Annotated in this window: 57 protein-coding genes and 3 pseudogenes (1 of these 60 only partly in view); 21 read left to right on the top strand and 39 right to left on the bottom strand. The window is 74.6% G+C overall.

Translation table 11 applies throughout. From position 1 onward, the window contains the following. Positions 1–1,092, bottom strand: the 5' portion of a protein-coding gene (metK, locus tag BGP03_RS31675) for a methionine adenosyltransferase (RefSeq protein WP_296377176.1). The gene continues 105 nt to the left of window position 1, outside the view; 1,092 of the gene's 1,197 nt are visible here — the first part of the coding sequence; the start codon lies at positions 1,090–1,092; its stop codon lies off the left edge, out of view. Positions 1,093–1,346: 254 nt separating this feature from the next. On the opposite strand from metK, the gene BGP03_RS31670 reads away from it, so the two are divergent. Continuing rightward, on the top strand, positions 1,347–1,943 hold the full coding sequence (locus BGP03_RS31670) for an SH3 domain-containing protein (protein ID WP_296377177.1): 597 nt from the start codon (positions 1,347–1,349) through the stop codon (positions 1,941–1,943). 127 nt (positions 1,944–2,070) lie between these two features. Here BGP03_RS31670 and coaBC read toward each other — a convergent pair whose 3' ends face one another. From coaBC to BGP03_RS31645, 5 genes are all read right to left on the bottom strand, one after another. Beyond that, positions 2,071–3,309 (bottom strand): bifunctional phosphopantothenoylcysteine decarboxylase/phosphopantothenate--cysteine ligase CoaBC, encoded by a 1,239-nt coding sequence (gene coaBC, locus BGP03_RS31665; RefSeq protein WP_298800606.1) that lies wholly within the window; start codon positions 3,307–3,309, stop codon positions 2,071–2,073. 5 nt (positions 3,310–3,314) lie between these two features. Further along, entirely contained in the window at positions 3,315–3,590 is a 276-nt protein-coding gene (gene rpoZ, locus BGP03_RS31660; RefSeq protein WP_296377210.1) for a DNA-directed RNA polymerase subunit omega, read from the bottom strand. Positions 3,591–3,618: 28 nt separating this feature from the next. Beyond that, complete coding sequence (gene gmk, locus BGP03_RS31655; RefSeq protein WP_296377179.1) at positions 3,619–4,212, bottom strand: guanylate kinase; 594 nt, start codon at positions 4,210–4,212, stop codon at positions 3,619–3,621. Then, a complete protein-coding gene (gene mihF / locus BGP03_RS31650; protein WP_296377180.1) occupies positions 4,209–4,523 on the bottom strand; it encodes an integration host factor, actinobacterial type in 315 nt (104 codons plus the stop codon). The genes gmk and mihF overlap by 4 nt, the downstream gene beginning before the upstream one ends. A 64-nt stretch (positions 4,524–4,587) precedes the next feature. Further along, complete coding sequence (locus tag BGP03_RS31645; RefSeq protein WP_363094895.1) at positions 4,588–5,088, bottom strand: MBL fold metallo-hydrolase; 501 nt, start codon at positions 5,086–5,088, stop codon at positions 4,588–4,590. A 38-nt stretch (positions 5,089–5,126) separates the two neighbouring features. On the opposite strand from BGP03_RS31645, the gene BGP03_RS36140 reads away from it, so the two are divergent. Together BGP03_RS36140 and BGP03_RS31635 are read left to right on the top strand one after the other, a co-directional pair. Then, positions 5,127–5,612 carry an ATP-binding protein gene (locus BGP03_RS36140; protein WP_363094893.1) on the top strand — a complete coding sequence of 162 codons (486 nt, stop codon included), beginning with the start codon at positions 5,127–5,129 and terminating at the stop codon, positions 5,610–5,612. A 52-nt stretch (positions 5,613–5,664) separates the two neighbouring features. Continuing rightward, positions 5,665–7,110: an NAD(P)/FAD-dependent oxidoreductase gene (locus tag BGP03_RS31635; RefSeq protein WP_298800608.1), complete on the top strand. Its 1,446-nt coding sequence runs from the start codon at positions 5,665–5,667 to the stop codon at positions 7,108–7,110. 4 nt (positions 7,111–7,114) lie between these two features. Here BGP03_RS31635 and BGP03_RS31630 read toward each other — a convergent pair whose 3' ends face one another. The 7 genes from BGP03_RS31630 to pyrR all read right to left on the bottom strand — a co-directional run bounded on the left by BGP03_RS31630 (position 7,115) and on the right by pyrR (position 16,037). Continuing rightward, positions 7,115–7,489 carry a response regulator gene (locus BGP03_RS31630; protein ID WP_296377184.1) on the bottom strand — a complete coding sequence of 125 codons (375 nt, stop codon included), beginning with the start codon at positions 7,487–7,489 and terminating at the stop codon, positions 7,115–7,117. A 306-nt stretch (positions 7,490–7,795) separates the two neighbouring features. Next, the gene (pyrF, locus tag BGP03_RS31625; protein WP_296377211.1) at positions 7,796–8,617 is read right to left on the bottom strand and encodes an orotidine-5'-phosphate decarboxylase; all 822 of its coding nucleotides are present in this window, start codon (positions 8,615–8,617) and stop codon (positions 7,796–7,798) included. A gap of 82 nt (positions 8,618–8,699) precedes the next feature. Beyond that, positions 8,700–11,987 (bottom strand): carbamoyl-phosphate synthase large subunit, encoded by a 3,288-nt coding sequence (gene carB / locus BGP03_RS31620; protein ID WP_296377185.1) that lies wholly within the window; start codon positions 11,985–11,987, stop codon positions 8,700–8,702. A 51-nt stretch (positions 11,988–12,038) separates the two neighbouring features. After that, a complete protein-coding gene (gene carA, locus BGP03_RS31615; protein ID WP_298800609.1) occupies positions 12,039–13,175 on the bottom strand; it encodes a glutamine-hydrolyzing carbamoyl-phosphate synthase small subunit in 1,137 nt (378 codons plus the stop codon). After that, positions 13,172–14,497, bottom strand: coding sequence for a dihydroorotase (locus tag BGP03_RS31610; protein WP_296377187.1), 1,326 nt, complete (start codon positions 14,495–14,497; stop codon positions 13,172–13,174). Before BGP03_RS31610 ends, carA begins: the two co-directional genes overlap by 4 nt. Positions 14,498–14,523: 26 nt before the next feature. After that, positions 14,524–15,468 (bottom strand): aspartate carbamoyltransferase catalytic subunit, encoded by a 945-nt coding sequence (locus BGP03_RS31605; RefSeq protein ID WP_296377188.1) that lies wholly within the window; start codon positions 15,466–15,468, stop codon positions 14,524–14,526. Beyond that, positions 15,465–16,037, bottom strand: a complete 573-nt coding sequence (pyrR, locus tag BGP03_RS31600) for a bifunctional pyr operon transcriptional regulator/uracil phosphoribosyltransferase PyrR (protein ID WP_296377189.1) — start codon at positions 16,035–16,037, stop codon at positions 15,465–15,467. The genes BGP03_RS31605 and pyrR overlap by 4 nt, the downstream gene beginning before the upstream one ends. A 521-nt stretch (positions 16,038–16,558) precedes the next feature. Between pyrR and BGP03_RS31595 the strand changes: the two genes are divergently transcribed. Then, the gene (locus BGP03_RS31595; protein WP_296377190.1) at positions 16,559–17,041 is read left to right on the top strand and encodes a transcriptional regulator; all 483 of its coding nucleotides are present in this window, start codon (positions 16,559–16,561) and stop codon (positions 17,039–17,041) included. A 276-nt stretch (positions 17,042–17,317) separates the two neighbouring features. Here BGP03_RS31595 and BGP03_RS31590 read toward each other — a convergent pair whose 3' ends face one another. Both BGP03_RS31590 and BGP03_RS31585 read right to left on the bottom strand, forming a co-directional pair. Continuing rightward, positions 17,318–18,493: an MFS transporter gene (locus BGP03_RS31590; protein WP_296377191.1), complete on the bottom strand. Its 1,176-nt coding sequence runs from the start codon at positions 18,491–18,493 to the stop codon at positions 17,318–17,320. 127 nt (positions 18,494–18,620) lie between these two features. Continuing rightward, on the bottom strand, positions 18,621–19,772 hold the full coding sequence (locus BGP03_RS31585) for an acyl-CoA dehydrogenase (RefSeq protein WP_296377192.1): 1,152 nt from the start codon (positions 19,770–19,772) through the stop codon (positions 18,621–18,623). Between the two features lie 55 nt (positions 19,773–19,827). On the opposite strand from BGP03_RS31585, the gene BGP03_RS31580 reads away from it, so the two are divergent. Next, positions 19,828–20,442 (top strand): TetR/AcrR family transcriptional regulator, encoded by a 615-nt coding sequence (locus tag BGP03_RS31580; protein ID WP_298800610.1) that lies wholly within the window; start codon positions 19,828–19,830, stop codon positions 20,440–20,442. Here the strand turns inward: BGP03_RS31580 and nusB are convergent. From nusB to BGP03_RS31550, 6 genes are all read right to left on the bottom strand, one after another. After that, a complete protein-coding gene (gene nusB / locus BGP03_RS31575) occupies positions 20,432–20,851 on the bottom strand; it encodes a transcription antitermination factor NusB (protein ID WP_296377212.1) in 420 nt (139 codons plus the stop codon). The two genes, BGP03_RS31580 and nusB, sit on opposite strands and share 11 nt — an antisense overlap. Before the next feature lie 16 nt (positions 20,852–20,867). Beyond that, positions 20,868–21,431 (bottom strand): elongation factor P, encoded by a 564-nt coding sequence (gene efp, locus BGP03_RS31570; RefSeq protein WP_296377194.1) that lies wholly within the window; start codon positions 21,429–21,431, stop codon positions 20,868–20,870. 104 nt (positions 21,432–21,535) lie between these two features. Continuing rightward, the gene (locus BGP03_RS31565; RefSeq protein WP_298800611.1) at positions 21,536–22,615 is read right to left on the bottom strand and encodes a Xaa-Pro peptidase family protein; all 1,080 of its coding nucleotides are present in this window, start codon (positions 22,613–22,615) and stop codon (positions 21,536–21,538) included. A 46-nt stretch (positions 22,616–22,661) separates the two neighbouring features. Further along, positions 22,662–23,111, bottom strand: a complete 450-nt coding sequence (gene aroQ / locus BGP03_RS31560) for a type II 3-dehydroquinate dehydratase (RefSeq protein WP_296377196.1) — start codon at positions 23,109–23,111, stop codon at positions 22,662–22,664. Next, positions 23,108–24,202 carry a 3-dehydroquinate synthase gene (aroB, locus tag BGP03_RS31555; protein WP_296377197.1) on the bottom strand — a complete coding sequence of 365 codons (1,095 nt, stop codon included), beginning with the start codon at positions 24,200–24,202 and terminating at the stop codon, positions 23,108–23,110. Before aroB ends, aroQ begins: the two co-directional genes overlap by 4 nt. A 20-nt stretch (positions 24,203–24,222) precedes the next feature. Further along, positions 24,223–24,852 carry a shikimate kinase gene (locus tag BGP03_RS31550; protein WP_363094891.1) on the bottom strand — a complete coding sequence of 210 codons (630 nt, stop codon included), beginning with the start codon at positions 24,850–24,852 and terminating at the stop codon, positions 24,223–24,225. A 101-nt stretch (positions 24,853–24,953) separates the two neighbouring features. Here BGP03_RS31550 and BGP03_RS31545 point away from each other — a divergent pair, with 101 nt between their 5' ends. Further along, positions 24,954–25,181 (top strand): hypothetical protein, encoded by a 228-nt coding sequence (locus BGP03_RS31545; protein WP_296377198.1) that lies wholly within the window; start codon positions 24,954–24,956, stop codon positions 25,179–25,181. 146 nt (positions 25,182–25,327) lie between these two features. On the opposite strand, the gene aroC is transcribed toward BGP03_RS31545, so the two are convergent. Then, positions 25,328–26,518: a chorismate synthase gene (aroC, locus tag BGP03_RS31540; protein WP_296377199.1), complete on the bottom strand. Its 1,191-nt coding sequence runs from the start codon at positions 26,516–26,518 to the stop codon at positions 25,328–25,330. Between the two features lie 12 nt (positions 26,519–26,530). Next, entirely contained in the window at positions 26,531–27,337 is an 807-nt protein-coding gene (locus BGP03_RS31535; protein WP_298800612.1) for a prepilin peptidase, read from the bottom strand. 157 nt (positions 27,338–27,494) lie between these two features. On the opposite strand from BGP03_RS31535, the gene BGP03_RS31530 reads away from it, so the two are divergent. Continuing rightward, positions 27,495–27,926 carry a PPOX class F420-dependent oxidoreductase gene (locus tag BGP03_RS31530; RefSeq protein WP_298800613.1) on the top strand — a complete coding sequence of 144 codons (432 nt, stop codon included), beginning with the start codon at positions 27,495–27,497 and terminating at the stop codon, positions 27,924–27,926. Positions 27,927–28,017: 91 nt separating this feature from the next. Here BGP03_RS31530 and BGP03_RS31525 read toward each other — a convergent pair. Continuing rightward, positions 28,018–28,548 (bottom strand): annotated as a pseudogene (locus tag BGP03_RS31525) (urease accessory protein UreD); the annotation flags it as partial. Positions 28,549–28,595: 47 nt separating this feature from the next. On the opposite strand from BGP03_RS31525, the gene BGP03_RS31520 reads away from it, so the two are divergent. Both BGP03_RS31520 and BGP03_RS31515 read left to right on the top strand, forming a co-directional pair. After that, a complete protein-coding gene (locus BGP03_RS31520) occupies positions 28,596–29,411 on the top strand; it encodes a hypothetical protein (RefSeq protein ID WP_296377202.1) in 816 nt (271 codons plus the stop codon). Positions 29,412–29,528: 117 nt separating this feature from the next. After that, entirely contained in the window at positions 29,529–32,228 is a 2,700-nt protein-coding gene (locus tag BGP03_RS31515) for a cation-transporting P-type ATPase (RefSeq protein ID WP_298800614.1), read from the top strand. Positions 32,229–32,345: 117 nt separating this feature from the next. Here BGP03_RS31515 and BGP03_RS31510 read toward each other — a convergent pair whose 3' ends face one another. After that, positions 32,346–33,212 carry a hypothetical protein gene (locus tag BGP03_RS31510; protein WP_298800615.1) on the bottom strand — a complete coding sequence of 289 codons (867 nt, stop codon included), beginning with the start codon at positions 33,210–33,212 and terminating at the stop codon, positions 32,346–32,348. A 142-nt stretch (positions 33,213–33,354) separates the two neighbouring features. Between BGP03_RS31510 and BGP03_RS31505 the strand changes: the two genes are divergently transcribed. Further along, on the top strand, positions 33,355–34,002 hold the full coding sequence (locus BGP03_RS31505) for a hypothetical protein (protein WP_296377205.1): 648 nt from the start codon (positions 33,355–33,357) through the stop codon (positions 34,000–34,002). 15 nt (positions 34,003–34,017) lie between these two features. Here the strand turns inward: BGP03_RS31505 and BGP03_RS31500 are convergent, their stop codons facing one another. Beyond that, positions 34,018–34,692: a CBS domain-containing protein gene (locus tag BGP03_RS31500; RefSeq protein WP_298800639.1), complete on the bottom strand. Its 675-nt coding sequence runs from the start codon at positions 34,690–34,692 to the stop codon at positions 34,018–34,020. 14 nt (positions 34,693–34,706) lie between these two features. After that, the gene (locus BGP03_RS31495) at positions 34,707–35,606 is read right to left on the bottom strand and encodes a universal stress protein (protein ID WP_296377206.1); all 900 of its coding nucleotides are present in this window, start codon (positions 35,604–35,606) and stop codon (positions 34,707–34,709) included. A 214-nt stretch (positions 35,607–35,820) separates the two neighbouring features. On the opposite strand from BGP03_RS31495, the gene BGP03_RS31490 reads away from it, so the two are divergent. Beyond that, positions 35,821–37,260, top strand: coding sequence for a DUF4389 domain-containing protein (locus BGP03_RS31490; RefSeq protein ID WP_296377207.1), 1,440 nt, complete (start codon positions 35,821–35,823; stop codon positions 37,258–37,260). Between the two features lie 27 nt (positions 37,261–37,287). Beyond that, entirely contained in the window at positions 37,288–38,043 is a 756-nt protein-coding gene (locus tag BGP03_RS31485; RefSeq protein WP_298800616.1) for a pyridoxamine 5'-phosphate oxidase family protein, read from the top strand. Between the two features lie 162 nt (positions 38,044–38,205). Here the strand turns inward: BGP03_RS31485 and BGP03_RS31480 are convergent, their stop codons facing one another. The 3 genes from BGP03_RS31480 to BGP03_RS31470 form a co-directional block, all read right to left on the bottom strand. Then, on the bottom strand, positions 38,206–38,997 hold the full coding sequence (locus BGP03_RS31480) for a glycosyltransferase family A protein (RefSeq protein ID WP_298800617.1): 792 nt from the start codon (positions 38,995–38,997) through the stop codon (positions 38,206–38,208). 77 nt (positions 38,998–39,074) lie between these two features. After that, positions 39,075–40,343: a bifunctional PIG-L family deacetylase/class I SAM-dependent methyltransferase gene (locus tag BGP03_RS31475; RefSeq protein ID WP_298800618.1), complete on the bottom strand. Its 1,269-nt coding sequence runs from the start codon at positions 40,341–40,343 to the stop codon at positions 39,075–39,077. After that, the gene (locus BGP03_RS31470; RefSeq protein WP_298800619.1) at positions 40,340–41,317 is read right to left on the bottom strand and encodes an acyl-CoA dehydrogenase; all 978 of its coding nucleotides are present in this window, start codon (positions 41,315–41,317) and stop codon (positions 40,340–40,342) included. Before BGP03_RS31470 ends, BGP03_RS31475 begins: the two co-directional genes overlap by 4 nt. Positions 41,318–41,397: 80 nt before the next feature. Here BGP03_RS31470 and BGP03_RS31465 point away from each other — a divergent pair, with 80 nt between their 5' ends. From BGP03_RS31465 to BGP03_RS31450, 4 genes are all read left to right on the top strand, one after another. Continuing rightward, positions 41,398–41,787 carry an SRPBCC family protein gene (locus tag BGP03_RS31465; protein WP_298800620.1) on the top strand — a complete coding sequence of 130 codons (390 nt, stop codon included), beginning with the start codon at positions 41,398–41,400 and terminating at the stop codon, positions 41,785–41,787. 147 nt (positions 41,788–41,934) lie between these two features. Beyond that, on the top strand, positions 41,935–42,726 hold the full coding sequence (locus tag BGP03_RS31460) for a SigB/SigF/SigG family RNA polymerase sigma factor (protein WP_296377529.1): 792 nt from the start codon (positions 41,935–41,937) through the stop codon (positions 42,724–42,726). Between the two features lie 29 nt (positions 42,727–42,755). After that, entirely contained in the window at positions 42,756–43,484 is a 729-nt protein-coding gene (locus BGP03_RS31455; RefSeq protein ID WP_298800621.1) for an ANTAR domain-containing protein, read from the top strand. A gap of 45 nt (positions 43,485–43,529) precedes the next feature. Continuing rightward, positions 43,530–43,826 carry a hypothetical protein gene (locus BGP03_RS31450; RefSeq protein ID WP_296377531.1) on the top strand — a complete coding sequence of 99 codons (297 nt, stop codon included), beginning with the start codon at positions 43,530–43,532 and terminating at the stop codon, positions 43,824–43,826. A gap of 50 nt (positions 43,827–43,876) precedes the next feature. Here BGP03_RS31450 and BGP03_RS31445 read toward each other — a convergent pair whose 3' ends face one another. Genes BGP03_RS31445 through BGP03_RS31435 form a run of 3 tightly spaced genes read right to left on the bottom strand, consistent with a single transcriptional unit; the run spans position 43,877 to position 47,063 of the window. Then, positions 43,877–45,172 (bottom strand): glycosyltransferase, encoded by a 1,296-nt coding sequence (locus BGP03_RS31445; protein ID WP_298800622.1) that lies wholly within the window; start codon positions 45,170–45,172, stop codon positions 43,877–43,879. Then, positions 45,166–46,125 (bottom strand): hypothetical protein, encoded by a 960-nt coding sequence (locus tag BGP03_RS31440; RefSeq protein WP_298800623.1) that lies wholly within the window; start codon positions 46,123–46,125, stop codon positions 45,166–45,168. Before BGP03_RS31440 ends, BGP03_RS31445 begins: the two co-directional genes overlap by 7 nt. Next, positions 46,122–47,063 carry a glycosyltransferase family 1 protein gene (locus tag BGP03_RS31435; protein WP_298800624.1) on the bottom strand — a complete coding sequence of 314 codons (942 nt, stop codon included), beginning with the start codon at positions 47,061–47,063 and terminating at the stop codon, positions 46,122–46,124. The genes BGP03_RS31440 and BGP03_RS31435 overlap by 4 nt, the downstream gene beginning before the upstream one ends. A gap of 171 nt (positions 47,064–47,234) precedes the next feature. Here BGP03_RS31435 and BGP03_RS31430 point away from each other — a divergent pair, with 171 nt between their 5' ends. From BGP03_RS31430 to BGP03_RS31415, 4 genes are all read left to right on the top strand, one after another. After that, entirely contained in the window at positions 47,235–48,149 is a 915-nt protein-coding gene (locus BGP03_RS31430) for a WcbI family polysaccharide biosynthesis putative acetyltransferase (RefSeq protein ID WP_298800625.1), read from the top strand. A gap of 202 nt (positions 48,150–48,351) precedes the next feature. Next, positions 48,352–49,404, top strand: a complete 1,053-nt coding sequence (locus tag BGP03_RS31425; protein ID WP_298800626.1) for a glycosyltransferase — start codon at positions 48,352–48,354, stop codon at positions 49,402–49,404. Continuing rightward, positions 49,401–50,393 carry a glycosyltransferase gene (locus BGP03_RS31420; protein ID WP_298800627.1) on the top strand — a complete coding sequence of 331 codons (993 nt, stop codon included), beginning with the start codon at positions 49,401–49,403 and terminating at the stop codon, positions 50,391–50,393. The genes BGP03_RS31425 and BGP03_RS31420 overlap by 4 nt, the downstream gene beginning before the upstream one ends. After that, positions 50,390–51,676, top strand: a complete 1,287-nt coding sequence (locus tag BGP03_RS31415) for a DUF6457 domain-containing protein (RefSeq protein WP_298800628.1) — start codon at positions 50,390–50,392, stop codon at positions 51,674–51,676. The genes BGP03_RS31420 and BGP03_RS31415 overlap by 4 nt, the downstream gene beginning before the upstream one ends. A gap of 15 nt (positions 51,677–51,691) precedes the next feature. On the opposite strand, the gene BGP03_RS31410 is transcribed toward BGP03_RS31415, so the two are convergent. The 4 genes and pseudogenes from BGP03_RS31410 to BGP03_RS31395 form a co-directional block, all read right to left on the bottom strand. Beyond that, positions 51,692–52,156 carry a hypothetical protein gene (locus BGP03_RS31410; protein WP_296377539.1) on the bottom strand — a complete coding sequence of 155 codons (465 nt, stop codon included), beginning with the start codon at positions 52,154–52,156 and terminating at the stop codon, positions 51,692–51,694. A gap of 204 nt (positions 52,157–52,360) precedes the next feature. Beyond that, positions 52,361–52,606: pseudogene (locus BGP03_RS31405) on the bottom strand (amidohydrolase family protein); the annotation flags it as partial. After that, positions 52,583–52,840: pseudogene (ureB, locus tag BGP03_RS31400) on the bottom strand (urease subunit beta); the annotation flags it as partial. The pseudogenes ureB and BGP03_RS31405, both read right to left, overlap by 24 nt. Beyond that, on the bottom strand, positions 52,837–53,022 hold the full coding sequence (locus BGP03_RS31395) for an urease subunit gamma (protein ID WP_296377540.1): 186 nt from the start codon (positions 53,020–53,022) through the stop codon (positions 52,837–52,839). The pseudogene ureB and the gene BGP03_RS31395, both read right to left, overlap by 4 nt. A gap of 240 nt (positions 53,023–53,262) precedes the next feature. On the opposite strand from BGP03_RS31395, the gene BGP03_RS31390 reads away from it, so the two are divergent. Beyond that, on the top strand, positions 53,263–54,114 hold the full coding sequence (locus tag BGP03_RS31390; RefSeq protein WP_298800629.1) for a fused MFS/spermidine synthase: 852 nt from the start codon (positions 53,263–53,265) through the stop codon (positions 54,112–54,114). A gap of 1 nt (position 54,115) precedes the next feature. On the opposite strand, the gene mltG is transcribed toward BGP03_RS31390, so the two are convergent. Both mltG and ruvX read right to left on the bottom strand, forming a co-directional pair. Next, positions 54,116–55,309 carry an endolytic transglycosylase MltG gene (gene mltG / locus BGP03_RS31385; RefSeq protein WP_298800631.1) on the bottom strand — a complete coding sequence of 398 codons (1,194 nt, stop codon included), beginning with the start codon at positions 55,307–55,309 and terminating at the stop codon, positions 54,116–54,118. 88 nt (positions 55,310–55,397) lie between these two features. After that, positions 55,398–55,823 carry a Holliday junction resolvase RuvX gene (gene ruvX / locus BGP03_RS31380; protein ID WP_298800632.1) on the bottom strand — a complete coding sequence of 142 codons (426 nt, stop codon included), beginning with the start codon at positions 55,821–55,823 and terminating at the stop codon, positions 55,398–55,400. Positions 55,824–55,856: the final 33 nt, after the last annotated feature.

Below are 55,856 nucleotides of genomic sequence, written 5' to 3'. Positions count from 1 at the left end.
GATGGGGCGGAGCAGGTCGAGGTCCCGGATGATCGCGGCCGGGCGCAGGTCGAAGACCTGCGAGATGGCCGACTGGATCTTCTCCGGGTCGACGTTCTCCGTGCCGAAGGTCTCCACGAACAGCCCGACCGGAGCGGCCTTGCCGATCGCGTACGCCACCTGCACCTCGATGCGCTCGGCCAGGCCCGCGGCGATCGCGTTCTTGGCCACCCAGCGCATGGCGTAGGCGGCGGAGCGGTCGACCTTCGACGGGTCCTTGCCCGAGAACGCGCCGCCACCGTGGCGGGCGAACCCGCCGTAGGTGTCGACGATGATCTTGCGGCCGGTCAGGCCGGCGTCACCCATCGGCCCGCCGACGACGAACCGGCCGGTCGGGTTGACCAGCAGCTTGTAGTCCGACGCGTCGATGCCGATGGCGGCGAGCTCGGGCAGCACCACGTGCTCGCGGATGTCGGGGGCGAGCATGCCGTCGAGGTCGATGTCGGCGGCGTGCTGGCTGGAGACGACGACCGTGTCCAGGCGCACGGCCTTGTCGCCGTCGTAGGCGATGGTGACCTGGGTCTTGCCGTCGGGCCGCAGGTAGGGCAGGACGCCGGACTTGCGGACCTCGGTGAGGCGCCGGGCCAGCCGGTGCGCGAGCGCGATCGGCAGCGGCAGCAGCTCGGGGGTGTCGTTGTTGGCGTAGCCGAACATCAGGCCCTGGTCGCCCGCGCCCTGCTTCGCGATCTCGTCCTCGGACAGCTCGACGCGGCTCTCGTAGGCGGTGTCGACGCCCTGCGCGATGTCGGCCGACTGCGCGCCGATCGCGACGTTGACGCCGCAGGAGTTGCCGTCGAAGCCCTTGGCCGACGAGTCGTAGCCGATCTCGAGGATCTTGTCGCGGACCAGCGTGGGGATGTCGACGTAGGCGCTGGTGGTGACCTCACCGGCGACGTGGACCTGGCCGGTGGTCACCAGCGTCTCCACGGCGACGCGGCTGCGGGGGTCCTGCGCTAGGAGGGCGTCGAGGACGGTGTCGCTGATCGCGTCGCACATCTTGTCCGGGTGACCTTCGGTCACGGACTCGCTGGTGAAAAGCCTTGAGCTCGCCACGGTGTCTCTCTCTCATGATCGGCTGATCGGAGGCGCTACGGATCGGGTGCCCGCGACCGTCGAGCGTAGTCGACCCGCGCGGGGCACCCCGGCCGTGCCGTGCATGTCACGTCGATCACAGCGCGTCACATTGTGGGCGACACGCCGCCCCGTCGTCCACCGTTCCGGTGATGTGACGCGTGGTAGCGAATCGGTAACGGAATGGCTCGTTGGGCGAGGGGAACACACCATTTCACGACGGAGGACCGCTGAACATGAACCCACGACTGACGATGCGCCGCCATGGCCGAGCGATCGCGGTGGTCGGCGCGCTGGTCGCGGTCAGCGCCACCACCACGATGGCCCTGGTCGCCGGCACCGCCGCCGCCGCACCGTCCGCGACGCAGCCCGGCAAGTGCGTCGACAACGTCAACGTCCGCGCCCAGCCGAGCACCACCTCGAAGATCGTCGCGGTCTGCGAGGCCGGCAAGGCCGTCCAGGTCGACGAGACGCGCGACGGCTTCGTCCACCTCGTCGACCTCAAGGGCTGGGCCGCGCAGGAGTACGTGTCGGTCAACGGCAAGACCCCGCCCACGCCGGCCTCCCGTGCCACCCCGGCGACCACCACGAAGCCGGACTCCGCCGCCACCCCGGCGCAGCGCGCGCGGACCACGCCGGGCACGAGCGGCAACCAGGTCGGCCCGACCCGGTCGGGCAGCGCCGGCGACGTCACCCCGGCCCCCGACGCCTCCGGCCCGTCGGCCCAGCGCGTCGACGACCAGGGCGACGGCAGCCGGGACCAGGGCTCCGGCGACCAGGGCTCGACCGACCAGGGCGGGTCCCCGTCCGGCCTCGGCGGCCTCTTCGGCTGACGCACCGTCGTGGGGCGGGCGCGCCGGGTGCCCCGACACGTGCGCAGCGTCCGCCCCACGGGCCGCACCACCGACCGCGGGCAGCCACAGGGACACCTGCGGCTGCCCGCGGTCGTCGTCGACGGCCTTACGTGTCCGCGTGGCGGGGGTCGAGCCGGACCGCGACCGCGTCCCAGACGTGTGAGGCCAGCAGCCCCTTCGATCCCATCGCGAGCACCGTCTCGCCGCCGTCGGCCCCGAGCAGCCAGCCCGCGTTGTCGGGCGTCTCGAAGGCCTTTCCGTCGCCCACCGCGTTGACGACGAGCAGGTCGCACCCCTTGCGGGCGAGCTTCTCGCGGCCGTAGTGCAGGGCGTCGTGGTCGGCGTCGCCGGTCTCGGCCGCGAACCCGACCACGACCTGGCCCGGCTCCCGCGCCCCGACGAGCTCGACGAGGATGTCCGCGTTCTTCGCGAGGTGCAGCGGCTCGGGCTCGGCCGCCGTCTTCTTGATCTTGTGCTCGACGAGCGACACCGGCCGGAAGTCGGCGACCGCCGCGGCCATCACCACGGCGTCGGCACCGTTCGCCGCCGCGTGCATCGCCTCGCGCAGCTCGGCGGCCGACCCGGCGTGCACGACCTCGACGGCCGCGGGTGCGGGCAGGTCGGCGGTGTGCGCCGAGACCAGCGTGACCGACGCGCCCCGCTGTGCCGCCACCCGGGCGAGCGCGTAGCCCTGCCGGCCCGACGAGCGGTTGCCCAGGTAGCGCACGGGGTCCAGGGCTTCACGGGTGCCGCCCGCGGAGACGACGACGCGCCGCCCGGTGAGGTCGCGGGGCAGCGCGTCGGGGCGTTCCAGCAGCAGGCGTGCGAGATCGGCGATCTCGGCGGGGTCGGGCAGCCGGCCGGGGCCGGTGTCCTTGCCCGTGAGCCGCCCGGACGCCGGCTCCAGCACGACGACGCCCCGCGAGCGCAGGGTCTCCACGTTGGCCCGCGTGGCGGGGTGCTCCCACATCTCGGTGTGCATGGCGGGGGCGAAAAGCACCGGGCACCGGGCGGTGAGCAGGGACGCGGTGAGCAGGTCGTCGGCGCGGCCCTGGGCGGCGCGCGCCATCAGGTCGGCCGTGGCCGGTGCGACCACGACGAGGTCGGCCTCCTGCCCGAGCTTGACGTGCGGCACGGCCGGGACGTCGGTGAAGACGCCCGTGTGCACCGGCTGCCCGGACAGGGCCTCGAACGTGGCGGCGCCCACGAACTCCAGCGCCGACGCCGTGGGCAGCACGCGCACGGCGTGGCCGGACTCGGTGAGCCGCCGCAGCAGCTCGGCACTCTTGTACGCGGCGATGCCACCCGCCACGCCGAGCAGGACGCGCGGGGGCAGCGCAGTCACAAGAACTACTCCGCGCCCTCGGTGTGCTCCAGCAGGCCGGCCTGGATCTCGCGCATGGCGATGGACAGGGGCTTCTCGCGCGGGCCCGGCTCGACGAGCGGGCCGACGTACTCGAGCAGGCCCTCACCGAGCTGGGAGTAGTAGTCGTTGATCTGGCGGGCGCGCTTGGCCGCGTAGATGACCAGCGCGTACTTGGAGCTCACCTGACCGAGGAGGTCGTCGATGGGCGGGTTGGTGATGCCCTCGGGAAGTGCGCCGGCGGTGGCGCCGGTCAGCGGCATGCTCACTCAAGAACTCCTGAACTACAGATTATGGGCCGTCGGAACTACGGCCGATCAGCAAGTCTACCAACCGCGCCGCGACGTCCGTGACGTCGTGGTTCACGAGCTCCACGTCGAACTCGCTGCGGGCCGCCAGCTCCTCGCGGGCGGTCTCCAGCCGGCGGGCGAACTGGGCGGGCGACTCGGTGTTGCGCGCCCGCAGCCGCCGCTCCAGCTCCTCGAACGACGGGGGCTCGACGAACACCGAGATGGACTCCGGCATCGCCTTCTTCATCGACCGCGCCCCGTGCAGGTCGACCTCCACGAGCACCGGCAGGCCGTCGGCCAGCGCCTTCTCCACCGGTTCGCGGGGCGTGCCCGAGCGCTGCAGCCCGCCGTGGATCTCGGCCCACTCCAGCAGCTCGTCGCCCGCGAGCATCTTGTCGAAGCCGTCCGGCCCCACGAAGTGGTAGTGGACGCCGTCGACCTCACCGGGCCGCGGGTCGCGGGTGGTGGCCGACACCGAGAAGTAGAGCTCGGGCAGCTGGCGACGCAGCTCGGCGACGATGGTGCTCTTGCCGACGCCGGAGGGGCCGGCCAGAACGATCAGCCGGCCCCTCCGGGCGTCATGCGGGGTGGTCACCCCTCGAAGTGGGTCAGCAGCGCCTTGCGCTGCCGGTCGCCGAGGCCCTTCAGCCTCCGCGACGGGGCGATCTCGAGCTGCTCCATCAGCTGGGCGGCGCGGACCTTGCCGACGCCCGGCATCGCCTCGAGCAGCGCCGAGACCTTCATCTTGCCGAGGATCTCGTCGGTGTCCGACTGCTTGAGCACCTCACCCATGGTGGTGCCGCCGCGCTTGAGCCGGTCCTTCAGCTCGGCCCGGACCCGGCGCGCCGCGGCTGCCTTCTCCAACGCGGCAGCACGCTGTTCCTCGGTCAGCTGGGGAAGGGCCACGGTCTCCTCCGTCTTTCGTCTGCATCGTTCGGCGGGACTGCCCGCTTGGTCCTTCCGAACGTACTCACGCGGTCCCCCAGACGGGAAACGGGGGGTGCCACCTGTGGGTTTGCTCTCGCGCCACACCCGCCGACACCGATCGGGTGATACCACGAACGCGGGATGTGAGCGCCACCCGACGCGCCCGTTCAGCGCAGTCCGACGACCGCCCCTGGATGGCGACGGTCACATCCGGTGCCCGGTCCACGACACACCGTGCCCGGTAGTCGAGCTCGTCGTCGGTGCGGTCGGGCGCATGGCGGGTCAGGACCAGCCTGTGCGCCCCGCACCGGCCCGCGACGGCGAGGGCGTCGTCGCCGGTGGCGTGGCCGTAAGAGTCGGCGAGCTGCCGTTGTGGCGCGGTGAACTGCGCGTCGTGCAGGAGCAGGTCCACGCCGGCGGCGAGCGCCAGGGCGTTGTCGAGCAACCGCGGGCCCGCCGTGGCGGGGCTGTGGTCGGGCAGGTGGGCCGGTGACCGGCCCCCGCACTCGACGCGGACGCCGTGCGTGCGGCCGCGGTGCCCGATCCGGGCGAGGGTGACGGTGGCGTCCCCGTGGGCAAAGCCTGGGCCGGTGGCCCGGAACGACCAGCGGCCGCGCAGCCGGTCCGGGCCGTGCTGGAGGCCGATCCCGACTCGGTGCCCACCCTGCTGGAACAGCTGCGCGGCGACGCCCGGGCCGCGATCGGCGCGGTCCGGGAGCTGGCCCAGGGCAACTACCCGCCGCTGCTGCGCGACAGCGGGCCGACCTCACCGACCGCTACCCGCGGGACGTCGAGACCTGCGTCCACTTCTGCTGCCTCGAGGCGATCCAGATCGCCGGTGAGCACGCCGGCGCCGGAGCGGAGATCATGGTGCACGTGGACCACACCGACGGCACGCTCCGCTTCCGCGTCACCGACGACGGCCCGGGCTTCGACGCCGGTGTGGGCGGCGCCGGGCACGGGTTCGTGAACATGCGCGGCCGTCCCGGCGTCGTCGGCGGCACCCTGGAGATCACCTCGGGCGCCGGGGGCACGACGGTCGTCGGCACGATCCCGGGCCCGACATGACGAGCCGGACCGCCATCACGACTCCCGCCCCGTCGGCCGCGGAGCACGCGGTATGACCGGCGACGGGTTCGACGCCGTCGTCGTCGGGTCGGGGCCCAACGGGTTGGTCGGCGCCGTCCGGCTGGCCGAGGCGGGTATGCGGGTGCTGCTGGTCGAGGCCGCCGACCGCCTCGGCGGTGGCCTGCGCACCGAGGAGCTGACGCTGCCCGGCTTCCACCACGACGTCTGCGCCACGGCGTTGCCGCTGGCGATGGCCTCACCGGCCTTCCGGGCCATCGACCCGACCCGGGACGGCGTGGAGTTCCTGCACCCGCCGCTGCCGGTCGCCCATCCCCTCGACGGTGGCCGCTCCGCGCTCGTGCACCGCGACGTCGACGTGACGGCCGCGGCGTTCGGGCGCGACGCCACCGCCTGGCACGCGACGCTCGGCGAGACCGCCCGCGCGGGGCTCCCCCTCGTCGACACCCTGCTCGCGCCGCTGGACCTCCCCCGCGCCCCCGTCGCGCTGGCCCGCTACGGCGTGTTCGGCGCGCTGCCCGCCACCGCCGTCGCGCAGCTGTTCCGCGACCCGGCCGCCCGTGCGGCGTTCGGGGGCATGGCCGCGCACGCGATCCTCGACCTGCACGCCCCCGTCACGGCCGGCTACGGGATGCTCATCGGCGCGCTCGCGCACTCCGTGGGCTGGCCGCTGGTGAAGGGCGGCACGCAGGCCCTCGCCGACGGCCTGGCGTCGCGGCTGCGGGGCCTGGGCGCGGAGATCATCACCGGGCTGCGCGTCAGGGACCTCGCCGACCTGCCGCCCGCACCCGTCACGCTGCTGGACCTCACGCCCCGCCAGCTGCTGGAGATCGGTCGCGACCGGTTGCCCGCCGGCTACCGGCGCCGTCTGGAGCGCTTCCGTTACGGCTCCGGCGTCTTCAAGATCGACTATGCGCTGGACGCCCCGGTACCGTGGGCCGACCCGGCCGTCGGCGGCGCCGGTACCGTCCACATCGGAGGGACGTTCGAGGAGGTGGCCGCGAGCGAGCGGGCGATCGCGCGGGGCGGGCACCCCGACCGGCCGTTCGTGCTCGGCGTGCAGGCCTGCGTCGCCGACCCGTCACGGGCCCCGGAGGGCAGGCACACGTTCTGGGCCTACTGCCACGTCCCCAACGGCTCTACTGTGGACATGACCACCGCCATCGAGAACCAGATCGAGCGGTTCGCCCCCGGCTTCCGCGAGCGGGTGCTGGCCCGCAGCGTCATGGGTCCCGCGGCGCTGGAGGCCCACAACGCCAACGAGGTGGGCGGCGACATCAACGGCGGCGCAGGCGACTGGCGCCAGTTCGTGAGCAGGCCCGTGCTCAGTGCCCACCCGTGGCAGACCCCGGTGCCGGGCCTCTACCTGTGCTCGTCCTCGACCCCGCCGGGTGGCGGCGTGCACGGCATGGGCGGCTGGCAGGCGGCCGGGATCGCTCTCCGGGCCCGTGCGCGGAAACCGGTGCCGGGGCACCGATGACCGCTCACGAGGCCACCAGCGCACGGAGAGCGGACGGCGTGAGGTCCTCCTCGCCCAGGTGGGCCACGGCGCCGCAGTCGGAGGCGTCGGGGGGCAGGTCGTCGGCGGAGTAGGTGCACATCAGCACCGCGGTGGTGCCCGGGGCGGCGGCCAGCAGCTGCCGGGTCGCCTCGATGCCGTTGACGCCGGGCAGGTTCATGTCCAGGAGGACCACCTCCGGGTGGGTGCTGGCCACGAGGCTGAGCGCGTCCTCACCCGTCTCGGCCTCGGCCGTCGCCGTCCGTCCCCCGACCAGGCCGACGACGATCCGCGCCACCGACCGGAAGGGCGGCTCGTCGTCCACGATGAGCACGTCCACCACCACTGACCTCCCCGGCACGGGTCCGATCGTCCTCCGTGGTCCACCGGCGGAGCGTGCGCGCGGGTCGGGGCCAGCGGCCGGCCCAATCCCGGCAGCGGCCGGCGCCGGTCGATCCGCCCGGTCATGATCGGCGTTCGGGTGCAGGAACGGCCGGATCCGGCCGGAAACGCGCCGAACCGCTGATCACAACCCCGCGCTCCTGGTGCTGATCACCAGCCCGGTGCACAGACGGCAGCATGATGCCGCGAGCGCACCGATCCGGTGATCATGGCTGACGCACCACCGCGCGAACGTCGGCGGCGCACGGCGGTCGCGCCTCGGGCGTCAGACGGCCGCGGACAGTTCGTCGCGCAGGGACTGCGCGGCCCCCCGCAGCGCCGCCACGTCCGGGCCCGCCTCGAGCACCGACCGGGACGCCGCGGGCAGCACGATCCCCCGCAGCCCGGCGAACCGCACCCGGATGTCCGCCGGGCCGGCGCCCTGGGCACCCAGCCCCGGCGCCAGCACGGCGCCGTTGAGCGCGGTGAGGTCGAGGCCGTGGTCGTTCGTGGCCCCGACCACCACCCCGACGTCCCCCAGCGGCTCGGCACCGGCGTTGCGCGCCGCGGCGGCGTCCACGATCGACTGTGCGACGCTCCGCCCCCCTACCGTGGCGAGCTGCACCTGCTCCCCCTCCGGGTTGGACGTGCGGGCCAGCACGAACACACCGCGCCCGGCATCGGCCGCGGCGTCGAGGCCCGGCAGCAGCGACCCGAACCCGAGGTACGGCGAGAGCGTGACGGCGTCGGCGCCCAGCGGGGCCTTGACCCCGAGGTAGGCGTCGGCATAGCCGTCCATCGTGGACCCGATGTCACCGCGCTTGGCGTCGAGGATCACCAGCGTGTCCGTCCCGTCGAACGCCTCCAGCAGCCGCTCCAGCACGGCGATCCCCGCCGAGCCGTGCCGCTCGAAGAACGCCGACTGCGGCTTGACCACGCCGATGTGCCCGGCGAACGCCTCCGCGCAGGTGGTCGCGAAGGACTCGAGGCCCTCGGCGTCGTCGGTCAGGTCCCAGGCCGCGAGCAACCCCGGGTGCGGGTCGATCCCGGCGCAGAGGTTGCCGTGGGTGGTGACGGCAGCCGCGAGTCGTGTGCCGAAGGTGTCCATCACCGCAACCTCCCGGGGGTCGTGCGCGGATATCGGTGCGGGAACACCGTTATCCGCGCACGGGCGGCGGAGCCGCACTCGGTCACGACCGCGCCTTGGTCAGCGCGGCGTGGGCGTCCTGCAGCGACCGGACGCCGATCTTCCCGGCCTTCATCGCCTCGATCCCCTGCACCGCAGCGGCCGCACCCTGCACCGTGGTCACGCACGGCACACCGCGCGACACCGCTGCCGCCCGGATCTCGTAGCCGTCGATGCGGGGCCCGGAGTTGCCGTAGGGAGTGTTGATGATCAGGTCGACGTCGCCGGCGAGGATCCTGTCCACAATGGTCTCCCCACCCTCGTAGTGCTTGCGCACCACCGTGGGCGTGAGCCCGTAGCGTCGCAGCACGTCCGCGGTGCCGGCCGTGGCCAGGACCTCGAAGCCCAGGTCCGCCAGCCGCAGCACGGGGAAGATCATGGCCCGCTTGTCGCGGTCGGCCATCGAGACGAACACGCGACCTGAGGTCGGCAGCGATCCGTACGCCCCGGCCTGCGACTTGGCGAACGCCGCGCCGAAGGAGGCGTCGAAGCCCATGACCTCGCCGGTGGACTTCATCTCCGGGCCCAGCAGCGGGTCGATGTTCTTGCCCTCGGGGGTGCGGAAACGATTGAACGGCAGCACCGCCTCCTTCACCGCGATGGGCGCGTCGGGTGGCAGCTCCCCGCCGTCACCGTTCGCCGGGAGGAGACCCTCCTCCCTCAACGACGCGATGGTGGCGCCCAGCATGATCCGCGCCGCCGCCTTGGCCAGCGGCACCGCCGTCGCCTTGGACACGAACGGCACCGTGCGTGACGCCCGCGGGTTGGCCTCCAGCACGTAGAGCGTGTCGCCGTGCAGCGCGTACTGCACGTTGAGCAACCCCCGCACCCCGACGCCGTAGGCGATGGCCTCGGTGGAGCGCCGCACCGCCTCCAGCACCGAGGTGCCCAGCGTGATCGGCGGCAGCGTGCAGGAGGAGTCGCCGGAGTGCACGCCGGCCTCCTCGATGTGCTCCATCACGCCGCCGAGGAACACCTCCGTGCCGTCGCACAGCGCGTCGACGTCGATCTCGATGGCGTCGTCGAGGAACCGGTCGACCAGCACCGGGCGCTCGTCGCTGATCGTGGTGGCGCGGGAGATGTAACCGCGCAGCGTCTCGTCGTCGTACACGATCTCCATGCCGCGCCCGCCGAGCACGTAGGACGGACGCACCAGCACGGGGTAGCCGATGCGGGCGGCGATCTCCTGCGCCTCCGGGAACGACGTGGCCATCCCGAACGCCGGGGCGGGGAGGCCGGCCTTGCGCAGCACCTCACCGAACGCCCCGCGGTCCTCGGCGAGGTCGATCGCCGCGGCCGACGTCCCGACGACGGGCACGCCCGCGGCCGTCAGCCGGGCGGCGAGTCCGAGCGGGGTCTGACCGCCGAGCTGCACGATCACGCCGGCGACGGTCCCGCTCTCCTGCTCGGCGTGCACCACCTCGAGCACGTCCTCGAAGGTCAGCGGCTCGAAGTAGAGGCGGTCGGCGGTGTCGTAGTCGGTGGAGACGGTCTCGGGGTTGCAGTTGACCATCACGGTCTCGAACCCGGCCTCGCGCAGCGCCATCACGGCGTGGACGCACGAGTAGTCGAACTCGATGCCCTGCCCGATGCGGTTGGGCCCCGAGCCGAGGATCAGCACCTTCGGCTTCTCGGTCTGCGCCGCGATCTCCGACTCCGCGGACGGGTCGGTCTCGTAGGCGCTGTAGTGGTACGGCGTCTTCGCGGCGAACTCCGCGGCGCAGGTGTCCACCGTCTTGTAGACGGGCCGGATCCCCAGCCGGTGCCGCAGCGAGCGCACCCCGTCCTCGCCGGCGAACTCGGGGCGCAGCGCGGCCAGCTGCCGGTCCGAGAGCCCCGCGCGCTTGGCCCGGCGCAGCAGCGCGGCGTCGAGCACCGGCGCGTTCCCGATCTCCGCACGGAGCTCGACGAGCACGAGGATCTGGTCGAGGAACCACGGGTCGATGCCCGAGGTCTCGGTGACCTGGGCGATCGACGCCCCGCCCCGCAGCGCGCGCTCGATCGCGTAGATCCGGCCGTCGACGGGCGTGCGGATCTCCGGCTCGCCCTCGGGGTCGGGGGTGGTCCAGAACGACGCTGCGGTGGTCTCCATGGACCGCAACGCCTTGCCCAGTGCCTCCGGGAACGACCGACCCAGCGCCATCGCCTCACCGACGCTCTTCATCGTCGTGGTCAGCTCGGGATCGGCCCCGGGGAACTTCTCGAACGCGAACCGCGGGATCTTCACGGCCACGTAGTCGAGCGTGGGCTCGAACGCGGCCAGCGTCTCGCCGGTGATGTCGTTGCGGATCTCGTCGAGGGTGTAGCCGACGGCCAGCCGCGCCGCGATCTTCGCGATCGGGAATCCGGTGGCCTTGGACGCCAGCGCACTCGACCGGGAGACGCGCGGGTTCATCTCGATCACGACGAGGCGCCCGGTGTCGGGGTGGATCGCGAACTGGATGTTGCAGCCACCGGTGTCGACGCCGACCGCGCGCAGCACGGCGATGCCGACGTCGCGCATGTGCTGGTACTCGCGGTCCGTCAGCGTCATGGCGGGTGCGACGGTGATCGAGTCGCCGGTGTGCACGCCCATCGGGTCGATGTTCTCGATCGAGCAGATGACCACGACGTTGTCGTTGCGGTCACGCATGAGCTCGAGCTCGAACTCCTTCCACCCGAGCACCGACTCCTCGATGAGCACCTCGGTGACCGGCGACGCGGCGAGCCCACCGCCCGCGAGCCGCTCCAGGTCGGCCTCGGTGTGGGCCATGCCCGAGCCGAGACCGCCCATGGTGAACGACGGCCGGATGACGACGGGCAGCCCGAGGTCGGCGACGGCGGCGCGCACCTCCTCCATGGAGTGGCAGACGGCGCTGCGCGGCACCTCGCCGCCGACGCCGAGCACGATCTCCTTGAACTTCAGCCGGTCCTCACCGCGCTGGATGGCCTCGACGTCGGCACCGATCAGCTCGACGCCGTAGCGCTCCAGCACACCGTTGTCGTGCAACGCGATCGCGGTGTTGAGCGCGGTCTGCCCGCCCAGTGTCGCGAGGATGGCGTCGGGCCGCTCGGCCGCGATCACCTGCTCCACGAACCCGGGCGTGATCGGCTCGATGTAGGTGGCGTCGGCGAACTCGGGGTCGGTCATGATCGTCGCCGGGTTGGAGTTCACCAGCGACACGCGGATGCCCTCGGCCTGCAGCACGCGACACGCCTGGGTGCCGGAGTAGTCGAACTCGCACGCCTGCCCGATGACGATCGGCCCGGACCCGATCACCATCACGTGGTGGATGTCGTCACGCTTGGGCACGCTGGCGCTCCTCCGTCTCGGTGCTGCTGGTCGTCGGGTGGGTCCGGGAGTTCACGAGCCGCCTCCGGCCAGGCGGTGGCGGCCGCCGCCCGACATGAGCTCCGCGAAGCGGTCGAACAGATCCGCCGCGTCGTGCGGGCCGGCCGCCGCCTCGGGGTGGTACTGGACGCTGAACGCGGGCGCGTCCACCAGTTCCAGTCCCTCGACGCAGCCGTCGTTGGGACAGGTGTGGGTGATCCGGCCCGGGCCGAACGGGGTGTCGAACCGCTCCCCCGCCTCGCCCGCCACGGCGAACCCGTGGTTCTGCGACGTGATCGCGACGCGGCCGGTGGCGTGCTCGATCACCGGGATGTTGATGCCGCGGTGGCCGTAGCGCAGCTTGAACGTGTCGCGGCCCAGTGCGCGGCCGAGGATCTGGTTGCCGAAGCAGATGCCGAACAGCGGGATCCGCCGCTCCAGGACCTGCTGGGTGAGCTCCACGGGGCCGTCCGCGGTGGCCGGGTCGCCGGGACCGTTGGAGAGGAAGAACCCGTCGGGGTTCAGCGCCTCGATCTCCTCGATCGTCGTGGACGCGGGCAGCACGTGGGTCTCGATGCCCCGTGCCGCCAGCATCCGCGGCGTGTTGGCCTTGATCCCGACGTCGAGCGCGGCCACCCGGAACCGCGCAGTGCCCTGCGCCGCAACAACATAGGGCTCGCGGGTGGTGACGGCGCCGTAGAGGTCGGCGCCCTCCATCGGCGGGCTCTGCCGCACGCGCTCCACGAGATCGGCGTCGGCGGCCAGATCGTCGCCGGAGAACACACCGGCCCGCATGGCGCCGCGCTCGCGCAGGTGCCGCACCAGTGCTCGGGTGTCCACACCGGACACCCCCACGATCCCCTGCGCCACGAGGGCGTCGCCCAGTGAGCCCGTGGCGCGCCAGTTGGACGGCGAGCGGCTCGGGTCGCGCACCACGTACCCGGCGACCTGGATCCCCGCGGACTCGTCGTCCTCGTCGTTCCAGCCGGTGTTGCCGATCTGCGGGGCGGTCTGCACCACGATCTGGCGGTGGTAGGAGGGGTCGGTCAGCGTCTCCTGGTAGCCGGTCATGCCGGTGGTGAACACCGCCTCGCCGAGCCCGGTCCCGGTGGCGCCGTAGGCCTCCCCGCGGAAGATCCTGCCGTCCTCGAGGACGAGTAGCGCGGTCACACTCTCTCTCCGTTCTGTGCAGCACCCGAGGGCGCAGCCACTCCGCCCTGAGCCGTGATGCGGCCCCTCAGGACCGTGGCGACCACCGTGGCCGGCAGCCGCATGCCCTCGTAGGGCGTGTTGGACGCCAGGCTGGCGAGGTTCTCGCCCCGTACGGTCCAGACCCCGTCGGGGTCGACGAGCACCAGGTTCGCCGGCTCGCCCTCCGCGATGGGACGACCGTGGTCGGGCAGCCCGGCGATCTCCGCGGGCCGCTCCGACATCACCCGCGCGACGCCCCGCCAGTCCAGCAGCCCGGACTCGACGCACGCGAGCACCACCACCGACAGCGCCGTCTGCAGCCCGAGCATGCCCGGCTTGGCCGCGGCCCACTCGGTGTCCTTGTACTGGCTGGCGTGCGGCGCGTGGTCGGTGGCGACGACGTCGATGACGCCCTCGGCGAGCGCCTGCCGCATGGCCTGCGTGTCGGGGCCGGTGCGCAGCGGCGGGTTGACCTTGTTGACCGGGTCGTAGCTGGTCAGCCGCGCGTCGGTGAGCAGCAGATGGTGCGGCGTGACCTCGGCGCTGACCCGCACGCCCGCGGCCTTGGCGGCACGCAGGACGTCGATGGTCCGCGCGCTGGAGACGTGACAGACGTGCAGCGCGGCCCCGGCCTCGCGGGCCAGCGCGCAGTCGCGGGCGACGATCGTCTCCTCGGCGGTGGCGGGCCAGCCGGCCAGCCCCAGCCGCGACGCGACGACGCCCTCGTGGGCCTGGGCGCCCGCGGTGAGGCGGTGGTCCTCGGCGTGCTGGGCGATCACGACGTCGAGCGCGGAGGCGTACTCCAGGGCACGGCGCATGATCAGGGGGTCGTGCACGCACCTGCCGTCGTCGGAGAACATCCGCACCTGCGCGCGGCTCATCGCCATCGTGCCGAGCTCGGCCATCTTGACGCCCTCGAGGCCGACGGTGACCGCGCCGACGGGGTGGACGTCGACCAGCCCGACCTCCTCGCCGCGGCGGCGCACGTGCTCGACCACGACGTCGGAGTCGGCGACCGGGTCGGTGTTGGGCATCGCGAACACCGCGGTGTAGCCGCCCAGCGCGGCGGCGGCGCAGCCGGTGGCGATGGTCTCCGACTCCTCCCCGCCGGGCTCGCGCAGGTGGGTGTGCAGGTCGACGAGGCCGGGCAGGAGCACGAGGCCGTCGGCGTCGAGGGTCGGGATGCCGTCCGGCGCGACGAGACCGGGGCCCATCTCGACGACGACGCCGTCCCGGATCAGCAGGTCCACGGCGTCCCCGACGCCGTAGGGCCGGGCGGAGGTGATCAGCAGGTCGTGCACGGGAGCTCCGTTCGTGGTTGCAGCGCTCACTCCGGGGCTCCGGCGAGGAGGTGGTATAGGACCGCCATGCGCACGTGGACGCCGTTGCGGACCTGGGCCAGCACCGCCGAGCGCGGGCCGTCGGCCACCGCGGGCGCGATCTCCATGCCGCGCACCATCGGCCCCGGGTGCAGCACGACGGCGCGGTCGGGCAGCAGCGCGGCGCGGTCGGACGAGAGGCCGTAGCGCACCGCGTACTCGCGCGAGGACGGGAAGAACGAGCCGTGCATCCGCTCGGCCTGCACGCGCAGCATCATCACCGCGTCCAGGGCGGGCAGCTCGGCGTCCAGCTCGGGGCTGACCCGGCAGGGCCACTCCGCGATGCCGACGGGCAGCAGGGTGGGCGGGGCGATCACCACCACCTCCGCACCGAGCGTCGCGAGCAGGAAGACGTTGGAGCGGGCGACGCGGCTGTGCAGGATGTCGCCCACGATCCCGATGCGGCGCCCGGCGATGCCGCCGAGACGGTCGCGCAGGGTGGCCGCGTCGAGCAGGGCCTGGGTGGGGTGCTCGTGGGTGCCGTCGCCGGCGTTGACGATCGAGGTGTGCGTGCCGGTGGTGTCGGCGTCGCGGTCGGCCCAGGCGGCCAGCCGGTGCGCCGAGCCCGACGCGGGGTGCCGGACGATCACGCAGTCGGCGCCCATCGCGGAGAGCGTCAGCGAGGTGTCACGCAGGGACTCGCCCTTCGCCACCGACGAGCCGGACGCGCTGACGTTGACGGTGTCGGCGCTCATCCACTTGCCGGCGATCTCGAACGAGACGCGGGTGCGGGTGGAGTTCTCGTAGAACATCGTGATGACGGTGCGACCACGCAGGGTGGGGAGCTTGCGGACCTCACGGCCGAGCAGGGCCTGCTTGAGCCGGTCGGAGGTGTCGAGCAGGGCGGTGGCCGCGGCGGCGTCGAGGTCGGTCACCGAGAGCAGGTGCTTCACGTGCGTCCCAATCGGACGGCGTCGGCGCCGTCGGTCTCGTCGAGCAGGACGAGGATCTGCTCGTCGCGGGCGGTGGGCACGTTCTTGCCGACGTAGTCGGCCCGGATCGGCAGCTCGCGGTGGCCGCGGTCGACCAGCACGGCGAGCTGCACGGCGCGCGGGCGGCCGTGGTCGCTCAGGGCATCCAGCGCCGCCCGCACGGTGCGCCCGGACATCAGCACGTCGTCGACCAGGACGACGAGCGTGTCGTCGAGGCCGCCCTCGGGCACCTGGGTGTCCTCCAGCGCGCGGGCGGGACGGCGGCGCAGGTCGTCGCGGTAGAGCGTGGGGTCGACGAACCCGACGGCGGGTGCGCTGCCCTCGAACTCCTCGATCGCCGCGGCCAGCCGTCGGGCCAGCACGGCACCGCGCGTGGGGATGCCGATGAGCACGACGTTGTCGGTGCCCGCGGTCTTCTCGATGATCTGGTGCGCGATGCGCGCGATGGTGCGGGTGACGTCGGCGGCGCTGAGCAGCTCCCGGCCGGGAGCATCGGCGCCTGCCTGGTCCCCGCGGCGGTCGTCCGCCACGAGTCTCTCCTTCCCCGCCTCACCGGACGGGCCTTAAAGGAACGGTCCTCACTCGGACCCCAGCCGTGGCCGACCGTACCAGTGCACCCGACGATGACCCGTCCCCGGACGCCCCGACATCGCCAGCGTCACAACCCCGCGTGAGCCACCAGGACACCCACTCGAACCCCACCAGCCACGCAGCTGTCACCATCTGACGGAGAGTTGCCACGAATACTACGGTCGTAAGGCCAGGCCGGGGCGTGTCGATCAGCCGTTCGAGTGATCTCTGGGTCCGGAAACCCCGTCAGGGGGTGACCGGCTTGACCGATCGACGGCGCAAGCGCATGATTACTCTCCGTATTGAACTCTTGCTCGCAGGGTGGCCGCGGAAGCGGGGGGCAGCACCACCGCGGGCGAGGGCCGCACCGCTGCGCTTCGGCTCCCTGCGCATCAGACGGCACGGCGCTTTACACGTCATCACCAGGTCGGCCCCACCCCCGCGGCAGGACCGACGGACCAGCAAGTGAGGAGGTCGCCAGATGGGCGACTACGCCAAGGCGCTCGGCGGCAAGCTGCGCGCCATCCGGCAACAGCAGGGCTTGTCGCTGCACGGAGTGGAACAGAAGTCGGGCGGTCGCTGGAAGGCCGTCGTCGTCGGCTCGTACGAGCGCGGCGACCGGGCCGTCACGGTGCAGAAGCTGGCCGAGCTGGCCGACTTCTACGGCGTTCCCGTGGCCGAACTACTCCCCGAGGGGCGCGTGCCGTCCGGCTCCGAGCCGGCCACGAAGATCGTCATCAACCTGGAGCGGCTGCAGCAGCTCCCGGCCGACAAGGTCGGCCCGCTCGCCCGTTACGCCGCCGCGATCCAGAGCCAGCGCGGTGACTACAACGGCAAGGTCCTCTCGATCCGTGCCGAGGACCTCCGGTCGCTGTCGATCATCTACGACATGACGCCCGGCGAGCTCACCGACCAGCTCATCGACTGGGGCGTCCTGCCTCCCGAGGCGCGCCCCGTCTCGTAGGACCACCGGGCGGGCACCTGGGGAAGGGTGCCAGGCCCGCGAGCGACGACAGAGCCGCACCGGCTGCCCCGGTGCGGCTCTGTCGTCTGTGGACGTCTCGTGTGGACAACGCGCGGGCGGGTGACGGCGCGACCGGCACCTCGCAGGGAGCGCGGGCGTCCCGGCGGGGGCCCTTCCCATGATCAGCGGTCGGCGCGTTGCCGGCCACATCTGGCCGGTTGTGCCACCCACGGCCGATCCTGCCGACCGCACCTCCCGGAACCGCCGACTCGCGCGTCAGGCCGGGACCGGCACTCGGCGGCTCCGCCGGCGCGCCAGGGCCACCGCCGCCCATGCCGGGACGATGCCCAGCGCCGCCAGCAGGGCGCCGGCCGCCGGCGGCGCGGCGAGGCCCAGGCCGGCCGCGAGCACCAGGCCGCCCAGGGAGGCGCCGACCGCGTTGGAGAGGTTGAAGGCCGACTGGATGGCCGCCGAGGCCAGCGAGGGTGCGTCGCCGGCCGCGTCCATCACCATGGTCTGCACGGCGGGGACGAGGCCCAGGCCCAGCACCCCGACGCCGAAGACCACCGCGGGCGCGAGCACGGGCGAGGCCATCGCGGGCACGGCCAGCAGCAGGAGCACTGCCTGGCCCGCGAGGAGGGCGACGACGACGTGGCGGGGGTCGAAGCGGTCCGACAACCGGCCTCCGAGCACCGACCCGACGGTCATGCCGAGGCCGAACACGGCCAGCAGCACCGGCACGGCCCCCGGGCCGAGACCCGTCCGCTCGGTGAGCATCGGCGCGATGAACGTGTAGAAGGAGAACAGCCCGCCGCAGCCCACGACCACCGCGGCGAGCGCCAGCAGGACCGCGGGCTTGCGGAACGCGGCGAACTCCCCCGCCAGCCGCGGGCGGACCGCGGGGATGGCCTCGCGGGGGACGGTTGCGAGCATCCCGCCGATGCACAGCAGCGCGATACCGGTGATGATCACGAACGCCAGCCGCCAGCCCGCCGTGGACCCGAGCGCGGTGGTGAGCGGCACGCCGACGAGGTTGGCCAGGGTCAGCCCGAGCAGCATCGTCGCGACGGCCGACGCCCGACGACGCTCCGCGACCAGGGACGCGGCGACGAGCGCTCCCACGCCGAAGAACGCGCCGTGCGGGAGACCGGAGAGGAACCGGGCGACGAGCAGGACGCCGAAGCTCGGAGCGACCGCCGCGAGGGCGTTGCCGGCGACGAAAAGGCCCATGAACAGCAGCAGCGCGGTGCGCCTGCGCAACCGGAACGCGGCCGCGGTGAGCAGCGGCGCGCCGACCACCACGCCGATCGCGTAGGCCGTGACGAGGTTGCCGGCCCCGGCGACGGAGACGGACAGGTCGGTGGCGATGCGGGGCAGCAGACCCATGACGGCGAACTCGGTGAGGCCGATGGCGAACGTGCCCAGCGCCATCGCGATGATCGCGACGGGCATGGCGGTGCTCCTGCGTGGCGAATGTGGACAGGGGTGGCCGCACTCGTCGTCGCAGCAGGCCGGTCCCGAACGCTACGCCGGTGGCCGACCACGCGTCGAATCGATTCGATGTGGTTCTGCCCTCACCTCAGAAGATCGGGGTGCCGGCATCGAGGCCCAGCCGGATCCGGCCCGCCGTCTCCTGGTGGCCGGCGGCCAGCAGGCCGTGCTGGGCGGCCGCGAACCCGTCGCGGAACAGCCGCTCCAGTCGACCGCCACGGTAGAGCGACACCGAGCTGCCCAGGGCGTACATCGCGGTGAGGGCGTCCCGGGCGGTGGACGCCGCGTGGCACATCGCGCCGCGCAGGGCACCCCGGAGCGCGAGCGGAACCGCACCCGCGACCGCCGCTTCGTCGACGTCGGCCGCCGCCGCCAGCAGCAGGAGCCGGGCCGCCCGCAGCGCGGCGTCGGTGCCACTGACCGCCGACTGCGCGTAACCGCGCCCGGCCAGCATCCCGTTGTCGGTGCCCTTGCCCGGTGCGAGCGCGACGATCTCCTCGACGGCCGCGGCGGCGATCCCGAGGACGACGGCCGCGCAGCCCGTGGAGGCGAGGGTGAACGCCGGTATCCGGTAGAGCGGGCGGTCGATCCGCGCCGGTCCGAACGGGCTGACCACGAGATCGCCCGGCACGAGGACCCCGTCGGCGACCACGCTGCCACTGCCCGTGCCACGCATCCCGGTGACGTCCCAGGTGTCGAGCACGGTGATGTCCGCGCGCCGGGTGTAGAAGACCCGCACGTCGGGCCGGTCGCCCGGGGAGACGGTGCCGAACAGGGCGATCCAGTCGGCCGAGTCCGCGGCACTGACCATGTCCCACCGACCCGACAGCGCGAACCCGCCGTCGACCTCCACCCCGACCCCCGTCGGCCGGGCCGAGTTCGCGATCACGGGATCGGCCCCGTCACCCCAGATCCGGTCCACCCCCGCCGCGGGCAGCAGGGCCGCGGAGAAGCCGAGGTTGCCGTTCCAGACGTTCCACGCGACCGGCCCGTCCAGCCGGGCCAGGCACTCGAGGACCTCCAGCGACTCGCTCAGGCTCGCCTCGAACCCGCCGAGTTCGCGCGGCGTCGAGAGGCGGAACGCGCCGGCGGCGCGCAGGGCCTCCAGCAGGCTCGCCGGGAGCCGGCGCAGCACGTCGGCCTCGTCGCGGCCCGCCTCGACGGCGCCGCGGACGATCCCGGGCAGGTCGCGGGCCGCGTGCGGGCGAGCGGGACGCGTGAGACTGAGAGCTTGGACCATGAGTCCAGACTAGCAATCTGGACCCGTGATCGGAACAGTCGTCTACGCTGGGTCCGTGGCCGTCCGCCCGTACCTGCGCCCCCGCCCCGACGACACCTCTCCCTCGGCCACCGAGAGCCGCGTGCTGGCCGCGGCCGAGAAGCTGATCGACGCCGGCACGTTCCACCAGGCGACGGTGGCCGAGCTCGCCGAGCACGCCGGGGTGGCCCGCGCCACCGTGTTCGGCCGGTTCGGATCCAAGCTGGGCGTGCTGGAGGCGCTGAGCGTCCGCTGCTCGGGCGGGCCGGAGATCCGGGCCGTCCGGGAGGCGTTCCTGGTCGACGACCCGCGCGCCGCCCTACCCGCCGTGGTGGCCGCGGCGGCGGCCCTGTGGGAGCGGCAGGGTCACATCCTGCTCACGGCGAAGGCCGTGGTGGAGCTGGAACCCGGCGCGATCCGGATCATCGACGAGCAGCGGGCGGACCAGCGGCGGTCGGTCGAGGGGCTGGTGGCCCGCCTCGTCGGAGCGGGCGCGCTGCGCGACGGGCTCGACGCCGACGAGGCGGTGGCGACCCTGCACATGATCACCAGCGTGCAGTCGTTCGTGGAGCTGCGCCGCCACGGCGGCGTGTCCCCGGAGCGCACGGTCGAGCTGCTCACGCAGCTCGCCGTGACGCTGCTCAGCGCGTAGCGCGCAGGTGCTCGGCGATGTCGGAGATGCGGCCGAGCACGCCGTTGAGGAAGCGGGGGCTGTCGTCGGTGGACAGCGTGCGCGCGAGCTCGACGGCCTCGGTGATGGCCACGGGGTCGTCGATCTCGTCGACCCACAGCAGCTCGAACACGCCGATGCGCAGCAGCGTGCGGTCGACGGCCGGCATGCGGGCCACCGACCAGCCCTCGGCGTGCTCGGCGAGCAGCTGGTCGATGCGCCCGCGGTGCTCGACGACGCCCTTCACCAGCATGGCGGCGTAGTCCGACACCGGCGGGGCGTCGTCGGTCTCGACGCGCTGGGTGAGGACCTCCAGCGGGTCGTCACCCCGCGCCTCGGACTCGAAGAGGATGTCCAGGGCACGTTTCCGCGCCCTGGTGCGGGCCCTGATCATGCCCAGAACCCCATCAGGCGGAGACGCGGCCGAGGTAGCGCCCGTCGCGGGTGTCCACCTTGACCTTCTCGCCGGTGGTGACGAACAGCGGCACCTGGATCTCCGCACCCGTCTCCAGGGTGGCGGGCTTGGTGCCGCCGGTGGAGCGGTCGCCCTGCAGGCCCGGGTCGGTGTGGCTGATCAGCAGCTCCACCGAGGTGGGCAGCTCGATGTAGAGCGGCACGCTCTCGTGCAGCGCGACCATCGCCGACTGGTTCTCCAGCAGGTAGCCGGCGTTCGTGCCGACCGTGACCTCCGGGATCGGGATCTGGTCGAACGTGTCGCCGTCCATGAACACGAAGTCGGCGCCGTCGCGGTAGAGGAAGGTCATGTCGCGACGGTCGACGGTGGCGGTCTCGACCTTGGTGCCGGCGTTGAACGTCTTGTCGACGACCTTGCCCGTCATCACGTTCTTCAGCGTGGTGCGCACGAAGGCGCCGCCCTTGCCGGGCTTGACGTGCTGGAAGGCGGTGACCGTCCACAGCTGGCCGTCGAGGTTGAGCACCAAGCCGTTCTTCAGGTCGTTCGTGGTGGCCACGTGCGTACATCTCCTGCGTCTGTGCTGGGCGCGGAGGTGGTCACGCGCCGGGTGTGCAGCGCCGATCGGCGCCGTCGTCCATGGCCCAGGGTACCGCCTCCGGGCTACCCGATCTCGAGCAGCTCCTTGGTGGTCAGCGTCAGGAGCTCGGGTGCGCCGTCCCGGACGACGAGCGTGTCCTCGATCCGGACGCCGCCCCGGCCCTCCAGGTACACGCCCGGTTCGACGGTGACGGCCGTCCCGGCGGCCAGCGTGCCGGAGCTGTTCCTGCCCAGCCAGGGCGCCTCGTGGATCTGCAGGCCGACGCCGTGCCCGAGGCCGTGCGGGAACTCGTCGCCGTGGCCGGCGTCCTCGACGACGCCGCGCGACGCGGCGTCGACCGCGACGACGTCGGCCCCGGGGGAGAGCGCCTCACACCCCGCCTGCTGCGCCGACGCGACCAGCGCGTACAGCTCACGCTGCCAGCCGGCGGCGGGACCGAGGACGACGGTGCGGGTCATGTCGGAGTGGTAGCCGCCGACCAGCGCCCCGAAGTCGAGCTTCACGAGATCACCCCGGCGCAGCTCGGCGTCGGTGGGGCTGTGGTGCGGGATCGCCGAGTGCCGGCCGGCCGCGAGGATCGTCTCGAACGACACGCCCTCGGCGCCGTGGCCGCGCATCCGGTTCTCCAGGTCCAGGGCCACCTCCCGCTCGGTGCGGCCCGGGGCCAGGCCACCGGCGGCGACCAGGTCGGCGAGCGCGGCGTCGGCGACGGCGCAGGCGGTGCGCAGCGTCGCGAGTTCGGTGGCGTCCTTGACCTGACGCAGCTGCTCCACCAGCCCCGGGGCCCGGGCCAGCGCGACGCCCTCGGCCGCCTCGTCGAGCGCCGTGTGCCCGTCGACCGTGACGTGCCCGGACTCGAAGCCCAGTGTGCGCACGCCCCACCCGTGGGCCTGCCGCGCGAGGGCCAGGGCCGAACCGCGGTCGACGACGGTATCGAGGTCGGGCACCTCGCGGGCAGCCTGCGTGGTGTAGCGGCCGTCGGTGCAGAAGCGGCTGGCCGCGTCGCCGTCGGCGTGCACGAGCAGGGCGGCGTTGGATCCCGTGAAACCGGTGAGGTAGCGGACGTTGACCAGATCGGTGACGAGCAGGGCGTCGACGCCGTCCAGCAGGGCCCGCAGTGCGGCTCGGCGTTCGGCAGTCATGCCGAGTGCTCCTCGACCGGTGGGGCGGCTGCGACAGATGCCGTGATCATGGACGGCCCAGGGAACACTGCTCCGCGATCCACCGCAGCGCCAGCGTGTAACCGGTGACGCCGAGTCCGACGATCACGCCGCTGGCGACGTCGGAGATGTAGGAGTGGTGACGGAACGGCTCGCGCTTGTGGACGTTGGAGATGTGCACCTCCACCAGCGGGGCCGTGAGCTGCGCGCACGCGTCGCGGACGGCCACCGAGGTGTGGGTCCAGGCGGCCGCGTTGAGCACCACCGGCGTGCCGGCGTCGGCGGCGGCGTGCAGCCAGCCCAGCAGCTCGCCCTCGTGGTCGGTCTGCCGGACCTCCACGCTCAGACCGAGCTCGCCGCCCGTCTTCTCGCACAGCTCGACGAGGTCGGCGTGGGTGGTGGCGCCGTAGACGGCGGGTTCGCGGGTGCCGAGACGACCCAGGTTGGGGCCGTTGAGGACGAGGACGGGGCGGTTCACGCTCCCACCACCGCGTACGCCCGCTCCAGCAGCTCCGGGTCGGGGCCCTCCAGGCGTCCGGGCTGCGCGAGGCCGTCCAGGACGACGAACCGGAGCATGCCCGCGCGCGACTTCTTGTCTCCGCGCATCGTCTCGACCAGCTCGGGCAGCACCCCCGCCTCGTAGGACACGGGCAGCCCGACCGACGCCAGCACCGCCCGGTGGCGGTCGGCCGTCGCGTCGTCGAGGCGCCCGGCCGCGCGGGCCAGCTCGGCCGCGAACACCAGCCCGACGCTCACCGCCGACCCGTGCCGCCAGCGATAGGCCTCGCGGCGCTCGACGGCGTGGCCGAGGGTGTGGCCGTAATTGAGGATCTCGCGCAGACTCGACTCCCGCAGGTCCGCGGCCACGACGTCGGCCTTCACCCGGATGGAGCGCTCGATGAGCTCGGCCAGCACCGGACCCGACGGGTCGAGCCCAAGAGCCGGGTCGGCCTCGATGAGGTCGAGGATCACCGGGTCGGCGATGAACCCGGTCTTGATGATCTCGGCGCTGCCCGCGACGATCTCGGCGGCCGGGAGCGTGTCGAGGGTGGCCAGGTCGACGAGCACCGCCGACGGCTCGTGGAACGCGCCGACGAGGTTCTTGCCCGCGGCGGTGTTGATGCCGGTCTTGCCCCCGACGGCGGCGTCCACCATCGCCAGCAGCGTGGTGGGCACGTGCACCACCCGCACCCCGCGCATCCAGGTGGCGGCGACGAAACCGGCGAGGTCGGTGGCCGCTCCCCCGCCGAGCGAGATCACGACGTCCTGGCGGGTGAGACCGACGCGGCCGCACACCTCCCAGCAGAAGCCGGCGACGGCGAGCGCCTTGCCCTCCTCGGCGTCGGGGATCTCGACGCGGTGGGCGTCGACCCCGGCCTCGGCGAGCGCTGTCCGCACCTCCTCCGCGACGTCGGCCAGCGCGGGCTGGTGCACCAGCACCGCCGTCGACGCGCCGAGATCGCGGACGGTGGAGGGCAGCAGGTCACGTACTCCGCGGCCGATCAGCACCGGATAGGGATGCTCGGTCGCCACGTCGATCCGGACGGTGGCCGGGGCTGGGATGTCCACGCGACGACCTTACCGAGGGGTCACGGACGGACGGTGGGATCCGGGAGCGCGGCGCCGCCCACCTGTGCGCCGTAGGGCGTGGGGACGTCCAGCGGGTCGGTGGGGTCGACCGGATCGGCCGGCGCGTCGGCCGGGACCTCGCCGATGGCCTCCAGCACCGCGCGCACGACCTGGTTCGCGCTGCGACGCACCGTGTCGACCTCGTGCGTGGCGACCTCGCGGTACAGCGGCGCGCGGGCGTCGAGCAGCGCCTTGAACGTGGCCCGCGGGTTGACCCCGGCCAGCAGCGGGCGGGCCGTGGACATGCCGGTGCGGCGCAGGCCGTCGGCCAGGCCGACCGTGAGGTGGACGACGCGGTGGCCCCGCAGCCGCACGCGGGTCTCGTCGGCCAGGACCGACCCACCGCCCAGCGCCAGCACCCCGGTGGTGGTGCGCAGCGCCTCGGCCACCACCTCGCGCTCCAGCGCGCGGAAGGCGTCCTCACCGTCCTGCAGGAACATATCGGCGATCGGCTTGCCCGCGCGCTCGACGATCAGCGCGTCGACGTCGGTGAAGGTGACCTTCAGACGACGGGCGAGCACCCGGCCCACGGTGGACTTGCCGGCCCCCGGTGGGCCGACCAGAACCAGGACAGGACGAGCCTCGGACATCACCCGCCCCAGGGTAGTAGCGGGCCGGGGCACCCCGATCCGGTGGTCGGGCTACGCTCGGACGAGCGACGCGCAGCCACTGACGCACGATCGGAGGACGGGTGGACGACGCCGGCGGCCGCGACGGGACGGCCGGAACACCCCTTCCCCGCCGCTCCCGGCAGCACCACCTCGAGCCGCAGCTGCGGGAGCCCGGCGGGAGTGGCCACGGCACCCCGTTCGCCGCCTTCAGCGACCCGGACCCTGAAGCCGCCGACGAGGCCGGGGAGGCCGGGTCCAGCGCCGCGGCGTTCCGGCGCGGCACCGGTCGCGGGCCGGCCGAGGCCTAGCCGCAGCCGGACACGGGCCGGGGCACCGAGCTACGACGCGGGCGCCGGAGCCCCAGCCATGATCAGCGGATGGGCGCGTTCCCGGCCGGACATGGCCGTGTCCGCGCCGAGCTGCTGATCATGGGCGGCCGGGCGCAGGAGCTGTTCTACGAACCCGCGCCGGGCACGTGCGCCGACGCGAGGTAGGCGGCCACGTTGCGGCGGGTCTCGGCCAGCGAGTCGCCGCCGAACTTCTCCAGTGCGGCCTCGGCCAGCACCAGCGCCACCATCGACTCGGCCACCACCCCGGCCCGCGGCACCGCGCAGGCGTCGGACCGCTGGTGGATGGCGGTGGCCTCCTCGCCGGTGGCCGTGTCGACGGTGCGCAACGCGCGGGGCACGGTGGAGATCGGCTTCATGGCCACCCGCACGCGCACGGGCTCGCCGTTGGTCATGCCGCCCTCGATGCCACCCGCCCGGTTGGACAGCCGCTTCACGGGATCGCCGGGGATCATCTCGTCGTGGGCCGCGCTCCCGCGCCGGTGCGCGGTGCGGAAGCCGTCGCCGATCTCGACGCCCTTCATCGCCTGGATGCTCATCAGCGCGCCGGCGAGACGACCGTCGAGCCGGCGGTCGGACTGCACGTAGGACCCGACGCCGACCGGCATCCCGTACGCGATGACCTCGATGACCCCGCCGAGGGTGTCGGCGTCCTCGTGGGCGTCGTCGATCTCGGCGATCATCCGGGCCGTGGTCTCGGCGGAGAACGCGCGCACCGGGCTGGCGTCGACCCGCTCCAGGTCGCCGGGGCCGGGCACCGGGTCGTCCTCGGGGGCGTCGACGGCGCCGATGGCCACCACGTGCGACACGATGTCGACGCCGAACGCCTGCTTGAGGAACGCCTTCGCGACGGTGCCCAGCACCACCTTCGACGCGGTCTCCCGCGCGCTGGCCCGCTCGAGCACCGGGCGGGCGTCGTCGAAGCCGAACTTGGTCATACCGGCGAGGTCGGCGTGGCCGGGGCGGGGACGGGTCAGCGGGGCGTTGCGGGCCCGGCCCTCGATGATCTCCGGGTCGACCGGGTCGGCCGCCATGACGGTCTCCCACTTCGGCCACTCGGTGTTGCCGATGCGCACCGCCACCGGGCCGCCCTGGGTGCGGCCGTGGCGGAGGCCGCCGATCACCTCGAGCTCGTCGGCCTCGAACGCCATTCGGGGGCTGCGGCCGTGGCCCAGCTTGCGGCGGGCCAGCTCGGCCTGCAGCTCCTTGGTGGTGATCTCGACACCGGCGACCATGCCCTCCAGCACGGCCACCAGCGCGGGACCGTGGGACTCCCCGGCAGTGATCCAACGCAGCACGCCGTCATCCTCTCACCCGGCCCCCGCCCCGAACGCCGCGCCCGCCAGGACCAGCCAGGTGGCCACCAGCATCGACGGTCCGTGCGGGACGGCCCCCGCCCGGCCGGTGCGCCCGGCCACCAGCAGCACCGCCGCGACCAGCGCGCTCAGCACCGCCGCCAGGAGCCCGGCCAGCGCGAGCGCGGGCCAGGCGGCCGCGGCCAGCACGGCACCGAGCGGCCCAGCGAGCTTGACGTCACCGCCGCCGAGTGCGCGCGGCGCGGCGCGGTGCACCGCGGCGTGGACAGCCGCCGCGACGACCGCGCCCACAGCCGCCCGCCCGAGCGCACCGGGCCCCAGCGGCAGCACGACCAGTAACGCGGCGGGCCACGCCGGCGCCGTGAGGGCGTCGGGGAGCCGGTGGTGGAGCACGTCGACCACCGACCCGGCCACGGCCAGCCAGGACGCGCCGAGCAGGACCGGCAGCCACCGGCCGGGCACCAGCCCGCCGATCCACCCGGCGCCCACCGCCGCCCACAGCACAGCGAGCGCCAGCTCGCACACGGGCGCGCGGACCCGGGCGCCCCGGCGCATCCGGCCCAGCACCACGCGCGCCGCCGTTCCGGCGCCGCAGCCCGCCACGGCGAACAGGAGCGCGCCGGCGACGGGTGGCGGGACCACGGGAAGCACGGAGAGCGCCATTACCGCCACCAGGACCAGCCCGAATGCGGACAGCACCGTGCCTACCCGCAGCACCGCGGACCCGCGCCGGATCGGCCGCAGGACGGGGTGGCGTGTGCCGGTCGGGAGGGACGTGACGGGTCGCAGGCGCGGTCTCATGGCTCGATGCTCCGGCCGCGCGGACGCCCGCACCAGCCCCACCCGCGATCTGGGGACGGTTGGAGGTCGATGGGGACAACCCCGCCGCGGGTATGCCCTCGACGGGCAGGAACGTTGGTGCTCCGTGATAGCCCGGTCCCCGTTGCGAGGAGTGCCCATGCCCGCCGATCCCGCCCTGCACGACCTGTTCGCCGCCCAGCGCGGCAGCTCCCTGATCACGCTGAAGCGCGACGGCCGTCCGCAGGCCTCGGTCGTCACGCACGCCTTCGACGCGGCCACCGGCACCATCCGGGTGTCGGTCACCGAGCCGCGCGCCAAGACGCGCAACCTGCGCCGCGACCCCCGGGCCAGCTACATGGTCACCTCGCCCGACCTGCGCTCCTACGCCGTGGGTGAGGGCACGGCGCAGCTCACCGCCCCCGCCGCCGACCCGCACGACGCCACGGTGGACGCCCTCGTCGTCCTGTACCAGGAGATCATCGGCGAGCACCCCGACTGGGACGAGTACCGCGCCGCCATGGTGGCCGACCAGCGGGTGGTGCTCACGCTGACGTTCGACCACGTCTACGGCTGGATCATGCCCGGCTGAGGACGATGATCGCGGTGGATCGCACCTCATCCCCCTGACGGGGTCGGATCGTGCGACACGTGGCGATCATGAGAGGCCTCGTGGGGCATGATCACGGCGCGGTGATCGTGCGCCCGGCCCCGTCCAGCAGCGCCGTCACCGCGCCGGGGTCGCCGACAGCCAGCAAGACCGCGCCGGGGCCGTCGAGGGCCGACCACGCCCAGCGGACGCCGGACCGCTCCCCCGCCCCGGCCGGTGTCTCGTCCGTCCCGGCGACCAGCAGCGTCCCGAGCGCCCGCGCCCCCGCCGTGCCGGCCGGGCCGATCAGCGCCGGGTCGGCGCCGTCGAGCACAGTGGTGTGGGCGAGCACGGGCCGCCCGTCGAGCGTGACGGCCAGGTGGCCGCGGTGGCGCCCGCCCGTGCGGGCGTGGCGGCCGAGCACCACGAGCTCGCGGACCACTGCCGTCGCACCCGCTTCCAGGGTGACCCGCAGGCTCGTCACGAACGAGGCCCCGTCGGTGACGACGATCGGCTCGGGCGCCCAGTCGAGGTGTCCTCCCTCCCCGACCGCGACGGTGGTGTCAGAGCGGACCGGGCTGCACCATCGTCGCGCCCGCGCTAGAGCACCGCGAGAACGTACCCGGAGCCACGTTTCCGGCGCGTGACGAAATCCCGGGGCATGCTGGGCCCGTGCTGATCGGGCTGCTCTCCGCGCTGCTCGCGATGGTGCTGAACAGCGGGGCCGGTCTGCTCCAGTCCGAGGCGACCCGGCGGGTGCGCCGGCGCCGTCCGCTGGTGCTGCAGCCGCGCTACCTCGCCGGGCTGGTCGTCGACGCGCTGGGCTGGGTGTGCACCGTCGTGGCGCTGCGCCACCTGCCGGTGTTCGCGGTGCAAGCGGTGCTGGGCGGGTCGATCGTGCTGACGGCCCTCGCGGCGCGGCGGTTGTTCGACTCGGTGCTGCGGCCGGTCGACCGGGTGGCGATCGGGGCCTGCGTCACCGGGCTCGCGCTGATCGCGGCCAGCGCGGGCGACGACCGGCCGTCGGCGGTGTCGGCGGTGGCGTACGTGGTGCTGTCGGTGGCGCTGGTGGGCCTGGCCGTGGCCGCCGTCCTGGTGTGGCGGGGCGAGCGCTCGTGGCCGCTCGCCGTCGTGGCCGGGCTCGGTTTCGGCGGCACGTCGCTGGCGGTGCGGGCGGTGCAGGACCCGGACGGCCCACTGGGCCTGCTCACCCAGCCCGCGCCCTATCTCGTCGTGCTGTTCGGCGCCGTCGGGCTGGCCTCCTACTCCCGCGCCCTGGTCGTGGGCTCGGTGTCGAACGTGACGGCGGTGTTCCTCGTGACCGAGGTGCTGGTCCCGGGACTGGTCGGGATCGCACTGCTCGGCGACGCGGTCCGCGCCGGCTGGCGGGTGCCGTTGACGGTCGGACTCGTGGTGGCCGTGGCGGGTGTGGTGGTCCTGGCCCGCTCCCCCGCGCAGGCCCCGCCGAAGCCCCGTCGGGTGCGCTGAAGGGACCATCGCCCCCGGGATCAGGACCTGCGGCCGTGGGCCGGCGGCGCCGTGCGCGTCATCGTCGGGGTACCCGACCCGAGGAGCCCCGTTGAGCACCGATGTCGCGAGCGCGCCGTGACCCGCACCGTCGAGGCGCCGGCGCCCGACGACGCCGGGTCCGCCGACCAGCGCGGTCCGCTCGCCGAGCTCTACCGTGACCTCCGCACGTCACCGGACGGACTGGCCGGGCGCGAGGCCGTGCGTCGGCTGGCCGTTCACGGGCCCAACACGCTGACCCGACGCGGCGGGCCGAGCTGGCCGCGGGAACTGCTGGCGCAGTTCACCCAGCCGCTCGTGCTGCTGCTGGCGGTGGCCGCCGTGCTGGCCTGGGTGGGCGGCACCCCTTCTCTGTCGCTCGCGGTCGTCGCGGTGATCGTCCTCAACGCCGCGTTCGCGTTCGTCCAGGAGCGGCAGGCCGAACGGGCCGTCGACGCGCTGGCGGCGTTCCTGCCGCCGACCGCCCGGGTGGTGCGCGACGGGGTGCGCGTCGAGATCGAGGCCGCCGCTCTCGTCCCCGGCGACGTGCTGGTGCTCACCGAGGGCGACCGCGTCTGCGCCGACGCCCGGATCATCGACGGCGCGCTCACGGTGGACCTGTCCGCGCTCACCGGGGAGTCCGTCCCGACGACCCGGTCGGCCGATCCGGCGCCCGTGACGGGGTCGCTGCTGGAGGCCCGGGACCTCGTGTTCAGCGGCACCACCTGCACGGGCGGCGAGGCGACCACCGTGGTCACCCGGACCGGCATGCACACGGAGCTGGGCCGGATCGCGACACTGTCGCAGCGGGGACGCGCGCGGCCCAGCCCACTGGAGCGCCAGGTCCGGCGGGTCACCTGGATCATCGCCGCCGTCGCGGTGCTGGTCGGGGTGGCGTTCGTGCCCGTCGGGATCGCGGCCGGGCTCGGCTGGGCCGCGGCGATCACGTTCTCGATCGGGTTGATCGTCGCCAACGTGCCCGAGGGCCTGCTACCGACCATCACCCTCGCCCTGGCCTCCGGGGTGCGGCAGCTCGCCCGCAGGGGCGCCGTCGTCAAGCGGCTCTCGGCCGTGGAGACGCTCGGCTCGGTCACCGTGATCTGCACGGACAAGACCGGGACGCTGACCGAGAACCGGATGCGCGTCACCACGCTGTGGCTCGCCGGTGGTGAGATGGACGCGACGGCGGCGCCCGACGACGAGGGAGCCCGCCTGCTGACCACCGCCGCGGCCGCGTGCACGACGGCCGAGGCCCCGGCGATCGGCGACCCCACCGAGCTGGCGCTGCTGCGCCTGGCCACCGACCTCGGCGTCGGCGTGACCCCGGCGGAGCGGGCGGCCGCGCGTCGAACCGTGTTCCACTTCGACGCCCACCTCAAGCGCATGTCCACGTTGGATCACGGTGTGCTGCACACGAAGGGCGCACCCGAGGCCGTGCTCCCCTGCTGCACGAGCATCCACCGGACGGACGGCCCGGTCCCGCTCGACGACGCGACGTGCGGCGAGGTCGCGCGGACGCTGGACCGCTACGCCGCGAGCGGGCTCCGGGTGCTCGCCGTGGCCCGCCGCGCGGTCGACGCCGTCCCGCCCGACCGGACCGACGCCGAACGCGACCTGGAGCTGCTCGGCCTGGTGGCGATGGTCGACCCGCCCCGTGCCGCCGTGCCCGACGCCGTGGCCCGGGCCCACCGTGCGGGCATCCGCGTCCACGTCGTCACCGGCGACTACGGCCCGACGGCGGTGGAGATCGGCCGCCGGGTCGGGATCGGGAGCGGCCGGGTCGTCACCGGCGAGGAGCTGGACCGCCTCGGTGACGCCGAGCTCGACGCCCTCCTGGCTCGGGACGAGGAGATCGTCTTCGCCCGCACCTCCCCGGAGTCGAAGCTGCGGATCTGCGAGGCGCTGCAGGCCGGCGGCGCGATCGTCGCGATGACCGGTGACGGCGTCAACGACGCGCCCGCGCTGCGGCACGCCGACATCGGGGTGGCCATGGGCCGCTCCGGCACCGACGTGGCCCGGGAGGCCGCGACGATGGTGCTCACCGACGACGACTTCGCCACCATCGTGGCCGCGGTCAGCTCCGGCCGGCAGGTGTTCGACAACGTCCGCAAGTTCGTGCTCTACATCTTCGCCCACGCCGTGCCCGAGGTCGTGCCGTTCCTGGTCTTCGCGCTGACCGGCGGCGCGGTTCCGCTGCCGCTGACGGTGCTGCAGATCCTGGCGATCGACCTCGGCACCGAGACGCTGCCCGCTCTGGCGCTGGGCCGCGAACCCGCCGAACCGGGCGCGATGGAACGACCGCCCCGGCCCCGCTCGGCGGGCGTGGTCGACCGGGCCCTGCTGGTGCGGGCCTGGTTGCTGCTGGGCACCGTGTCGGCGGCACTCGTCATGGGCGGCTTCCTGCTCACCCTGGTGCGCGCCGGCTGGCAGCCCGGCGACGCGACCGGAGCGGGCAACCCGCTGCACGGGGCCTACCTGCAGGCCACCACGATCACGTTCGTCGGCATCGTCGCCTGCCAGATCGGCACGGCGTTCGCGGCGCGCACCGACCGCGCGTCGCTGTTCTCGATCGGGCTGGGGTCCAATCCGCTGCTGTTGTGGGGCATCGCGTTCGAGCTGGTGTTCAGCGCGGCGGTGGTCTACGTGCCGTGGCTGCAGGACGTGTTCGGCACCGCCGCGCTCGACCCGTCGCAGCTCGCCGTCGTCGTGCCGTTCCCGTTCGTCGTATGGGGTGCGGACGAGATCGTCCGGTGGGCCCGGCGGCGTTCCGGCCCGTCCGTTCGGGGCCTTGTGCACTGATGCCGGACCCCAGGGCATGATCGATTACCGGCTGGCGCAGCCGCTGCCCGACGCCGGCCTCACGCGCCCGGTGCTCACCGTGATCACCCAGGTCGTGGTGGAAGGCCGGCCCCACCATCACCTGGCACCTGCCGGAGCCGGGGTGAGGGACGCGGGCGCGTCCGTCCGGAAGAGGGGCCGGTAGAGGAACCAGGCGAACACCGACCCGGCAGCCGAGATCGCGGTCATGACCACCGCCTGCACCACCGACCCGTCCGGATCGCCGCTGACCAGCATCGTCCACGCCATGCCGGCCACCGACCACCCCAGCAGCACGTAGCCGCCGAGGATCGCCGACGCGGGCGTCCGCGCACCGATCCGGCGTCGCAGCAGACCGATGCCGACGACCAGCGCCCCGGGCACCACGAGGCCGAGGTCGTAGAACTTCACCACCCAGAACGCGGTCGGCGCGTCCCGGTAGGCGGCGCCGTTCCCGCTCATGGCGGCGACGAGCGTCGGCAGGTGCAGGCCCAGCGCCACGACCGCCGCGATGACCACGAGCAGCACACCGCAGCCCCGCTCGAGGCGGCGCGACCACGGCGGGGCCGGGGTGGCCCGCACCAACCCGACGCTGCGCACCGTCAACGCCGCGGCCAGCCAGAACATCACCAGCAGCAGGGGGAAGAACAGCTCGACGTTGCCCGGGATGCGCAGGTACTCGTTGGCCAGCACGAGCTGCGAGTAGGTGTACATCGCGAAGATCGCCGGGGCCGGTGCCAGTACCGGCGCCGCGGGGTGCCCGCGCCAGGCCAGCGCGCCGACCGCCGCGCACACGGGCGCGACCACGGCCAGCGCGGCCAGGTCCCCGCCCCGGATCTGGTCGAGCCCCGACGCCGAGGTCCGGAAGTGGATCACGTCCAGCACCAGCGGCCCGAGCACCGCGTAGCCGACGATCAACGTGGCCAGCGCGAACAACCCGGCACCGAGCAGGTGGTGGGACCTCATGGTCCCGGTCTACGCGGGGCCCGTCCGGGACGGCAGAGGCGAACGACCGGGATGGGTCGGGACGCCACGTCGGGGCCGACGCCACGCCCGGCGGGCCGGACGGCCCTTCCGGCCCCGTCCCGGCCGGTGCACGGTCGCAGGTATGGCCCTCCCGCTGCGCACCGTCGCCGTCCCGCTCGCCGTGCTCGTCACCGTCAAGGCGATCGGGTGGCGGTGGATGGCCCACTGGGGCGCCACGACCGACGAGATCGCCGCCGAACTGCCCGGCGACGAGCTGGTCGAGGCCTCCGATCTCACCACGACCCGCGCGGTCACGGTGTACGCGCGCGCCGCGGAGGTATGGCCGTGGATCGCCCAGCTCGGACAGGGCCGCGGCGGCTTCTACAGCTACGACGCGCTGGAGAACCTGGTCGGCTGCGACATCCACAGCGCGCAGGAGATCGTGCCCGCCTGGCAGGACGTGGTGGTGGGGGGCGAGGTCAAGCTCGCACCCGAGGTGGCCATGACCGTCGTGTCGGTGGAGCCGGGCCGCTCGCTGGTGCTGCGCGGCGGGATCCCGCTGGGCCGCTCCGCGCCGTTCGACATGACCTGGGCGTTCGTGCTGCGCGAGGAGCCGGACGGCACCACCCGGCTGATCACCCGGGAACGCTACGAGCACCTGCGGTGGTGGGCGCCGCTGGTGGTGGTGCCGACGTCGGCGGTCAGCTTCGTGATGAGCCGGCGGATGCTGCACGGCATCGCCGAGCGTGCGGAGATCGCGGCCCGCGCCGTGGTCTCCGCAGCGGTGTGAGCCCGCCCGCGCCGGTCAGTACAGGTGCGCCACGTCGAGATCGGACGGTCGGGCGTCGGTCTCCCAGGTGAGCCGGTCGACCACCTCCACCACACCGTCGAGACGCTCGACGAACTGCGCGGCGAGCACCGCGTCGGTCCGGGTGTCGAGCTGCCCGGTGAGGGTGACCACGCCGTCGGTGACCTCGACCGCGACGCGCGCGGGATCGACCAGGAGCATCCCGGCCAGCACGCCGTCGACGACCTCGGCCCGGATGGTGGCGTCGTCGCGCAGGAACACCGCGAGCAGGTCCGAGCGGCCGAGCACGCCGACCATCCGCCCGTCCTCGTCCGTCACCGGCAGCCAGCTCAGCGACCGCTCGCGCATCGTCCGTGCCGCCACGGCGACCGTCGCGGTGGGGGCGATCGTGACGGCGGGCGCGCTCATGAGCTCGGCCGCGGTGGTGCCGTGCCGGTGGTGCGGGCCCGGACGGCCGGTGTGGCGCGGGCGGTGGCGCCAGCCCGTGGGCTCGGGCTGCTCGGCGCCGGCCAGCAGATCCGCCTCGGAGATCACACCCAGCAGCCGCTGCTCGGTGTCGAGGACCGGGACCGCGCGCACCGCCCCCGCGAACAGGGTGGTGGCGACCTCGCGGAAGGACGTGTCCGGCCCGACCGACAGCACGGCCGTCGTCATCACGTCGCCGACCGTCATGCGATGCACGTGCTTCACCGTTCGGCGTCCGGCCGGACGATCGCGACCGGGCACGGCGAGCGGTGCAGCAGCGCGTGGCCGACCGAGCCGAGCACGAGCGACGAGAACCCGCCCCGTCCGCGCGAGCCGACCACCACGAGCTGGGCCTGCGCCGCCTGCTCGAGCAGCCCGTGGGCCGGGTGGTCGCGGACGGCGTGGCGTTCGACGAAGACCTCGGGGTACTTCGCGGTCCACTCGGCCAGCCGCTGCTCGAGCAGCTCGGCCTCGGAGGCCTGGATGGCGTCCCAGTCGAAGATCATGGACGAGAGGGCCGGGTCGAACACCGGCTCCCACCAGCTGTGCACCGCGACGAGGGACACCCGCAGCGCCGCGGCCGTCTCGAACGCGAACGCGACGGCGGCGTCGCTCGTGGCCGAGGCGTCCACGCCGACGACCACCGGCAGGGCCGCGATGTCGGCCGGGTCCCGCTCGGACCCGCGCACCACCACGACCGGGCACGCCGCGTGCGCCCCCAGCGCCGCGGCGACCGAGCCCAGCAGCAGCCCCTGGAGCCGGCCGAGGCCCCGGTCGCCGAGCACGAGCACCTGCGCACGGCGGCTCTCGTCGCCGAGCACGGCCATGGGCGCGCCCACCACCAGCTGCTCCTCGACGTCGACGCCCGGCGTCCGCTCCTCGGCCACCTGGGCCGCGCGGTGGAGCTGGTCGCGGGCGTGGGCCAGCAGGGTGTCGCGGTAGCGATGTCCCAGTTCGGGGTGTCCGACCACGTCGCTCTGGCCCCATCCGAAGGCGTGCACCAGGCGGAGCGGGATGTGGCGCCGCCCGGCCTCGGCCGCGCCCCAGCGGACCGCCCGCAGGGAGTCCTCCGAGCCGTCGACCCCGACGACCACCGTGCGCCTGATGTCGTGCGCGTCCATCGCGTTCCCCTTCGTCGGTGCCGGACCCCCACGCTGCGCGCTCACGACGGCCCGCGGCAGCGGCTCAGGTCCCTCTCCCGGGGGCCACAAGACCCGGACCGCCGGTCGGCCCGGGCCACGACGGGCCACTCAGCCCGGTTTGCCGGGTCGTCGGCCACTGCCGGTGCACCGGGGACGGCGACGACGGTGGGTGGCCGACACCCCAGGGGGAGCCATGACGTCCACCGTCGACAGTCCGGCCAGCGCCGGTCCTCTTCACCCCGGTCCGGACCGCACCGGTCCCGTCCGCGTCACCGCACGACTCGACGAGCCGCTCAGCCGCGGTCTGTGGCTGGTCAAGTGGCTGCTCGTCGTCCCCCACCTGATCGTGCTGGCGCTGTTGTGGGCCGCCTTCGCCGTGCTGACGGTCGTCGCGTTCGTCGCGATCCTGATCACCGGCCACTACCCGCGTTCGATCTTCGAGTTCAACCTGGGCGTCCTGCGCTGGAGCTGGCGCGTGGCCTACTACAGCTACGGCGCGCTCGGCACCGACCGGTATCCCCCGTTCACCCTCGGCCCGGCGCCGGACTACCCGGCCGGCCTCGACATCACCTATCCCGCCCACCTCACGCGCGGCATGGTGCTGGTCAAGTGGCTGCTGGCCCTGCCGCACTACGTGGTCATCGCGTTCTTCGTCGGGAGCGGCAGCTACGCCGTCTACTCCGCGGACACGAACGGCAGCTGGGCCTCCGGCGGGCTGATCGGCCTGCTCGTCCTCGTCGTCGGGGTCGCGCTGCTGTTCACCGGCCGCTACCCGCGCGGGCTGTTCGACCTGCTGATCGGCATGCACCGCTGGGTGCTGCGCGTGACGGCCTACACCGCGCTGATGACCGACGCGTACCCGGCGTTCCGGCTCGACCAGGGGGGCTCCGAGCCCGCCGAGCCCGCCGAGCCCGCTCCGTCCGGTGCGGTCGCCCTGTCCACCCCGCCGGCCGGGCACCCGACGTGGTCGACGGGTCGGGTCGTCGCCGTCGTCGCCGGGTCCCTGCTGTTGCTCGGCGGCATCGGGGCGGCCATCGGCGGCACCGCCGTCCTGACGGCCGACCGCGCGGGCCGCGACACGTCCGGGTTCCTGAACACCCCCACCCGGACCTTCACCGGCAACGGCTACGCCCTGGTCTTCGACCCGCTCGAGCTGAGCAACACCACCACCAGCAACAACGTCGACGCGCTGGTGGGCGACATCCGGGTGAACGCCGCCGCCCGGGGCGGCAGCGTGTTCGTCGGGATCGGCCCCGCCGACGCCGTGGACGGTTACCTCGCCGCCGTCCAGCGCGACCGGGTTCTCGGATTCCGCCCGGACACCGGTGCCATCCAGCAGCAGCAGGTCGGCAGCGGCGCGCCCGCGACACCGCCTGCGCAGCAGCCGTTCTGGGTCGCCTCCGCCACCGGACCCGGCCCGCAGCAGCTCACCTGGAGGGTCGCCGAGGGCCGCTGGGCCGCCGTGGTGATGAACGCCGACGGCAGCCGGCCGGTCGTCGCCGAGCTGTCCGCGGGCGCCCAGGCCCCCGGGCTGCGCTGGGTCTGGATCGGCCAGTACATCGGCGCCGGCATCGGCCTGGTCGTCGGGGCCCTGCTGGTGGGGCTCTCCGTCCGCCGCCGGCGGACCCCCTGACGGCACGGTCGCGGCCTCGGCTCCGCCGTGTCGGCCCGCCTGGCGCTCGACCCGGTGATGGTCGTGCCGACGGTGGGCACCCGGCAGGTCGACGACGTGCTGATCGCGGCCCGGTTAGTGCTGCGCGGGGCCCTGAGCAACATCGCCCGGCACGCGAACGCCCGGCACGCGGCCGTCGACATCAGCGTGCACGACGGGCTCACCCGCCCGGGCCGGACGGCACCGATCGAGGGCCCTCCGACCCTGCCGCCCGGCGCGGCGCCGCGGCAGTGTCGACGGGACGGCGACGATCGGAGAGCACATGACCACCACGACACCCGTCCCCGGCGCACGCCCGACCGGAACGCGCCCGGCGTGACCCTCTGCACCGGGCCCGACAGCCTCACCCGGGCCGACTGCCTGCACCTGCTCGGCGCGGGCGCGCTCGGACGGGTCGTGTTCACCGCCTCGGCGATGCCCGCCGTGCAGCCGGTCCGCTACGTCCTCGACGGCGACGACGTCGTCTTCCACATCACCGACGGGGGCCTGCTGTCGACGGTCACCCGGCACGCGGTGGTCGGCTTCCAGGCCGACGACATCGACCCGGTCACCCACGCGGGCTGGACCGTCCTCGGGGTGGGCCCGGCCTGCGAGATCACCGCCGTGGACCGGCGCTGGGTCGCGGGCACCGTATCCGAGACCCACGCCGTGGTCGTGGCGCTGCGGCAGCTCTCCGGGCACCGGGTCCGGCTCGACACCCCCGGCCCCCGGCCCGAGCAGGACTCGCGCACGATCCGCTCCTGAGGGCGATCCGGCGCGGCACGGGACCTTCGGCCCTGCCGGGACCCGACCACGCTCGGCGGCGACCGGGTCCCGGTCCCACCCCACGATCGTGGCGATGTCGCCGCGGTCGCTCCCGCCCGGGCCGGGAGGCGATCACGCCGGCGCCTTCCGGTCCGGCACCTCCTACAGCCCGCCGGCCCGCCCCGCCGCGTGCAGGTCGCGCAGGAGGTCCGCGAGCCCGCCGCTCGCCCGCCCGCAGGTGCGTGAGCTGGTCCGCACCCGCAGCCCCGACGGCCGGCGCAACGGGTATCCCGCGGCGCCCAGGGCCTGCCACAGGCCGTGGTCCTCCCCGGCCCCGTCGACGGGGAAGCCGCCCACGGCGAGGTGGGCGTCGGCCCGGACCCCGAGGTTGGCGCCGTAGACGTGGTGATGCGCGTCGCCATCGGTACCGGCCACCACCAGCTGCTCGTGGCGCCGTGCGGCCCAGGACGACAGGCCGTCGGTCAGCTCGACCGTGCCCGCGACGCCGGCGGCCCCGGCGGCGGCCAGCTCGACGTGGGCCGTCGCCCAGTTCGGCGGGACGGTCGTGTCCGCGTCGGTGTGCAGCAGCCACACCGCCCCGGGCGGCAGGTGCCGCAGGCGGTCGAGCGCGTCGCGGACGCCGAGGTCGCGCAGCGCGCCCACGCCCGATCCGCCCACGATGTGGGCCGGTCCGCTCCCGTCCCCGAGCCCGGCGACCCGGCGCTCCCCCGCACCGAGCACCCGCAGCGACGCCGCCCCCGGCCAGTCCGCGGTGAGGGCGTCCACCAGGGCCGGGGTGTCGTCCACGCAGCGGTCGAGCACCACGGTCAGGACCGTCTCGACCGTCGGCGGCAGGTGCCGCAGCGACTCCCGGACGCTGAGCAGGCAGGCCTCGATCGCATCCTCCTCGTCCCGGGCCGGGATCACGACGGCCACCGCGTGCGGAGCGGTCACCGGCGGCCCTGCCCGCGGAGCGGTCACCGGCGGCCCTTCCCGCGGAGCGGTCACCGGCGGCCCTTCCCGCGGAGCGGTCACCGGCGACGCAGCACGTGCAGCAGGAAGTCCTCGTCCGTGTGCTCGACGAGGATGTCGAGCTCCGGACGGGCGGTCAGCAGCCGGTGGGTGGCCGCGGCGTCGCGCGGGGCCTCGGCGGGCCAGCCGCGCCAGTGCACCGCGACGACGTCGGCGCCGGGGGCCGTCGCAGCCAGGACGCGGTCGAGCGTGGTCGCGACGGTCGCGTCGTCGAGGTAGTAGAGGACCTCGCTGAACACGACGAGGTCGAGCGGCCCGTCCGGCACGCCGTCGGGCAGCCCGGCCACCTGCACGCGCGCCCCCGGGCGCGCGGCGCGGGCCCGCTCCACCGCCTCGGGCACCGGGTCGGACGAGTCGAGCACGGCGCAGCGCCCGGCGAGACCCGCGCTGAGCTCGCCGGCGCCGCAGCCGGGCTCGAACCCGTGCCGGTAGCCCGCCCGGGGCAGCGAGGCGAGCACGACGGCCCGCTTGCGCTGCTCGTACCAGGATCCGGTGTCCCAGGGGTCGCCCTCCGCGTACAGGGACGCGAACCGTTCGACGGGCGCCGACGTGGCCCGCGGCTCCCGGAACAGCAGGTCGACGGGGCGGTCGACGTGGTCGAGCAGCCCCGCGGCGAGGACGGCGGGCGAGCCGTCCGGGCCGGGGCGCACCTGCGAGGTGAAGCACTCCACCCCGGCGCGCCGGGCCGCGCGGGCGGCGTCGTCGAGGAGCACGGCGCGGGCGCGGTCCCACGGGACAACCGGGTCGTCGGCGGCGAGCCAGGCCCACATCCAGATCGGGTAGGACCAGCCGTGCGCGGTCACCGGGGCGGCCGCCGCCGCGGCGAGCCCGGCCGCCCGGTGGTCGGGGTGCGGGTCGCCGGACCAGGGGGCCAGCCAGGCGTCGGCCCCGGCCAGCACCGGGACCAGCGCGTCGCGCAGGTCGTCACCGCACGCGTCGAGGCCCGAGTCGGGCAGGCCCAGCCAGGTCACGGGCACGCCGGCCAGGCCCTGGGCGGCCAGCGCTTCGCCCATCTCGACGCGGCGGGCCCGGCCGAGCCCGGCCCGCGCCGCCGTGTCCAGACCGGGGTAGGCGGCCTCGCCGTCGGTGGCCACCACGAGCGAGAGGTCCGCCCCGGCCGCGTGCAGCGCCCGGACGGCGCCGCCCGCCCCGAGCGTCTCGTCGTCGGGGTGGGCGGCCACGACCACCACCCGCCGGTGGGCCGTCGGGTCGAAGGCCGGCGGCCGGTGCCGGTCGAGGGCGTCGGCCCAGTCACCCGGTTTCGTCACGACGCGCCCCCCGCCGCGAGCACGGCCGCGCCGAGGGCCGCGTGGTCGCGCTCGCCGTGGTGCTGGCGCACGTAGATGCCCAGGTCGGCGAGGGTCCGGGCCAGCTCGGCGTCCCCGCTCAGCGGGCCGGCCCCGAGCATCCGCGGCACCCGGTCGAGCGTCTCGCGCACCACCCGCTCGACGGCGCACCGCGCCCGGGCCACCCCCAGCGCGTGGTCGCCGAAGGGGTCGGCGTCGACGTCGGCCGCCAGCCAGTCCAGCTGGGCGTCCGTCGCGGAGAGCAGCGCGTCGAGCTCGCCGAGATGGGCGAGCTGGTGGGCGTCCGGCGCGGCGGGCAGGTGGGTGACGGCCCGGTGCAGCAGACCGGCCGCCCCGCCCTGCCACACGGCGGCGACCCCGCCCCCGCCGACGGCGAACCCGGGCCGCGCGGTGTACCAGCCCGGTCCCCCGACGACGTCGTCGCGGCCGACCGGTACCCGGTCGAACCACACGTCGAGGGTGTCCGCGGCCGCCATCGCCGGGGTGTTCCAGGAGTCGGGGTCGGGCCGGGCGCCCGGTGGCTCGACCGGCACGTCCACCAGCACGCGGCCGTCGGGGCCACCGGCGACCACCAGGGCGCGGTCGACGAGGTGCGCCCCGGAGCAGAAGCGGACGGTGCCGTGCAGCACCGTCTCCCCCCCGCGCGGGCCGTGCAGGTCGGCGCCCGTCCCTCCGGGCCGCGCCGCCCACACCCCGTAGAGCGTGCCGGGCTCGGCGGGCCGCCCCGCCTCGGCCAGGATCGCCACCGCGTCCGTGTGCCCCTCCGCGAGCCGGGCGAGGGCGAGGTCGGCGCGACCGAGCGCGGCGAGCTCCTGCCAGCGGCGCGTCGTCTGCCCGGCCCCCGGCAGCGGCAGGTCCAGACGCCCCGCCGCCAGCAGCGTCCGGAGCCGGGAGTCGACGGGGACGTCGGTGGACAGGTGGTCGGGCGGGGTCATCGGCACACCGCCGGGATGCCCCGTGGTGGCCGGCTCAACCACCGGTGGTTGAGCCGGGCCGCGCCGGGTACCCGACCGTCATGGGTGAGTACGAGCACAGCACGACCGTCACGACCGGACCGGACGCGCTCTTCGCGTACCTGTCGGACGTGGGGAACCTGCCGCACTACTTCTCGGCGATGAAGTCCGCCGAACCCGCCGACGGCGACGCGGTGCACACCGTCGCCGACGTCGGCGGCCGCGAGGTCGAGGGCGAGGCCTGGTTCACCACCGACGCGGACGCGCGCAGCATCCGGTGGGGGTCCGAGGGGCCGAACCACTACAGCGGAGAGCTGCGGGTCGAGGGCGCCGACGACGGCTCGCGCGTGACGGTGACGCTGCACACCGAGCACGCCGACGGTCCGGGCATCGACCGCGGTCTGGAGGACACCCTGAACCAGATCCGGACCAACGTGCAGGCCGCCGGATAGCGACGGTGCGCAGGCCCGCGCGCACGGGGTTACAGTCGGAGTCGGTTGAACCCACAGCCGCGCAGATCTCCCATCTCGGATGCGGTACCCGTAGGCCGTCCGGCCGCGTGATCGTCGCGTCCGACTGTCCGCGACGGGTGTGACCCTGTGACCAGCGCTTCGACCATCGTTGCCCCGCGTACGTCGGGCCGCGACAGCTACGACCACCTGGCTCCGGTGCTCGCCGAGTACGCCGCTCTCGACCGCTCCGACCCGCGGCGGCGGGTGCTGCGCGACGAGCTGGCCACGGCCTACCTGCCCGTCGTGCACCACATCGCCCGGCGCTACAGCGGCCGTGGGGAGCCGACCAACGACCTGGAGCAGGTCGGGGCGGTCGCCCTGCTCGGGGCGCTCGAGCGGTTCGACCCGGAACGGGGCGCCGAGTTCCTCAGCTTCGCGATCCCGACGATCACGGGCGAGGTGCGCAAGCACTTCCGCGACCGGACGTGGTCGATGCGGGTCCCCCGCCGGCTCAAGGATCTGCAGGGGCCGATCGGCGAGGCCGTCACCACGCTGTCGGCCACGCTCAACCGGGCGCCGCGTCCCAGCGAGATCGCCGACCACCTCGACGTGCCCGTCGGCGAGGTCGTGGACGCGCTGGGCGCCCAGCGCGCCTACTCCGCGGACTCCCTCGACGCCCTCACCCACTCCGGCGACACCTCGCTGCTCGACCTGCTGGGCCGGGCGGACGCGGAGCTGGTCAAGGCGGAGTACCGCGACGAGCTGCGCCGGGCGCTGGCCGACCTCCCCGACCGCGAACGGACGATCGTCATCCTCCGGTTCTTCGGCGACCTCACCCAGACCGAGATCGCCGCCAAGGTCGGCCTGTCGCAGATGCACGTCTCCCGGCTGCTGGCGAGCACGCTCGCGACGCTGCGGGCGCGCATCGACGTCAGCTGAGCCGGCCCGGGCTCTCTACACTCCCACCCGTGCCCCCTGAAACCCTCGTACCGGGCGCGGTCGCCACGGAGTTCGTCGAGCTCGCCCGCGCGCTCCTCGACGCCACCACCGTGTCCGAGGTCCTGGACCGCATCGTCCAGGCCGCTCGCGCCGTGGTGCGCGGCGCCGACATGGTCAGCGTCACCGTCCGCGCCCCGGACGGCCGGTTCCACACCCCGGTGGAGACCGACGAGCTCGCCACGCGGCTCGACGGCCTGCAGTACGACCTCGACGAGGGCCCGTGCGTGGAGGCCACCCGCACCCCGGGCCCCGGCCTCGTCGGCTCCTCCGACCTGGCGCGGGGCGCCGAGTTCCCCGAGTGGGGCCCGAAGGCCGCCGAGGCCGGGGTGCGCAGCGTGTTCGCCGTGGGCATGTTCCCCGACGGCGCCGAGCCGCGCCTGGGTGCGCTGAACTTCTACTCCTTCTCCGTGGCCGGCCTCGACGGCATCGACCGTGACACCGCGATGCTGCTGGCGGCCCACGCCTCCACGGCGCTGGCGGCCACCGAGGCCCACAGCGCGCACGCCATCAAGGCGGCCCAGCTGCAGGAGGCCCTGCGCAGCCGGGACGTGATCGGGCAGGCCAAGGGCATCCTCATGGAGCGTCGCGGCATCACCGAGGACGAGGCCTTCGACGTGCTGCGCGTGGCGTCGCAGTCGCTCAACGTCAAGCTGGCCCTGGTCGCGGAGACCCTCGCCTCCCGCCGCGCGGATCTGTAGGCGCCACGCACTGCGCGGATCGCCCGGCTGCGCGACCCTCGTCGCATGACCGACGCGCAGACACCGCCCAGCTCGGGTCCGGCGTTGCGGGCGGGCCTCGCGCTGACCGATCTCGACCTCGGCCAGCTGTGGACCGCCTACGTCGGGCTCGGCGGCAGCCTGACCGCCGAGCAGCTCGGTGACGCCCTCGCGTCCCGCCGGGCGCTCTCCGGTCTCGAGCACGACATGGTGGCCCACGCCCTCAACGAGTACTTCCTCGCGCTCGGCCGCGACCATCCCGTGGCCTACGCCGAGGAGCTCGACGCCCGGGAGCCGATCGTGCACGACGCACGCCTGCCCTGACCTCATCACGGCCCTGTCCCGACCACGGCCCTGTCACGGTCCTGTCCCGATCACGGCCGGGCGAGCCGGGCGAAGTAGCCGTCGAGGCCCCCGGACGTCCGGGGCGCCGGACCGGCGTCGACCACGGCGCACCCGAAGGACCCGCGCACGACGTCCGCGGGCAGCCGATGGGCCCACCGGCGGATCCGCCCCCGCGCACGGGTGGACTCGATCTCGGCGACCGGGTCGCCCCCGCACGCGATGACGACCCGGGCCAGGTCGTCGTCCACGAGCGCGCCCATCGCCGTGGTCAGCGCCCCCGCGGGGAGCGGGGCCCGGGCCGTCAGCACCGCCCGTGCCCGCCGGCGCTGGTCCGCGCTCCACGCGTCCTGCTGGACGGCGCTCCCGTAGAGCTGCACCAGCAGCGGATCGACCGGGCCGGGCAGCCGGACCCGCAGGTCGCGGTGGTCCTGCGCGAGCAGCGCGTGCACGGTGCGCACGGTCGCGGGCACCCCGTCGCACGCGAGGTCCACCAGCACGTCGGGCAACCCGCCCGGCAGCGCCACGCCCCGGGTGACCGGCTCAGGGACCAGCGCCGCGAGCCGCACCGACTCCAGATCCTTGGCCCCGCCGTCGCGGCCGGCCCAGTCGGGGCCGTCGTGCCAGGCCACGGCGTCGGGCTCGTGCACGAGCACCGCGCCGGCGTTCCAGGCGCGGTAGGCCAGGTCCCAGTCCTCGCCGCCGTAGCCGACGAACCGCTCGTCGAACCCCCCGAGGTCGTCGAACAGGCTGCGCCGGCACGCCAGCACGGCGCTGATGACGAACCGGAAGCTGCGCCCGTCGGCGTCGAGGAGGTCACGGCTCGCGGTGTAGGCGTCCCGGAGCCACGCCGGGTCCGGCAGCGGCGGGGCGGCGGCGGGGTCGCTCCCGACGGGCGTGGCGGCGAGGTCCGCGTGCCGGCGGCGGCCGACGGCCAGCACGTCCGGGCACACCGCCACCCGGCGGGTCATCGCCTCGACGAACCCCGGCCCCGGGACGGTGTCGGCGTCGAGGAAGACCAGGACCTCGCCGCGGGCGGTCCGGGCTCCGGCGTTGCGGGCCGCGGCCGCGCGGAACCCGAGGTCGGGCTGGGTGACGACCCGGACCGGCGGTCCGCCGGCGGGCGCCCGCGGCGGCTCGGCCGAACCGTCGTCGGTGATCACGACCTCGGCCGGGGGCAGCGTCTGGGCGCACAGCGCGGCCCAGGTCCGGGCGAGCTGGTCGGGCTGCTCGTAGTGGGTGACCACCACGCTCACCTGCGGCCGGGGCACGGGGTACGGGGCGAGCAGGTCCCAGCGGTTGCCCGGCACGAACACCTCGGTCAGCACGCGAGCACCCGTCGGTAGAGGGCGGCGTGGGCTGCGCCCACGTCCGGGCCCACGTCCGGGCCGGCACCGGGTTCTGCCCGCGTCCACGACGGGTCGGCCTGGCATGCTGCCACGGCGGCGTCCAGCTCGGCGTCGGTGTCGTAGAGCCACAGGCCGTCAGGATGACGGGCGGCGAGCTCGGCCGTGTACGGGCCCCGCGCCGCGACCGGACGACGACCGCAGCCGATCCACGTCGCCAGCGACCCGCTCGCGCTGACCCGGCGGGCGGGGGCGAGGGGCACGGTGGCCGCGGCGGCCGCGGCGGCGAGGTCGGCGTCGGTCAGCGATCCGGTGACGAGCAGGTCCACCCCACGGTCCGCGGCGCGTTCCCGCAGTTCCCGGTGCAGCTCGGCGTGCCCGTCCGCGACGGCCCCGAGCGCGGCGACCAGCGGGATCCCGCTGCGGGCGGCCGCGTCGATCGCGTCGGCGTGGCCCTTGCCGGGGTAGACGAAGCCGAGCACCGCGAGCGTGGGCCGCCCCGCCCACGCCGGTGGCGCACTCCCGGTCGGCAGCGTCTCCACCGGCAGCGGGATCACCGCCGCGGAGCGCCCCGTCGAGCGTTCCAGGTTCGCGGCCTCGTGCTCCGACGACACCACCACGGCATCGGCGACGGCCGCGACGCGCGCGTACCCGCGGCCGCGGCGGGCGTCCCGGGCCGGGTCGGGATCGGCCCCGGGCACGTCGTGCAGCGTCACGACCAGCGGTCGCGGGACCATCGCGGCCCACACCTCGAACGCCGTGGCGGCCGCGGCGACGTCCGGGCCGAACAGCGCGTCGGTGAACTGCACGTGGGTGAGGTCGGCCGCGCCCACGGCGGAACGCGCGCCGTGCGCCTCCGCCAGCCGCGCCACCAGCCACGCGTGCCGCACGACTCCGTGCCGGGGCGGTCCGGGGGCGTGCACCAGCACCCTCATCCGAGCACCTCCCGGTAGATCGCCGCGTGGGCCGCCGCGACCGCGCACCGCTGGGCGGCCCGCTCCTCCACGGTGGTCCGCGGGCCCGCGCCGCGACGGTGGGCCTCGTGCACCCCGGCGGCCAGCGACGCGGCGTCGGGTCCGGAGGGTCCGCGGTGGTAGATCAGGCACGGGGCCTGCTGGTCGTAGAAGCCGCAGTCGGGGGCCAGCACCGCGGTGCCGAGGTCGTGGCAGGCCTCCAGCCAGCCGGAATGGGTGCCGAAGCGGTAGGGCAGCACCGACAGGTCGAGGCCCGAGAGGTGGTCCCAGAGCTGGTCGTCGGTGAGCCGGGGTCCCGGCCGCACGTCGACGGCGGGCAGGTCGCGGAGCCCGGAGGCGAGCTCCCGGCCCGGCCCGTCGTCACGCACCACGACCTCGACGCGGCCACCCGGGATCGCCGCGACCACCGGGGCCAGCGCCCGCACCACCGCCGGCGCGTCGCTGTTGGCCCGGTCCGCCTTGGCGTGCACCCCGACGACGAACCCGTCGTGCCCCGGGCGGGGCCGGGCCGCCCGGTCGGCCTCCACGACGTGCGGGTGCGGCACCACCACCGCGCCTCTCCCCCACCGCGCCGCGATCTCGGCCGCCGCGCCGGGCGTCAGCGTCAGCAGCGCGTCGGCCGAGGGCACCAGCACGTCGAGCGCGGCCGCGTGCGCCGCGGGGTCGGCGTGGTGCGGGTTGCGCAGGTCGTGCACGGTGAGCACCAGGGGCCGGCCCGCCGCCCGCAGCGCGGCGACCAGCGCGCCGAGCTGCTGCGGGCTGCGGTCGTCGAACCCGAAGTGCAGGTGGAACACGTCGAACGCGTCGGCGTTGCCCCGCACCCACTCCGGGTCGAGCATCACCGGCGGCCACCACTGCCCGTCGGGAGCACCCGGCACCGGCGGGTCGGGCAGCCGCACGACACCGTCCCCGGGGACCGACAGGTGCCGGACGTAGACGTGGCCCTCGGGGACGGAGGCGACCCTGACGGGATCGACACAGGCGGCAGAACGGAGAGGCGTGACCGGCACCGTCACCGGGTGCCCCGGTCCGGGCCGCTTCAACCCCGGCGGAACGGGCACCCTGCCGGTATGGACCCCGCCCGACGTCGCCACTACCGCGACTTCTACGACGGAGCACCGGGCACCGGCCCTGTCACGGTCGTGCTCGGCAACTGCCAGGCCGAGTCGCTGCGCGTGCTGCTGTCCGGCTCGGCCGACCGCAGCGCGCCCGCCGTCCGCATCCCGCCGGTCCACGAGCTGACCGCCGGCGACCTCCCGCCCCTGCACCGGCTGCTCGCCCGCACCGCCGTCCTGCTGAGCCAGCCCGTCCGCGACGACTACCGCGACCTGCCGGTCGGCACGCGGCAGCTGGCCGCGGCGCTGCCCCGCGGCGCCCGGGTGCTGCGCTGGCCCGTGGTGCGCCACACCGGGCTGCACCCCTACTCGGCGATCGTGCGCCACCCGTCGGACCGGGCGGCGGTGCCGCCGGTGGTGGCCTACCACGACCTGCGCACCCTCGCGGTCGCCGCCGGGGGGACGGGGATGCCCGACCACGGTCCCGGTGCGCTGCGCGAGGTCGCGCGGCTCTCCGTGGCCGAGCTCGCCCGCCGCGAGTCCCGCGACTGCGACGTCGGGGTCTCCGACGTCCTCGACGGGGTTGGGCTGCGGGCGGCCCACACCCTCAACCACCCCGGCAACGCGGTCCTGGTCATGCTGGCGCACCGGGTGCAGGAGGCCCTCGGCCGCGACGCCGACGCCGCCGATCCCGGCCGGGAGCTGCTGGGCGGGGTGCGGGCACCGCTGGAGCCCGCGGTGCTCGACGCCCTCGGGCTCGACGCCGGAGCCGCCCGGGCCGACTGGACCGTGGACGGCACGGCGGTGCCCGACGCCACGGTCCGCGCCACCCAGCTGGACTGGTACGCGACGCACCCGCAGTGGGTCGACGCGGGATGCCACCGCCACGCCGACCGCCTCGCACTGCTGGGGCTGGGGGGTAAACCGTGACGATGCGGACAGTCGCCCGAGTGGCGGGCCACACCGGTCGTGACCGATGCTGGTCGCGCGTCCGGGTTGAACACCCAGCTCGAGCGGCGTCGTCCATCGCCGGTCCACGCCCGGTCCCCGACCGGCTCGACCGGCAACGCCCGAGCGGAGCGCGCTTCCCGATGATCATCCCCACCCGGCCGCCTGCTGCCCGGGAACGACCGTGAGCCCGTTGCGCGTCGCGCTCGTCGCGTCGGCCCGCTTCCCCCTGCGCCAGCCGTTCCCCGGCGGCCTGGAGGCCCACACCTGGCAGCTCGCCACGCAACTGCGCGAGCGCGGGCACCACGTGACGGTGTTCGGCGGACGCGGCTCGGACCCGGCGCTGGGTGTGCGGGAGCTGCCCGGCCTGCCGACGCTCTCCGCGCACGCCCGCGCCGACGTCAGCATGCCGGCCGAGTGGTTCCTCGCCGAGCACCACGCCTACCTGTCGCTGATGCTCGACCTCGCGCGCACCGGCCGCGACTACGACGTGGTGCACAACAACTCGCTGCACTACCTGCCCGTCGCCATGGCCGACACCCTGCCCGTCCGCCTGCTGACCACCCTGCACACGCCCCCGACGCCGTGGCTGGAGTCGGCCGTGGCGCTGGCCCCCGGGACCTCCTCCTTCGCCGCGGTCAGCCGCGCCACCGCCCGCCAGTGGCGGGGCACCGTGGAGGCCCCGGTGGTGCCCAACGGCGTCGACACCGCGTTCTGGACGCCCGGCCCGGGCGGCGGCGTGCCGGTGTGGTCGGGGCGGATCGTGCCGGAGAAGGGGCCCGTCGAGGCGATCCTGGCCGCGCGCCGGGCCGGCACGGGGCTGCGCCTGGCCGGGCCCACCCCGGACGCGCGGTTCTTCCGCGAGCAGGTCGCACCCCTGCTCGGGGACGGGATCGAGCACGTCGGGCACCTCGACCACACCGACCTCGTGCGCCTGGTCGGCTCGGCGTCGGTGGCCGTGATCTCCCCCTGCTGGGACGAGCCGTACGGGCTGGTCGTGGCGGAGGCACTGGCCTGCGGCACGCCGGTGGCCGGGTTCGACCGCGGCGCGCTGCCGGAGCTGCTCGACGACACGTGCGGCGTGCTCGCCCGGCCCGGTGACGTCGACGGCCTCGCCGCGGCCATCACCGCCGCCGCCCGCCTCGACCGCGCCGCGGCCCGGCGCCGCGCCGTGGGGACCTGCTCCGTCGAGACCATGGTCGACGGCTACGAGCGCCGCTACCGGGAGCTCGCGTGATCGGCTGGTACGTCCACCACCACGGCCGCGGCCACGTCCACCGGGCCGCGACGATCGCGGCGCGGCTGCGGACACCGGTCGTCGGGCTCTCGACGCTGCCCGCCCCGGACGGCTGGCCGGGCGAGTGGGTGCCGCTCCCGCCGGACGTCGACGGGTCCGTTCCCCGGGACCCGACCGCCCGCGGCGTCCTGCACTGGGCTCCGCTGGGGCATCCGGGCCTGCGCGACCGCACAGCGCTGATCTCCCGCGTGCTCGCCCGGCCGGAGCTGCGGCTGGTCGTCGTCGACGTGTCCGTGGAGGTCACGCTGCTGGCCCGGCTGTCCGGGCTGCCGGTCGCGGTGATGGCCCAGCCCGGCGACCGCACCGACCGGCCCCACCGCACCGCCTACGACCTCGCCGAGACGCTGCTCGCCCCCTGGTCGTCCGCAGGCCCGCCGCTGCCGGCCCGGGGCGTGCACGTCGGGGCGATCTCCCGCTTCGACGGCCGCGAGCCGCCGCCGCCGCCCGGCCGGCGTCGCGTGCTCGTCCTGTGGGGCGCCGGCGGCATCGACGTCACCCCCGACGACCTGCGCGCCGCGGCCGCCGCCACCCCGGACTGGGCGTGGGAGGTCGTCGGCCCCGCGCAGGAGAGCGCCGGGCCGGCGAACCTGCGGTGGCGCGGCTGGTGCGACGACGTCTGGGCGGCCCTGTGCGACGCCGACGTCGTCGTCACCCACGGGGGCCAGAACGCGGTGGCCGAGGTGGCCGCCGCCCGCCGGGCCGCCGTCGTGGTGAGCCAGGTCCGGCCCCACGGCGAGCAGCACGCCACCGCCCTGGCCCTGCACCGGGCGGGCATCGCCGTCGGCCGCTCCCGCTGGCCCGCGGCCGGGAGGTGGCCGTCCGTGCTGGACGACGCCGTCGCCCGCGGCGGCGAGGGCTGGACGCAGTGGTCGTCCGGCGACGGCGCCGCCCGCGCCGCCGCCGTCCTGGACGACCTGGCGGCCCGGTGAGGACCGCCGTGGTCGTCGTGACGCACGGCCGCGACGACCACCTGCACCGCCAGCGCGCCGGGCTGGCGCTCGGCCCGTCGGATGTTCACGTCGTCGTCGGGATGGGCGAGCAGCCCCGGCTCGCGCAGATCCCCGGCGCTCCCCCGGTGACCCGCGTGCACGTTCCCGTCCCCGCCACCGGGCTGCCGCTGGCCGCGGCGCGCAACGCCGGGGCCGCCGCAGCGATCGCGGCCGGCGCCGAGCTGCTCGTCCTGCTCGACGTCGACTGCATCCCGGGCCCGAACCTGGTGCGGCGCTACGCGGGCGCCGCCGGCGACGAGCTCGCCCTGCTGTGCGGGCCCGTCGCCTACCTGCCGCCCCCGCCGCCCGGCGGCTACCCCGCCACCGGGCTCGGCGGGCTCGCCGACCCCCATCCCGCCCGCCCGGCACCGCCCGACGGGCAGCTGGAGCGCACCGGCGACTTCACCCTGTTCTGGTCGCTGTCGTTCGCCGTCACCGCCGCCACGTGGACGCGGCTCGGCGGCTTCTGCGAGGACTACACCGGCTACGGCGGGGAGGACACCGACTTCGCCGTCACCGCCGAGGCGGCCGGGGCGCAGCTCGTCTGGGTCGGCGGCGCGGAGGCCCACCACCAGCACCATCCGCCCGCCCGCACCGATCCCCGCCGCGTCGGGGAGATCGTGCGCAACGCGACGCTGTTCCACCGCAGGCACGGCTGGTGGCCGATGGGCGGCTGGCTGACCGAGCTGGCCGCGGCGGGGGCCGTCGAGTTCGATCCCTCCCGCGACGTCCTGCGGATGGTGGGAGAGGCCGGTACGACACGGCCCTGCGGAGTATCGTACCTCCGCAGGGCCGGCGGGGACGTGCGTGTCGCAGCGGGTGGCGAACGCACGGGGTTCCGGTCAACAGCCGAGTTACCCACGCGCAGACCCGCCAAACGGCGGTACGGAGAAGCGGTTGGCCCACACGTTCCGGGGTACCCGCACCCCGTGAACCACTCCGAATGGACCACCACAGTCGCGCTCGAGCTCGGCCTGGAGACCGCGGCCGAGGACGACTCGAGCGCCACGACGATCTCCGAGCTCACCTCCCGCGTCACCGACGGGGTCGACGCCGGCGCGGCCCCGATGACCGCGTTCCTGATCGGGGTGGCCGCGGGTCGCGCCGACGACCCCGCCGTGGCCGCCCGCGACTACACCGAGAAGATCGCTCACCTGGCCGACGGCTGGGGCGCCGACGAGGAGCGCGGCGTGCCGGCGAACGACCAGTCGGCGCGCGCCTGAGTCAGCGCGCCCGGGTCAGATCGGCACCACCAACCGGGCCTTCCCCTGCTCGGCGGCGTAGTTGAGCGTGTACCAGGTGCCCCCACCTGCGGACTCGTCGCCGCGCGGGAACCCGATCACCAGCCCGGCGTGGTCCACCATCCACCGGTTGCGCGCGTGGTAGGCGGCCTTCCCGAGCAGGGTGGCCCCCATCTCGACCACCCCGGCGAGCCGGTCCGCGGCACGCAGCCGGTCGATGACCTCGACGGACCCGGCCGGCTGGTCGAGGACCCGGCAGGGCACGACGACGGTCAGCGCCGCCTCGGAGTGGGTGGCGAGCCACGCCAGGGCGGCGGTGTCGACGCCGGACGCCCCGCCGACGGAGAAGTGGGTGTCGGGACCGGAGAACGGCCCGAGGTAGGCCTCGAACACCGCCGCCAGCTTCTCGTCGGGGGCATCGCCGATGCTGCGGGTGCCGGTGATCGCCACGCTGCGTTCCACTCGGGCGCGCTCCTGGGGTGAGGTGGGGTGTGCCGTCGGACCTTCCCGGCGAACCTACCGCCCCGGGTCCGTCAGAAGAGGAAGTAGCGCTGCGCCATCGGGAGCTCGGTGGCCGGCGCCGCCTCCACCACCTCCCCGTCGATCCGGACGGTGAACGTGTGGGGTTCCACCTCGATGCGGGGCAGGGCGTGGTGTTCGGCATGTCGCCTGCGAGTCCGAGCCGATCATGGAGATCGCGCCCACGTCGTGCAGCAGGTCCTCCGCCGCGATCGTCGACGGCCGGATGCGGCTCTCGGCGAACGCGAGGTCCTCGGGCACGCGCAGGTCGAGGTGGTGGCCGACCTTCAGCATGTCGAGGTGCGCGTCGACGGTGGTGACGGTGTGCGGGCGCGTCGGGTTCGTGGACGACGGCAGCACGTGCGGCTGCCCGGCCACGGTGATGATGTCCGGGCGCGTGGCCTCCCCCGGCCCCGGCTCGAACCGCACCGCGGTGCCGGCGGGCACGGTGAGCCGCTTGCCCTCGGCGGCGGCGCGGTCGAACAGCAGCGCCGGGTTGGTGGCGGCGAAGTGGTAGTGCGACCCGACCTGGACCGGCCGGTCGCCGGAGTTGACGACCTCGATGCCGGTGCGCTCGCGGTCGACCTCGATCGCGCCCTCGGCCAGCAGGTACTCGCCCGGGATCACTGGATGGGCCCGTGCACGGTGACGAGCTTCGTGCCGTCGGGGGCCTCCTCGAGCACCCACGCGCTGATCAGCGCGACGCTCTCGGGGTAGTTGAGCTTCAGCCCGCGGTCGCGGCGCTGCTGCGCCAGACCGGCGGCGACGTGCAGCAGCAACCGCTCCTGCTCGTGGAGGGACGACGGCACCGCGGGACCTCCTCGGAAGGGATGCGACGAACCTGGGGTGTGTCACGGATCCATGCCGAGCGAGCGGCGGCCAGGTGGGTGCATCGCAAGGCGGAGGAGTCGCCGATCCCGGGGTTGGATCGGTGGCGACGACAACGCCGCGAGGTGCCCGCCTGGGCGTCGCGCAGCCGGCTGGGGATCCGTCCGACGCACCCAGGTGCCGGGAGGTGTCACACACGTTACGGAGGGCAGGATGAGACGGTGACCCGCCCCGTCCGGATCCCCACCCGGATCTCCGCCGACGTCGACCACGGCCACGCCGAGCTCGTGGGCGACCCCGACCGCCCCCAGGCCTGGACGTTGCTGGTGGACGGCACCGCGCAGTCCCACGTCGACCTCGACGACCCCACCCACCTGGAGTTCGAGTACGTCCGGCGCCTCGGGCACGTCGTCGACCTGATCGCCCCGCCGACGCGGCCGCTGCGGGTGCTGCACCTCGGCGGCGGCGGGTGGACGCTGGCCCGCTACGTCGCGGTGACGCGGCCGGGCTCGCCGCAGACGGTGGTCGAGATCGACGCGGGGCTGGCCGACCTGGTCGGCTCGCGGCTGCCGGCCGACGGCCTGGGCATCGACGTGCTCGTCGCCGACGCCCGGGCCGCCCTGACGCAGGTGGCGGCGGCGTCGGTGGACCTGCTGGTGCTCGACGTCTTCGCCGGGGCACGCACGCCGTCGCACCTGACGTCGCGGGAGTTCGTGGCGGCGGCGGCGCGCACGCTGGCCCCCGGCGGCGTGTACGCGGCCAACGTCGCCGACGGCGGCGAGCTCGCCTTCGCCCGAACGCAGGTGGCGGCCGCCGCCGGGGTGTTCGCCGAGCTGGCGGTGATCGCGGCGCCGGAGATCCTGTCCGGGCGCCGGTTCGGCAACCTCGTGCTCGTCGGCAGCGACGCCGGGCTCCCGGTCGCCGGCCTGACACGCCGGGCGAGCGCCGACCCGTTCCGCGCGACGGTCCTCGACGACGGCGGCGCCCGCCGCTTCGCCCGGGGGGCCGTCGCTCCCGAGGATCGCGCGGCCACCCCGTCCCCGATCCCACCACCCGGCTTCTTCGGGCAGTAGGTCAGAAGACGCCGTTCTTCTGGGCGAGCGCGACGTTGGCCGAGTGCTCCGCGAAGGTCACGGCGAAGCAGCTGGTGCCGTCCTTCTTGCACGGCACGAAGAACAGCCACGGCCCGGAGGCCGGCGTGAGCGCGGCCGCGACGGCGTCGCTGCCGGGGGTGGAGATCGGCGTGGGCGGCAGGCCGGGCGTCAGGTAGGTGTTGTACGGGCCGGGGATGGCCCGGTTCTGCGGGCTCGTGAGCAGCGACTGCACGTCGAGCGGGTAGTTGATCGTGGTGTCGAGCTCGAGGCGCTGCCCCGACCCGAGGCGGTTGTAGATCACCCGGGCCACCTTGGGCATGTCCGCGATGATCGCTTCCTTCTCGACCATCGACGCGATGACCAGCACCTGGTACGGGGAGCTGCCGATGCTCTGCGCGCCCGACACGAGCCCCGTCGCCTCGATGCGCGCCGTCGAGATCGCCATGATCGACTGCAGCACCTCCAGCGGGGTGGCCCCGGGCTGGACGTTGTAGCGCCCCGGGGCGATGAGCCCCTCCAGGCGCCGCTTGGGGTCGGCCTTCGCGACCGCGTCCAGCGCCCACGCGGGCACGCCGAGCGTGGCGGGGTCGGTGGTCGCCATCGTGGAGCGCAGCTCGTCGGCCGACACGCACTTCCGGTCGGCGCCCTCGCCCACGCACGTGGCGGCCGAGATCAGGCTCAGCACGCCGGGCGACTCGGCCCCGTTCGGCGCCTTCGTGTCGTCGAGCTGCACGCCGCTGCGGATCTCCAGCTGCCCGACGCGGGCCGCGGGATCCAGCAGGAGCGCGACGGCGGACGCGCCCGACATCCGCAGCTTCAGCTGGTAGAAGCCGGGTTGCACCGAGCGGACCTTGGCGTTGTCGGCGGCCGCCTCCTTGAAGGCGGCGGCGCTCTCCACGACGCCCTTCTGGGTCAGCTCGGTGGCGATCTGGGAGGTGGTGTCGCCGTCCTCCACCTGCACGAGCACGCTGCCCTCGCCGGTGCCGTCGAAGTCGGGCGTGGCGAAGAAGGAGGTGTAGACGTAGTAGCCGCCGCCGGCCACGGTCCCGAGCAGGAGCAGCACGGCGAGGGCGAGCACGCCGAACCGCTTGCGCCGGCCCTGCCGGCGCCGGGCCCGGCGCGCGTCGCCCCGGTTCCCCACCGCCTTCAGCCGGACCGTCGGATCGCTCACCATCGAGGCGTGGTCCCGTCCGTCCGACTGCACAGTGTCGCAGCGTAACGATGATGTGTCGGGCGCGTCGGCACCACCCCTGACCTGGACCTCAGCGCCGGCTGTCCAGCCACCCCTGGAGGATCGCGACGGCCGCCGCCTGGTCCACCACCGAGCGCTGCTTGCGGCCCTTCACCCCGCGGGCGCGCAGCTGCCGGGTGGCGACGACCGTGGTCAGGCGCTCGTCGGAGTAGACGACAGGCACCGTGAGCCCCGCGGTGAGGGCATCGCCGAACATGCGTGCCGCCTCCGCGGCCGGGCCCTCGCGGTTGGCGAGGGTCCGCGGCAGGCCCAGGACGATCTCCACGATCTCGTGCTCGGCGACCAGTTCGGCGATGGCCCGGACGTCCGAGCCGCCGTCGAGATCGCGCGGAAGGGTGACGAGCGGCGTGGCCAGCACGCCGTCGGGGTCACTCAGAGCGACGCCCACGCGCACGGACCCGACGTCGAGCCCGAGCCGCCGCCCGCGGCGGGTCACCGGCCGGCCATGATCAGCAGTTCGGCGCGGAAA

It is taken from the genome of Pseudonocardia sp. 73-21, from assembly GCF_001899645.1.
GTDB lineage: Bacteria > Actinomycetota > Actinomycetes > Mycobacteriales > Pseudonocardiaceae > Pseudonocardia.
Note: the sequence above shows the minus strand (reverse complement) of the source record. Positions and strands in the feature narration are given on the sequence as shown.

Bases quoted from the DNA above. Each gene is read 5' to 3' on its own strand.
- BGP03_RS31670 (WP_296377177.1), top strand. From the start codon at position 1,347: ATGAACCCACGACTGACGATGCGCCGCCATGGCCGAGCGATCGCGGTG.
- rpoZ (WP_296377210.1), bottom strand. From the start codon at position 3,590: ATGCCGCTGACCGGCGCCACCGCCGGCGCACTTCCCGAGGGCATCACC.
- BGP03_RS31635 (WP_298800608.1), top strand. From the start codon at position 5,665: ATGACCGGCGACGGGTTCGACGCCGTCGTCGTCGGGTCGGGGCCCAAC.
- pyrF (WP_296377211.1), bottom strand. From the start codon at position 8,617: ATGGACACCTTCGGCACACGACTCGCGGCTGCCGTCACCACCCACGGC.
- BGP03_RS31595 (WP_296377190.1), top strand. From the start codon at position 16,559: ATGGGCGACTACGCCAAGGCGCTCGGCGGCAAGCTGCGCGCCATCCGG.
- BGP03_RS31590 (WP_296377191.1), bottom strand. From the start codon at position 18,493: ATGCCCGTCGCGATCATCGCGATGGCGCTGGGCACGTTCGCCATCGGC.
- BGP03_RS31585 (WP_296377192.1), bottom strand. From the start codon at position 19,772: ATGGTCCAAGCTCTCAGTCTCACGCGTCCCGCTCGCCCGCACGCGGCC.
- BGP03_RS31565 (WP_298800611.1), bottom strand. From the start codon at position 22,615: ATGACTGCCGAACGCCGAGCCGCACTGCGGGCCCTGCTGGACGGCGTC.
- BGP03_RS31550 (WP_363094891.1), bottom strand. From the start codon at position 24,852: ATGTCCGAGGCTCGTCCTGTCCTGGTTCTGGTCGGCCCACCGGGGGCC.
- BGP03_RS31535 (WP_298800612.1), bottom strand. From the start codon at position 27,337: ATGAGACCGCGCCTGCGACCCGTCACGTCCCTCCCGACCGGCACACGC.
- BGP03_RS31530 (WP_298800613.1), top strand. From the start codon at position 27,495: ATGCCCGCCGATCCCGCCCTGCACGACCTGTTCGCCGCCCAGCGCGGC.
- BGP03_RS31510 (WP_298800615.1), bottom strand. From the start codon at position 33,212: ATGAGGTCCCACCACCTGCTCGGTGCCGGGTTGTTCGCGCTGGCCACG.
- BGP03_RS31505 (WP_296377205.1), top strand. From the start codon at position 33,355: ATGGCCCTCCCGCTGCGCACCGTCGCCGTCCCGCTCGCCGTGCTCGTC.
- BGP03_RS31500 (WP_298800639.1), bottom strand. From the start codon at position 34,692: ATGACGGTCGGCGACGTGATGACGACGGCCGTGCTGTCGGTCGGGCCG.
- BGP03_RS31495 (WP_296377206.1), bottom strand. From the start codon at position 35,606: ATGGACGCGCACGACATCAGGCGCACGGTGGTCGTCGGGGTCGACGGC.
- BGP03_RS31490 (WP_296377207.1), top strand. From the start codon at position 35,821: ATGACGTCCACCGTCGACAGTCCGGCCAGCGCCGGTCCTCTTCACCCC.
- BGP03_RS31470 (WP_298800619.1), bottom strand. From the start codon at position 41,317: ATGACCCCGCCCGACCACCTGTCCACCGACGTCCCCGTCGACTCCCGG.
- BGP03_RS31465 (WP_298800620.1), top strand. From the start codon at position 41,398: ATGGGTGAGTACGAGCACAGCACGACCGTCACGACCGGACCGGACGCG.
- BGP03_RS31450 (WP_296377531.1), top strand. From the start codon at position 43,530: ATGACCGACGCGCAGACACCGCCCAGCTCGGGTCCGGCGTTGCGGGCG.
- BGP03_RS31440 (WP_298800623.1), bottom strand. From the start codon at position 46,125: ATGAGGGTGCTGGTGCACGCCCCCGGACCGCCCCGGCACGGAGTCGTG.
- BGP03_RS31430 (WP_298800625.1), top strand. From the start codon at position 47,235: ATGGACCCCGCCCGACGTCGCCACTACCGCGACTTCTACGACGGAGCA.
- mltG (WP_298800631.1), bottom strand. From the start codon at position 55,309: ATGGTGAGCGATCCGACGGTCCGGCTGAAGGCGGTGGGGAACCGGGGC.